This is a genomic window from Zunongwangia sp. HGR-M22 (assembly GCF_027594425.1).
GTDB lineage: Bacteria > Bacteroidota > Bacteroidia > Flavobacteriales > Flavobacteriaceae > Zunongwangia.
Genome location: NZ_CP115159.1, coordinates 2680344 through 2738014, shown reverse-complemented (window position 1 = coordinate 2738014; position 57671 = coordinate 2680344). Strand labels below are relative to the sequence as shown.

The window sequence follows — 57671 nt, the reverse complement described above, 5'->3', positions numbered from 1 at the left end:
CATTATTTAGCATCAGCGAACAGATTCGCGAAAAATCACCGTGCGCTTGGATTAGGAGCGATGGGATGGCATTCGTACTTACAGAAAAATAGAATTCCTTTTGAAGGAATGCGAGCAAAAGGTTTAACGCACCAAATCTTTGAAGATATTAGTGCAAAGGCAACTAAGGCAAGTAGAGAATTAGCCACGATTTATGGGGAGTCAGAGATACTTAAAGGCTATGGTTTAAGAAATACTACCTTGATGGCTATTGCGCCAACCACTTCATCTTCGGCAATTTTAGGGCAAACATCACCGGGAATAGAACCTTTCAGTAGCAATTACTATAAAGCAGGACTTGCCAAAGGTAATTTCATGCGTAAGAATAAATACCTGAAGCAATTGTTGGAAGAAAAAGGTTTGGATAACGAAGATACCTGGAGAAGCATCATGCTAAATCATGGTAGTGTTCAACACCTGGAAACGTTAACTCAGGAAGAGAAAGATATCTTTAAAACCTTTAAAGAGATTAGTCAGTTAGAGATTATCCAGCAGGCATCGGTAAGACAAAAATTTATCGATCAAGCACAGAGTTTAAATCTAAATATTCCGGCAGGAGTTCCAGTAAGAGATGTAAACCAGTTAATGATCGAGGCCTGGAAGTTAGGAGTAAAAACTTTATATTATCAAAGAAGCCAAAGTGTATCTAAAGAATTTGTATCGAATATCGTGAATTGTTCAAGCTGTGAAGCTTAATCTTTATTACAAATTGAAATAAAAAAACCACCTTCTGAGGTGGTTTTTTAGTTTTATGATATTCGGTGCTAAGAATTTTTCTTTTTCAACAAATATTTTAAAGCACCTGTAGACCATAGCGCCCATAAAATTAATACAGGCTGAAAGAATAATCGGATTAATCTTTTTTGATCGGTGTCTAAACCAAAAGCATCGATTCCATTGGTATACTGTGAAATGTTTCCCGGGAAAATTAGAATATAAAAAATCGCTAAAAATAATCCAATCTTAACTTTTTTACTAACCCAAAAGATAAGACATAAGCCTAGCGAAATTTCCACGACACCAGATGCAATTACCACAAAATCCATAAATTCTGGTGAGCTTGGTAACCATCGTGGTACCTGTGCCTGGAATTCCCCTCGTTGAAAGGTAAGGTGTCCAATACCTGCCAGTGTCATCATTACGCCAAGAACCACCCGCATAATATTTTGAAATATCGAAGTTTTCATTTGTTTAAATCTTTTAAGATTAAATCGTACACGATATAAATATATAAATATTTTTTAGTTTAAAGATGAGTGAGAAGAACTTTTTTGAGCTAGCTAGGAATTTATAATAAACTATTTTTCAATACCTAACAATAATTTGCAAACACTTTCTACATCTAAATTATAAAAAGTGTTTTAGGTATAAGCAATTTTTAATTTATTGTTCGGTATGTATTGCTTAAAAATTTTTATTAGTTTTTGTGGTCTTTTGGCTGAATGTTTGCTAAATCAATTTGATAGGTTTTGTCATTTGTTTTTAGAATCTCCAGCGTGTCATTATTGAACTCTAATGATGAAATTTTTGAAAATGAGAGACATATTTCTTAGAACCAATTCAGCCTAATATTCATTCCTGCCTTATTCCAACTCACCGATCTTTTATAAACCAAAAACCTTGAAAGAAATAATAATTGTAAGGGGTGAATAGATTTGCTGAAAATCGCTTCAAAAATACCCAGGCGTTCTCCAAAAATGTATACGATAAGTAGTAGCATAACTGAAGCTCCTACCAATGCAATATTTATCAAGTTATTAAGCTTCTTGAAAATATTCTATTCATAATCAGCAGGATATATGAAAAATAATAATTAACGCTACCGTATAAAATTTTTACTGGATTACATCTTCATCTTTTGTTTTATTGCCTATAGAAATTGAGTTGCATGCTAAAATCAATCTATAAATTTAGCTAAACTCAGTTTTAATAGAATTTTAAGTCAAAAATCCTGCAAGAAAAATTACATTGAAAATAAACAAAAAAGAAAAATTGATATGAAAGTTTTAATTATTGGAGCTCACGGAAAAGTTGGTCAACGAATTTCTAAAGCAATGAGTGCTTCTGAAGATTTTGAACCAACTGCATTTATTAGAAAAGAAGAGCAAAAGCCACTTTTTCAAGAAATGGGAGTGGCCACAGTAGTAGAAAGTTTAGAAAATACACCTGAAGCTATAGGAAATGTAATTAAGAATTATGATGCGGTGGTTTTCTCAGCCGGATCTGGAGGTAATACCGGTGACGATAAAACTATTGAAATAGATTTAGATGGCGCTATCAAATCTATTAATCAAGCTGAAAAGCAAGGAGTAAAACGATTTGTAATGGTAAGTGCTTCACATACAGATGATCGTTCATATTGGGGTAAAGTAGACGGAATGAAAACCTATTACACCGCAAAACACTATGCAGATTTAGAGCTAAAAAGAAGTTCTTTAGATTACACAATTTTGCGCCCAGTTCTTTTAACCGTTGATGATGTAGCTGGCAAAATAATGATGTCTGAAAATCCCGATGAAGTCAATTCTGAAATTCCACGCCAGGCAGTAGCAGAAACTGTTTTGGCCGTATTGCAAAATCCAAAATCAAAAGGTAAAATTATAGAAATGAGTAAAGGCGATCACACAATAAGCGAAGCCTTAGACAAATTTCTTGCTTAATTGAAAAAGCAATGAAAATACAAAAACCGCTGAAGTAAATTTCAGCGGTTTTTTTTATGATATAAATAATTATTACGATAAAAGTTATTGATTTTCTTTTATTTATAAAGCGTATTATTTACATTTATTAAGATAACCATAGAGTTCAGGTTATAACTATAAACTATCATTTTAATATTACGCTGATGATTTTTAGAAGATTTCTTATAGCAGTTATACTATTTTTCGGTTCTCTGTCTGGATTTGCACAAGAGAATTTGATTATAAACACGCAAAATAGAAAGCAGGTTTCCTTAAACGGAACATGGCATTACCTTATTGATCCTTACGAGACTGGTTTTTACAACTACAGGTATAAAGAAAAAGGTGAAAAAGATCCCGAAGCCTATTGGAATAATCCCAACCCTCATAAAAAAACAGATAGAAAAGAACATGAATATAGCGACGATTATACGCTAGAAGTGCCGGGAGATTGGAATTCTAAGGATGATGTTTTTAAATATTACGAAGGATCGGTTTGGTACCAACGAGAATTTGATAAACCAGAATTGGATAAAGAGGAACGTGTTTTTCTATATTTTGGTGCAGTTAACTACGAAGTTCATGTATATTTAAACGGAAAGAAATTAGGAATGCATAAGGGCGGCTTTACGCCTTTCAATTTTGAAATTCCCCAAGAAATGCTTCAAAAATCGGGGAACTTTCTAGTCGTTAAGGTGGATAATAAGCGTTATGCCGATGAAGTTCCTACCTTAAATACCGATTGGTGGAATTATGGCGGAATTACACGGGATGTAAAATTAATTATAACACCACAGAATTTTATTCAGCAATATGCTTTGCATTTAGATCAGTCACAGGATATTGAAAAATCTATAAAGCGCAAGAAGTTTAATATTTCAGGGTATTTTAAATTGAATGGCCCTAATACTTCTTCCGAAGAAAAAGTTACTATTGAAATTCCTGAAATCGGCCTAAAGAAAAAAGTCGATATTGTTGGTTCTGAAGCAACTTTTAATTTTGATGCCAAAAAAATTGAATTATGGTCGCCTGAAAATCCAAAGCTTTACGAAGTTGAATTTACTTTGGGAGAAACAACGTTGACCGATCAGATCGGGTTTAGAAAAGTTGAAGTTTCCGGTAAAGATGTTTTGCTTAACGGAAAAGAGATTTTTATGCGCGGCATAAGTTTGCATGAAGAATTTGCTCCTGAAGTTCGCAGAGCAAACACTAAAGATGATGCCAGTAAATTATTTGGTTGGGTTAAAGACTTAAATGCGAATATGGTTCGATTAGCGCATTACCCGCATAACGAATATATGACGAGAGCTGCAGATTCATTAGGAATTTTAGTGTGGAGTGAAATACCGGTGTACTGGACAATTGATTTTAAAAATAATGAAGTTTTAGAAAAAGCTAAGAAGCAATTAGATGAAATGATCATTAGAGATCAAAACAGAGCATCTGTAATAATCTGGTCGGTGGGTAATGAAACCCCTGTTAGTGAAGCCCGAACCAGGTTTATGAAAAGTTTGGTGATGCACGCTAAAGAAAAGGATAATACAAGATTAATTTCAGCAGCTTTGGAAGTTGGCTATAATCGAGGTAAAAACTATATCGACGATCCGCTTGGAGAGTATACCGATATTGTTTCGGTAAATGAATATTTGGGCTGGTATGGTGATTTACCTCACGCCAAAGTAAAATCAAAATGGGAAACGGCTTATAAAAAGCCCTTATTTTTCAGCGAAACCGGGGCAGGAGCAAAAGGCGGATTTCATGCTGACAAAGAAACGCGATGGAGTGAAGAATTTCAGGAATGGTATTTTGAAGAAACTCTAAAGATGATGGAGCAGATGCCAGATAATTTTATGGGATTATCCCCCTGGATACTGGTAGATTTTAGATCTCCAAAGCGCAATAATCCTAAATTTCAGGAAGGCTGGAACCGTAAAGGTTTAATAGACAATCAGGGAAATAAGAAAAAAGCTTTTTATACCTTAAAAAAGTATTACGAAAAGAAAGAAAAGGAATACGAAGATTAAGTAGCATCTCCTTTAAAAAAAGGCGTTAATCTTGAGTGGTTAGCGCCTTTCTTTTTTATTTGATGAGCGTTGGAATCTTTAAGAAAAAAGAAATAACTAAAATCTATAATTTTAGCTATTTCTTAATGTTTCCAATCAATGCTTAATAAAGAGGTAATAAGGAAATCTGCATTAATAGCTAGTTTCGCGCGCTATGATGAAGCATAATTTCCCTACAATAGTTGCTTTAATATTTGCGTTTTTCTGCACTAGCGTGTTTTCGCAGCAAATGAAGTTTAAAACCCTAACTACCAACGAAGGTTTATCAAATAACTCTGTAAATGATATTATTAGCGATCAAGATGGCCGGCTGTGGATTGCGACCTGGGATGGTTTAAATGTTTACGATGGAAATCAGATTCAGGTTTTTAAGCATCAATTTCGAGATTCTACCAGTATTGCCGGAAATGAGATTCGTGCCTTTAAAAAAGATAGAAATGGACGTATTTGGATATTAAATGATAATAATACCATATCGTATTATCAGGGAGACGGAGTTTTTAAAAACTTCAAATTAAGTTGGGAACCAGAAACTTTTCGGTTAACTAAATCTGGAGAAATAGCCGTAAAAACTTCCAATAGTTACTTTTCTTATAAGAGCGATCATTTTCAGGAAATTTCAGCAGCCGAGATATTGAAAGAAGAAAACTACGGCCCTCTTCAGAAACTTTTAAAAGATCAGTTTCCTGATGTTATAATAAACGATGTATTAAAAGATAGGGAAGGAAATATCTGGTATGCTTCGCGTAAAAACGGATTGTTTTTTATAGCTAATACTCCCCAGAATCTCAACAATCAAGAGATAATACAATACACATACGATCCTTATTCGCCTTACAGTTTTACCAGTAACGAAATTGAAAAGCTTTATGAAGATGATTTTGGTAATATTTGGCTTGCTCATAAAGATGGCGGGGTAAGTATGACATATCGGGAAGCTCAGCAAATTACCACAGTTACTCCGCATCCAAAAAGCTTTCCGCATTTACCCAACGAAACTATTCGGGGAATTACAAAAGATCAATCCGGAGCAGTTTGGTTGGGTTATTATAACCATGGATTGTATTATTTCAGTAAAAAAACAAACTGCTATATCCCTTTTTCGATTGAAGAATCTTTAATGAATTCAGATTGGAATAGAATTCGGAGTTTATTTACAGATTCTGAAGGAATTATTTGGGTAGGAACTTATGCCGGGATTATTAAGATTGAAAACAAAAAATATTCGCTTATCACTGCTGAAGATTTTGAAAACTTTCCCGCCAATAGAAACTATTCTTTCTTTGAAGATGCTAATGATTTGTGGATTGCGTGTTGGGGTGGAGTTGCAAAATATAATAGAAAATTAGATCGTTTTGAAGCATTTGATCATCAAGAGGAATTAGCATCTTTTCATGTTCGAGAACTAATTAAAATTGAAGATACCTTGGTTTTAGCTACAGCCCATAATGGTGTCGTATTATTTTCAACAGCAAAAGGAATTTTAAAAACTATTGATACAGAAAATGGTCTTCTGGGAAATAGCATATACAGTTTATACCAGGATTCTTTTAGCGATGAATTGTGGATAGCAAGTTTAGGCGGAATTAGCATTTATAAGAAATCGCAGGGAATTATTAAAAATCTAACCGAAGCCGACGGATTGCCAAGCCATATGGTGTATAGTTTGTTGCCAAATGAAAATGAGGTTTGGATAAGTACAACCAAGGGTATAGCGTTTATTGATAAAAAAAATTATGCCATTACGCAGTTACCAAAAGAACAAGGCTGGCAGGCACAAGAATTTTCTGAGGGTGCTTCTTTTCAGGATGCGAAAGGAACCTTGTTTTTTGGAGGAATTAACGGACTCAGTTTTTTTCAGCCAGATGCTTATCATTTTACACAAAAGCCGATTAATTTTTTTCTTAAGCTAGATGGTAAAGAAAACTTCAGTAAAAACTTCACTAAAGACTACCAGGATAATTCGATTTCTATTTCAATAACTCCCGTTACTTATACAGGTTTGCCAAAGAGGAGTGTTTGGTACAAATTAGAAGGAATCGATAAAGATTGGCAGTATTTTAATAATTCAGAAATTAGCTATAAAAATTTAGCACCTGGAGATTACAGTTTTAAAATTTCGAATAATACAAATAAAGATCAGGCAACACAATATTTTCAGCTTCATATCAAAAAACCTTTTTATCAAACATTTTGGTTTTATACACTTTGCTTGGCATTATTTGTTTTAATAGGAATTGGTTTTTTTGTGAGAAGAAATAGAATCGCGAAAAAAATAAGATACCAGTTAGAGAAAAATATTGAAGAACGTACTGCGGTTATAGCTTCTCAGAAGAAAGAATTACAGGATGCAAATAAAAATTTAGAGCAAAAGAATATTGAAATTGCCAAGCAAAAAGAAAAACTTCTAAACTTACATCGAGATGTAAAAAATAAAGATTTTGAAGTTGAAAAATTCCAGACGTTCTTTTTATCAGATTTTAAATCGAAATTGAATAAAATAGCAGCGCTTTTAAATACTGAAAAAAATGATACGGAAACTGTCGAAAGAGAAGTAACCAAGCTTATCGAAGAAATTTCAGAATGGGATTATCTCGATCAGATATCAGAATTGGGAGAAAGTGTTGCCGTACAGATTGATTTTGAATCTCTTATCACTAAAATTTATCAGCAAATAGGCGCTAATCAATATAATACGGAAACAAATTGTCAATTTTTTAAGTTTTCCGAGGAAAATTTAGTCAGCTTAGATGTATTACGTTTTAAATTATTGCTAAGATATCTTATTCTGGAAATTTTTAAATACTCTGGAAATAATGAAAAATGTGATTTTAAAACCAGTTTGCATTCAGATAATGTATGTATAGAATTAAAGGCCTCGAGTGGGCTTCTTCAAAAAGAGTGGCAAAATATCACGAATTTTAGTCCGTATTACAAAGCATTTCAATTATTGCTGAAAGAACTTTGTGGTAGGATTGAAGTTATATTTTCTGAAAACTTGGAGATTACTATTCAGATTCCTGTCACTTCAGTTAAAAATCAATCGGAAGCTTCTGGAATTCTTCAGTATAAACACTTACAGCAAGCAAAAGATGAAGATAAAAGCTATATACTGGTGTATTGCGAGCAGGAGGATAGTGCATTTTTAAATCAGCTTTTAAATATAACCCAGAGCGATTTACTTTTTGAACATGATTTACACGGGTTAACATCTGCAGTACATCAATTTCATGTAGCGGCTGTTATTATTTATAATGCCGCTTTTTCGAGCGATTTTGAACAAGTGTTACAACAACCTTCATTTCAGCGTATACCAAGTTTATATATTTCAGAAACAATTAATCTGGCAACGGAAGAACGGGCAATTGAAAACGGAATAAACGCTATTGCAAATTTACCGATAAGTCCCGATTTGTTGAATAAAAAGATTGCAATGATTACCAATACGCAAAAGCAAGCGTATTCTACCAAAATAGATCGAATAAACGAGAAACTGGATCGTGATGATGTGGTTTTAAATCCACATGAAAAAACGGTAAAAAAAGCATTACAGATTATTGAAGAAGAACTGGATAACCCTCAATTTAATGTAGATCGACTTTTTAAGCGTTTAGAAATATCCAGAACTAAAGTATATAGGGTTTTTAAAGAAATTTTAAATCAATCTCCATCTGATGTTATTATAAACCTGCGATTACAAAAAGCAGAGCATTTATTACTTACCGGAAACCTAAATATTAGCGAAATAGGTTTTGAATGCGGCTTTAACGATCCCAAATACTTCAGTAGAATGTTTAAAAAACACTTTGGTGAAAGTCCGAAGCGCTATAAAAAACAGTTCCAAAAAACAATCTAAGATTACTGCTAGATTAGCCCAATGTTACGCCAATATTACTGTAACTAAACTGCGAATTTTAAGCCCAAATAACACCAATTTCGCATCAATATTACACTTTTTTGGAACAAAAGTGCAGTATTGAATTCTTCTCTGAACCTACATTCGCCCAAAATCTTAAACTTTTTAAAGAACATGAAAAATTACTATTTGTTTGTGCTTTTTAGCATTTTTTGCGTGTCGGGCGTCATGGCGCAGTACACGCTAAAGGGAACGGTAGTCTCAAAATCGGACGGGATGCCACTTCCTGGGGTTACAATTGTTGCGAATAATAATAGTGGTAACGGAACTGTTACCGATTTTGATGGTAACTTTATCCTGGAAGTTAATAAGGAAAATGGAACTATCACCTCTAGTTATATAGGCTTTAAATCCCAAACCAAGAATTACAGCGGAAATGAGTCTTTAGAGATTGTTTTAGAAGAATCTGTTGATGCTTTAGATGAAATTGTACTTATTGGTTATGGTTCTTCAGAGAAACGAGACCTTACCTCAGCAGTTGCTTCTGTAGGAAATATGGAAAGTTTAGAAAGCCGCCCGGTTTCAAATTTCTCAGATTTCTTACAAGGAAATTTACCTGGTGTAACAGTTGCTCAGGATGGAGGGGATCCTTCCTCTTCTTCTAATATCACCATTCGTGGTTTAGGAACATTAAATGGACAATCTCCATTAACTGTTGTAGATGGGGTACCTTATTACGGCCCTCCAATTAATCCTAATGATATTGAATCTGTAAGTGTTTTGAAAGATGCCGCTTCTGCTGCTATTTATGGTGCACAAGCAGCTTCAGGAGTAATAGTTATTCAAACTAAAAAAGGTAAAGTTGGGAAAATGCGTGTAAATCTTGATGCTTACGCAGGTTTCCAATCAGCAAATAATTTACCCACTCCGCTAAATGCAGAGGAAAACAATTTTGTGTATAACACCGCTGCAGATAATGCAGGAGCTTCCAGAGTATCTGCTCATAATCCAGATCAGAATCCATGGGGTGCGGTAACTCGTACAGATTGGATGGATGAAATTTTTAGAGATGCTTCCATATATAATCTGAATGCTAATATTAGTGGAGCTTCTGAAAAAGGAAGCTATTTAACCTCTTTCGGATATAACAAGGTAGATGGTGTATTAGTAGGTACTAGTAAAGATCGTTATTCTTTTAGGGTGAAATCTGATTACGATTTTAATGATAAAATCACTATTGGTGAAAATGTATATTTCTCAAAATCTGAAGCGGTTGGAACCAATACTTCCAACGGATATTCAGGAGCAATCATCAATGCTATTTATATGCCGGCAGCAGCTTCTGTTTATAACGAAGACGGAACTTACCAAGGTGTAGTACCGCAAAGTCTATCAGATTTTGGTGGAGCTTATGGTGATGTTTATAATCCGGTAGCTTTATTAAAACGTCCTACGATTAGCAATCCCGTAAATTATCTAAATGCGAATGTGTATTTAAACTATGACATTCTTGAGGGCTTAACTTTTAAAACCAATTACTCTTATGCTTTAACCGATACTAAAAGTAAGCGCTTTCAGCCTAGAGTTCCGGAAATTGGAAGATCTGATGCTCAAAATTATTTATACCAGAGTTATTCTGATGAAAATCGATGGATTTGGGATAATCAATTGAACTATAAAAAATCGTTCGGTAAGCATAATTTAGATCTTACCGCTATATACTCTTCTCAGCATACCGATTATGAGTATTATTATCAGGAAGGAAGAGGTTTTGCTAGCGAAGGTGAGTTTAACCATTATATGGGAAATGCCACTTCACTGCAACCTGCACAAACTGATGTTTATGAAGATGTATTAACTTCAGCCATTGGTAGAGCTATGTATAATTACGACCGTACGTATTATTTATCGGCAAGTATTCGTAGAGATGAAACTTCCAGATTGGCTTCAGATAATAAATCAGATTATTTCCCATCGATTTCAGGAGCGGTTCGTTTATCAAATTTACCGGCTATTGAAGATATTTACAGTTTAAGCGATTTGAAATTAAGAGCTTCTTGGGGGCAGATAGGAAATATCAATACCGTAGGTTACTACTCTTTTGATGTTCCCATGCAAACTAGCTTAGCCGTTATGGGCGAGCAAGGTGCTTATGATGCAAATGGTTTGTATTTAGGCCGTCAATCAAATTCAAATTTGAAATGGGAAACTTCAGAATCTTTTGATATAGGTTTGGATGCAAGTCTATTCAAAAATAAACTAAGCATTACCGCAGATTATTTTTCAAAGAAAACTAAAGGAATGATTATTCCTGGTTTAGCTGATGCACATCAAGGTTTTGAAGCCCCCGATGTAAATGGTGGTGAAGTGAAAAATACCGGATGGGAGCTATCGGTTTCTTATAAAGAAAAGATTAATGATTTTAGTTATAACATCTTCGGTAATGTAAGTCAAATTGATAATGAGTTAATCAATTTAAACGGTTATAATGAAGCAGGTATCGATTTTATTCAGAATAGCGATGATGTAAGAGGGGTTTTAAGACCTTTTAGATCTGCAGTAGGAGAGAATTTATATTCTTACTTTTTGGTACCGCAAACCGGAATATTTCAATCTCAGGATGAAATTAATGCATATACTAACAGTAACGGCGACTTAATACAGCCTAATGCAAAACCCGGAGATTTTAAATTTGAAGATACTAATGGTGATGGTAAAATCGATAGTGGAGACCGTAAATTTGTAGGTAGCTATCTGCCAGATTTCACCTATAGTTTTGGATTAAATTTAAATTACCAAAACTGGGATTTAAATGCATTATTCCAGGGAGTCTCAGGAGCTAAAGCTTTTAATGCTTATAAGTATTCTACTTATAACGCTTCTTTACAAGGTTACAATCTTGATAATCGTGTGTTAAATGCATGGACACCAGAAAATACCGGAACAGATATTCCAAGATTAGCTACAAGTGATGATAATGCTAACTTCGGTACTAACTCTACTTGGTATTTAGAAAATGCTTCTTATTTACGTTTAAAAAACATCACATTAGGTTATACGTTACCTCGACACACGATGGAAAGTATTTTTGAAGGTTCTTCATTACGTATTTACGCTTCAGCCGATAATGTATTTACCATTACTGATTATGAAGGGATGGATCCTGAAGTAGGAAACAATGGTTTGGATGTAGGTAGGTATCCATTGTCTTCCAAGTATGTAGTTGGTTTATCCTTATCATTTTAATGTACAAACAAAAAAGAAAATCATGATAAAATATATAAAACTTAAAACGATAGCGATTACTGCTATAACGGCATTGGTATTTACTTCGTGTTCTGATGATTTTACCGATGTAAACTCCAAAGGAAGCGTTTCTTACGGTAATTTCTGGAAAACCGCAGATGATGTGCAATTAGCTGTAAACGGAATGTATGAAGAAATGAGAACTTCAGAAATGTTTGGGCGAGGATTCTTTTGGTACATTAATGCTTCTGACGACATGATTACCGGTCGTATTAAAGCAGATGCAGATAATGTGAAAAACTTTGTTTGTACCGGGGATGAAGGTTATACGGCTAATATGTATCCTAGAGCTTTCAAAGTAATCCGTAGAGCCAACGATATTTTAAAAAATATTCCAGAAATGGATGTCAGCGAGGATGTAAAAAATCAGGCTATGGGAGAAGCGTATTTTATGCGTGGTTTTTTCTACTTCTGGTTAGCGCATAGTTATGGAGATGACGGCGAAAATGGCGGAATACCAATTATTACTGTAGATAATATGGAAGCTCCAGCAGGAAGCTATGAACGTCCTTCAAGTGTAAGAGAGAATTACGAACAAATTGTAAACGATCTTGATGCTGCTGCACAATTATTACCTCTTTTCACAGAAATGTCTGGTGCAGATTATGGGCGGCCACATAAAGACGCTGCAAATGCCTATATTGCAAAAACCTATTTATACTGGGCGCAATACGATGAAAGTAAATATGCCGATGTTGTTACCTATGCAGATAAAGTAATAAACTCAGGATCAGGAAGAGCCTTAATTGATACCGATAATCCTTCTGAAGATTATCGATTATTACATAGTCATTTAAATAACTGGACAAGCGAATACATTTGGTCAGTAAACTCTGGAGTAAATGCAGGAAGTATTCTACCAGGTGTAATGCTAGAGAATAAAGGATGGAGTAAGTATAATGGTTGGGGGTATTACCAGCCAACAGAAGAATTATATGAAGCTTATGAAGAAGGTGATGCCCGAAGAGAAGTGACTATTTTAAAATACGGAGACGAATTTGAGTATTTTGGCGAAACCCGAAAGTATTATTCTGAAAATTCTTTATCTGGTTTTCAATTTAATAAATACATGTATGAGTTCAAAAATGAATCTCCTATAGGAACTGATATTAATAGTAATGGAGACGATCCAACTACAGTTTATAACGTGCCTTTAATGCGATATGCTGAAGTACTTTTAATGAAATCTGAAGCTTTAATTATGCAAGGTTTAGATGGTGATGAGCCGCTTAATAAAGTTAGAGATCGTGCGGGCTTAGATCCTATATCTGAAGCCACTTTAGAAGATTTAAAACACGAACGCCGCGTAGAATTGGCAGGAGAATTTGCAAATCGTCATTTCGATTTAGTGAGATGGGGAGATGCAGAAGAAGTGTACAGCAAGCCGCTACATGGGCGAATCCATAGTGACAGAACGAATCCAGATTCCGATTATACTATTCAGGAAGTTTGGAGTGCCAGAAATTACGATCCCTCTTATATGAATGTTTGGCCATTGCCTACAACGGTAATCGAAGGAGCAGATATTCCTCAAAATATTGGATGGTAAGGTGTTAGTTTGAGTTTAGTTTGTTTAGTAGAGAGATGCTGTACCCTACACAGCATCTTTCCTTTTTAAAATTTGTTATGAAAAAAATATTTTTAATATGCGTGTTATTTTGTACAACTTTAGTAAACGCACAACAAGATTACAAAATTCATTCTCATAATGATTATGAGCAAAAAGTACCGTTCTGGACGGCTTATGCCGCAGGAGCCAGTTCGATCGAAGCCGATGTTTTTTTGAGAGGCGGAAAACTTTTTGTAGCTCATTTTGAAAATGAAATTAATGAAGAAAGAACTTTAGAAAGTCTATATCTAAAACCTATTAGTGAAGGATTAGCGCTTTCTATGATCAAAAATCAATCAATTCAATTAATGATTGATGTTAAAACAGAAGCCACTTCAACTTTAAAAAAGATCGTGGCAACCATAAAAAAATATCCTGAGATAATCGAAAATCAACAAATTTCGATTGTAATTTCAGGGAATGAACCGCTTCCATCAGACTATAAAAATTACCCCGATTTTATTGCTTTTGATTATCAAAAACTAGAACCACTTACGGCAGAACAATGGGATCGAGTGGCTATGATTAGTGTAGATTATAAAAAATATGCAGTTTGGAATGGTAAAGGCAGATTTACTCATGAAGATTTACAAAAAGTAACTGCTGTTATTGAAAAAGCGCATAGTTTTAATAAACCTTTCCGATTTTGGGGCACACCCGATTCGAAATCGGCTTGGAAAGCTTTTGAAAAATTAGGTGTTAATTATATTAATACCGATGAGCCATTTAAATGTGCTTCTTATCTTTTTTCTTTAAAAGATCGTGTTTATAAAAATGAATTATTTTCTGAAGTGTACAAGCCTACTTTTAAATATGACGGCGCTCATGAGCCAGTAAAAAATGTAATTTTATTAATAGGGGATGGAAACGGACTTTCTCAAATTTCTTCTTCAGTTTTAGCGAATAATGGGGAACTTACACTTACCCAATTAAAAAATATAGGTTTTATAAAAACTTCTTCAGCAGACGATTTCACAACCGATTCTGCCGCTGCCGGAACAGCATTGGCAACCGGAGAAAAAACCAATAACCGTGCTATTGGAGTAAATACCGCGGGAAATAAAATTCCAAATTTAACGGAGGTTTTAAATGATAAAGGATTTAATACAGCCGTTATTACTACAGATGAGATTACCGGAGCAACGCCATCTGCATTTTATGCACATCAGAAAGACCGCGGAATGAATGCTGAAATTGCTCAGGATTTATTAAAAAGTAAATTAACATTTTTTGCCGGTGGAGGCGCTAAGTATTTTTCTAACCAAAATACGTTTGAAATAGCAGCTAATCTTGAAGATATTGCAGATAACAAATCAGATCGATTAGGATATTTTATGGCGGAAGGCGGTGTGCCTTCTGTACTAGACGGTAGAAAAGATCTATTACCAAAAACCGTAGAAAATGCATTAACTTTTTTAAATTCTGAAAAGCCATTTTTTATGATGGTTGAAGCTGCTCAGATTGATAAATTTGGTCATTTTAATATGACAAACGGAATTGTAACAGAGGGGATCGATTTTGATAAAGCTATCACTAAAGCGATTCAGTTTGCAGATAAAAATCCGGCCACTTTAGTGATTATTACGGCCGATCACGAAACTTCCGGTTTTAGCATTCCGCAGGGAAATATTAAAAATCATGAAATTGAAGGCGATTTTACCACGCACGATCATACGGCAACGATGGTTCCTGTATTTGCCTATGGTCCATACGCTGATATTTTTAGAGGAGTGTATGAGAATAACGAGATTTTCAATAAGATTTTAGAAGTATTAGAAAACTAAGACACTCTTCATCCAAAATCAAAAAAGCTCTAAATCGATATTTAGAGCTTTTGTTTTTTATCATAGTGATTATGATTCTAAAAAACTTGTTTCTAATCTTCTTGAGATTGAATGAAATTCAATAATTTATTTGAAAAAATAGCAATATAATTATTCTGTTACTTTTTATAACTGTGAGCTTCAAGAATTGCCTGAATATCCTATTTTTGCTGGAAAATCTACTTCTTATGTTAAAACTCTACACGCTCCTAGTGGCGTTTTTTTTATGTTCTTTAGTGGCTTTCAGTCAAAATACCATTTCAGGAAAAATTGTTGACGACAAGAATAATGCTGTTACCGAAGCTTATATACTAAATCTTAAAAGCGGCCACCACACGCATAGCGATGCTCAGGGAAACTTTGGTATTTCAGCTAAAAAAAATGATAGTATTAAAATTCATCATATTGGTTTTGCTACTCAATATTTACAGGCAGATGGATCGGAAGCGTATACGATAAAGCTCCAAACAAAGATGAATCTTATAGATGAAATAGTTATTGCTCCAAAAATCAATGCTCTAAGTATCTTTTCTGAAATAAATACCCGTGTAAATCCAGTAAATTCATCTCAGGATCTATTGCGCTACGTACCGGGATTATTTATCGGTCAGCATGCAGGTGGGGGAAAAGCAGAACAGATTTTTCTTCGTGGATTTGATATCGATCACGGTACCGATATTAATGTAAGTGTAGACGGTATGCCTGTAAATCTGGTTTCTCATGCGCACGGACAAGGATATGCAGATCTTCACTTTTTGATTCCAGAAACGGTAAATGGTGTTAACTTTGGCAAGGGTCCTTATGCAGCTAATAAAGGAAATTTTTCTACTGCAGGTTTTGTCTCTTTTGAAACTAAAGATCGTTTAGACGACAATGTAATAAAGGCTGAAATTGGGCAATTTAATACCCAACGTTTAGTAGGAATGTTTAAAGTTTTAGATTCTAAAAAAGAATCGGCCTATATCGCTTCAGAATATCTGGCAACAGATGGCCCGTTTGATAGTCCGCAGTTATTTAGCCGAATTAATCTAATGGGTAAGTATGTTGGTCAACTTTCAGCTAAAAATAGATTTAAAGCGATCGTTTCTTATTTTACGAGTGAATGGGATGCTTCCGGGCAAATTCCGCAGCGCGTAGTGGAATCGGGTTTAATTTCCAGATTTGGCGCTATTGATGATACAGAAGGTGGAGAAACCAGCCGAACAAATATCATTTTAAATAACGAATATCAGATTGACGATCAGTCTGGCTTTTCTACTACTTTATTTTATTCAAAATATGACTTTCTTTTATTTTCTAATTTTACCTTTTTTCTGAATGATCCTGAAAACGGAGATCAGATTAAACAAAAAGAAAGGCGGGAGATTTATGGAGTAACGAATACGTATCATCATAAATTTTATACTGATAATTTTAATGGCGATTTTGAAGCCGGAATTTCACTTAGAAACGATCAAAGTCGAAATAACGAGTTGTCGCATACGGTAAATAGGGCAGAAGTTTTGGATTCTTTGAGTTTCGGAGATATTAACGAGACAAATTATTCGGTTTTTGCCAATGCCAATTTTCACTTCGGAAATTGGACACTAAACCCAGGTTTACGATTAGATTACTTCAAGTTTGTTTATGAAGATGGGCTCATTCAGCAATACACAAATAATGCTGAAAATAAAACCGCTTTAAGTCCAAAACTGAATATTTTATATAACCTTAAAGACAATGTTCAGCTTTACTTAAAATCAGGGAAAAGTTTCCATTCCAACGATACTCGAGTTGTAGTTCAGCGTGAAGGAAACGAAATTTTACCCGCAGCTTACGGTAGTGATCTTGGATTTATATGGAAACCTGTTCCAAAATTAATTCTTAATACTGCGCTTTGGTATTTATATCTAGAGCAGGAATTTGTTTACGTAGGTGATGAAGCCGTTGTAGAACCAAGCGGAAAAACAGTGCGTAAAGGATTCGATTTTAGTTTACGCTATCAGCCATTTGATTGGTTAAATTATGATCTTGATGTTAATGGAACATTAGCAAGATCCAAAGACGAACCAGACGGGGAAGATTATATTCCGCTAGCGCCAGATTTTACGTTAACTTCGGGAATAAACATTATCCATCCTTCAGGAGTTTACGGTGGTTTACATGCAAGACACATGAATTCCCGTCCAGCAAATGAAGACAATTCTATCACTGCTGAAGGCTATACAGTTTTCGATTTTAACGCAGGCTATCGTTGGAATCATTTTGATTTTGGACTTTCGATACAGAATATTTTTGATACCGATTGGAATGAAACTCAATTTGCAACAACTACGCGTTTAGCTTCTGAAACCCAACCGGTAGAAGAAATTCATTTTACACCGGGAACACCGTTCTTTTTAAAAGGAATTATTTCTTATCGATTTTAGATAAAAAAAGCCCGAATTATTGAAATTCGGGCTTTATTTTTTCAGTTTTATTGATTTTATTTTTCTTCAGCATTGATAAGGATTGGTTCGCCAAAACCTAAGTTTGTTAATTTTTCAAGTTGAGTTTCAGCATCACCAACAATTAAATAATACATCCGTTTTGGATTAATGTATTTCTTAGCCAAATCTTGCACTTCAAGAATACCTAAGTTATTTACTAATTGTTCTCTTTGTTTAATATAATCGTATTCTCGGTTAAAATTACTTATTTCACTAAGCATATTTAGTTTAGCATCCAAAGTTTCAAATTTCCGCATGTTACTTTTAATCATATAACTTTTAGTAACCTCGAGATCATGTTGATTAAAATCTTGTGGATAATCTTCTAATATCTGCTGAACAAGCTTTGCTGCATCATCTGTAATATTCGTTCTAACTCCGGTCGAAATCATAAAAGGACCTACATATTCATCACCAAAAAATCCAGATCTAATTCCGTAAGTATAGCCTTTGCCTTCTCGCAATTGCTGTGTAAGTTGTGAAGCAAAACTGCCACCGCCTAATCGATAGTTCATAACTTCAGCAGGATAAAAATCCTCATTTCTGGCAGACATTGCCGGAGCTCCAAATCTAAAAACTGACTGTTTTGCACCCGGCACATCGTAAAAATAAACCTTTGATTGCTGCGGAAGTTGAGGTTCAGCAATTTTAGGAAGCTGAACATTTTTCGCAGGCCAATTCGCAGAAAGCGATTTTAGAGCATCGGTAGCCAGATTTTTATCGAGCGCTCCAACCACTAAAAATTTGGTTCTCTGTGGCGTTAAATTTTCCTTATAATATTCTTTTAAATCTTGAAGACTAATTGCTTTTACTGAAGCTTTTGTACCTAAAGTATTCTTAGAAAGTATATTTCTTTTGCCGTAAATTAATTTTTGAAACTCCAGATCTGCAATAGCATTTGGATTTGCCTTTTCTTCTTCCAGTTCGCTAAGTACCTGTTGTTTTGCCAGTTTAAACTCCTCTTCATCCCATCTGGGTTCTAGTAGAATTTCTTCAACAAGAGCAATCGTTTCTTCAAAGTTTTTGGCTAAAGTTGTTCCCGAAACGCTAATTTGAGTTTTGCCTGAATTTATTCGAATATTAGCACCTAGCAGCGCAATAGCTTCTTCTAATTCTTCCGGCGTTTTTGTAGCAGTTCCTTTGCCTAAAACTTCCGCCAGTAAATTGGAAACTCCGGTTTTATTTAGCTTTTCTAATAGAAGTCCGCCATCTATTTGAAATTCAAATTTTACTAAAGGAATTTCATTATTGGTGATTCCGTAAACTTGCATTCCTGAAGGCATAAAGTCTTTCCAAACTTCGGGAGTCGTAAGCTGCGGTGTTGCGGCATAAGGCGGCTCTACACTTCGATCAAAGCTGGATGGTGTTTTGGCGTAATTGGCTTTTTGGGAGGCATCAAAATCATCTTCAGCATTTTCAACAATTTTTTCTTCATCAATTTCAGCAAGTTCAGAATTTTCTAAAGCTAAAGTGGTTTCACCTTTAGGAACAAAACTGGTAGCAACATAATGTTGATCTTTAATGTATTTGTTGAACACTCGCATTACATCTTCTTTACTTACCGCTAAAAGCTTATCCATTTCTTTATTGATAAAGTTAGGATCGTCAGCGAAAATCTGATATTGGGCTAACTGAAAGCCTTTTCCTAAAACGCTACTTACACTATTATAAAAGCTGGTTTCTTGTCCAGCTTTTATTCGTTTAAGATCTTTGTTTGAAATTCCATTTTGGGCAAATTCAGCAAAAGTTTCTTGTATAGCAGTGGCAACACTATCCAAATCTTTTCCGTTATAAGCTCTTACCTGAAGTAAAATTTCGCCTGCAAGTTCTGAAGTGTAATTGTACATTCTTACTGAACCGGTGAGCTCTTTTTCTTCAACTAATTTTTTATACAAGGGCGCATTTTTTCCGCTACTTAAATATTCTGAAAGAATGGAAAGCGCATAGGAGTCTTCGTGATACGAATAAACGCTAGGCCATGCCATAGTAAGTTCGGGTAGGCGTGCAAAATTATCTTCGTAATACAGTTTTTTGGTTTCTTTAAGCTCTACTAATTGCTTTTCTTGTCTTTTGATTTCCTCTCCTGAAGGAATTTCATCAAAATATTTATGAACCCATTGTTTTGCTTGGTCTTTATCAAAATCTCCAGCAATCGTTAAGATTACATTATTAGGAACATACCATTTGTTATAGAAATCTTTTACATCCTGAAGCGTCGCATTTTGTAAGTCTTCCAGACTCCCGATAACCTGCCAATTGTACGGATGATCTTTAGGATATAGATTTTTATCAATCACATACATTGTATGTCCGTAAGGGCGATTATCGTAGCTCTGGCGTTTTTCGTTTTTAACGACCTGCTTTTCTTTCGCTAAAACAGGTTCGGTTACTGTGTTGATGAAGTATCCGAGTTTATCGGCTTCTGCCCAAATCATTTTTTCAAGAGCATCTTTAGGAACAGTCTGGAAGAAATTTGTACGATCGCGGCTGGTAGAGCCATTGGCGCCAGAACCGCCAATTTTTGCACTCATTTTATCGAGTCCACCTTTTCCAAGATTCTCTGATTCCAGAAATAATAAATGTTCGAATAAGTGTGCAAAACCGGTACGATTTTGTTTTTCTCTAGCCGAACCTACATGTGCGGTAAGCGCAACCGCAACCACAGGATCTGAATGATCGGTATGCAGTATCACTTGAAGTCCGTTTGATAAGGTAAAACTCTCAAAGTTTACTTTTAGAGAACTATCTTCCTGCGCATTTAGCTTACAAACCACCAAAAAGCACAAAAAGGCAAATATTTTTTTAAATGTCATTTTTTACAATTTAAATTTCAGCATTCAGCATTCAGCATTCAGCATTCAGCATTCAGCATTCTTATCCAGAATCTAAGCTCTAGTATCTAAAATCTAGGTTCTAAAATTCTATTTCACCATAAACAAGGCATTCGCGAAAAAGAGCTTACCGTTTTGCCAGAATGATCTGAATAATGGATTGTCCACCATATAGATTACGCTACCACGCCCCATATTTTCTTCAGCAAAAACAACAGAATTCTCTAGTGTTTTATAGGCTTCGCTTCCCACAAATCCAGAAACAACTTGAGGTTCCTGCATATAAGCAACATTATAACCATTGCTTAGAAGTCCGTAATTACTGCTGCTTAACTTTAAACTGAAATATGTTTTATCATATCCAAAAGCCAGTGGATGAGTATTATCAACTGTTGTTTTTACAATACTTCCTGGGCTATTATTTTTAATGCTTTCTCTCTGTCTCATGCTGTAAGGTGTAAGATTCGGAGTATTGGTATCTTCTTTATTTTCTTCAACACGATTTTCTTTAATGCTGAAACCATCTTTGCCCGCAAAATTACCTACAGCTCTACCTATTGTAATCATTTTGCCACCAGCACTAACAAAATCTTTAATTTTCTTAAGCGCTGTCTCACCTAAGGTGCTTCCGTAGTGACCTTCAGGAACAATTAGGATATCATAAGAGCTAAGATCGATTCGGTTTAAATAATCGGTACCTAAAGCAGTAATCGGGAAATTTAGTTCCTGTTCAAAGAAATACCAGATTTCGCCATAGTTTAATGAAGAAGTTCCTTCGCCACGTAACACCGCGATATTAGGATTTCCGATAAGCTTCATGTCTGGTGATCCAAAATCGGGTCCGCTACTTACAAAACTTGTATTGGCAACAGTCAATTCTCTTTCAAATTCATTAGCCGTTTCAACCACAATGTCATTGAAATTTTCTAAGTTTTTATTATCACTTTTAGTAATCACTAAAGTCCCGGCATTAAATTTTTTCCCTTCCGAAGAAAAAGGAAGTTCACTAAATCTAACTTTTACCTCTTGTTTTAATAAAGCCGCTAAAAATTCAGCATCTTTTATACTTTTCCAGTTAGCGATATAGCCAGCACCTTCAGCATTAATAGTATTGTTAACTTTCGATTTTTCAGCTTCACCTTTTCCTGAATAAGATTTAGAACTCGCCACTGCATCAAGTCCGTAGGCATAGGGTAAACTCCATGCCGTAATATCGTAAGTAACCGAGTCGTTAAGTTTGGTTTTTGGTTCAAAAAGCACTTCCACCATGTGACCTTTTGGTTGCTGAGTGCTTACCAGTACAGTTTGATCGGTAGTAGTTAAACTTCCATTTTCGTTTTTTGTAAAACTGTACCCAGAAATTTTTTCTCCTGAATTTGCTGTAGAATATTTGATTTCGTGACGATCTAGCAATTCCTTTAGCGCGTCGATTTTATCTTTATTTCCGTTGAGTGCAAAAGTTTCATATTTCCTGTCGGTGTTTTTAAAGTAGTTGCTGAATTCACTTGCCAGTTCTTCTGCGTTTTTAGAAGCCATTTCTATGGTTGAAATTCCCGTAGTAAAATGATGATCGATACGATCTTTTAAAGTTAGCGTATGTTCCTGATCGGTTTCGATACCTAATCCACTACGACCGTGGCCTGCTTGCTCATACGTCATCCCAATTGCTCCCATGTAGGTTGGGTAGGTGTCGCCATAGCTTGGATAAAGCAAATCAAAACTCTCTTTTGTAAAAAACAGCCATCCTTCTTTATCAAAATACCTAGCATTGTTTTTACCAATTCTTGTCTGAAAATCCCTCTGAAATGGTGTGATAATATCATGAAAAGGTTCTGCTGCGGGAGCAAAATAATACGGATTGTTTATTCCTTGTTCATGAAAATCTACATGAATGTGCGGCATCCACTGATTATAAATTTTTAAACGGCTTTGGGTTTCTACCTGTGTAGCCCAAACCCAGTCACGGTTTAGGTCGTATAAATAATGGTTTGGTCGGCCACCCGGCCAGGGTTCGTAATGTTCAGCAGCATCTTGTGACGTGCTAAAAGGCGTTTGTTTCACCTGATTATACCAGTTGGCATAACGATCACGACCATCTGGATTTACACAAGGGTCTATAATAACGATGGTGTTTTTTAACCAATCCTGCTTCTCTGTAATAAGGTGATAAAGTGTTTTCATCGAAACTTCTGTGCTCGAAGCCTCATTACCATGAACGTTATAACTTAACCAAACGATCGCCTTATCGGTAGTGGGGTCACCGTCTAAGATTCCGGTTTGTTTTAAGTGGTTTTTCCTGATGTCTTCAATGTTTGATAAGTTTTCTTCCGAAGAAATTACTGCGTAAGTAAGTGGTCGCCTTTCATTCGTTTTTCCATAGGTATGGTAAGTTACCAAAGGAGAATTTTCTGCAATGTGTTCAAAATAATTTACAACATCTGCATGTCTAGAAAACTGACTACCGAGTTCGTATTCTAAAAATTCTGAGGGCGATTTTACCTGTGCTGTAAGGCTTATAAAACTAAACATTACGAAGGCAAAAAGTAGTAATTTATTCTTCATAAAATAAGTGAGGGGTTAACGTTAGGGTAGTAAAGATAGCTTAGATGGGCGAATTAACTAAAAATTAGTGCAAAAAAGTTATACATTCGGTATCTTTGCATTCTCAAAAAAAGTCTATGCCTACCGATTGTATTTCGTATTCCGAAACCAATTATTTCTCCAAACTTATTTTGGATTATCTGGATCAAAAGGAAGAGTTAGCTTCTTTTTATAATCGCTTTCCAGAGATTGGAAATTTTAAAGCTCAGATTAAAGAAAAGCAACAAGCTTTTTCTGCTGAAAACAGGGAGGTTTTAGTAGAAAGCCTGAAAAAGCAATACGATGGTTTCGAAATTTCAGAATCTACTTTGGCCAATATCGAAGCGCTTTCTAAGGATACTACGTTTACAATTACTACCGGGCATCAATTAAATCTTTTTACAGGTCCGCTTTACTTTTTATATAAGATCATTTCTGTAATCAATCTTACGAAAATCCTTAAAAAGGAGCATCCAGAATATGATTTTGTGCCGATTTACTGGATGGCGACAGAAGATCATGATTTTGCTGAAATTAATTACTTCAATTTAAACGGAAAGAAATTTCAGTGGAATTCAGAAGAAAAAGGAGCTGGGATCGATGCCGTTGGGTATTTATCTACTGAAGGTCTCGATGAAGTTTTCGAACTTTTTTCCGCAGAAATAGGAGGTGGGCAAGATGCCGAATATCTAAAATCATTATTTAAAAAAGCATACTTAGAACATACAAATTTAACGGAAGCGACACGTTATCTGGCCAATGGGCTATTTAAGGAATATGGTCTGGTAATTATGGGAGCGCAACAACGGGAGTTAAAAAAGTTGTTTATTCCTTATGCTAAAAATGAATTGTTAGAGCAACGTTCTATTGAAAACACGAAAAATAAAGTTGAGGATTTGTCGAATCTTGGCTATAATGTTCAGGTAAATCCTCGCGAGATCAATTTATTTTATCTGAATAATGGCTATCGAGAACGTATTATAAAACGGGATGATAAATTTTACGTTCATGAAAAGCAGATTGAATGGACTAAGGATGAAATCTTAGCTGAGTTGGAGGAATATCCACAACATTTTAGCCCGAATGTGATGATGCGCCCGCTTTTTCAGGAAGTGATTTTGCCCAATTTATGCTATATCGGCGGTGGCGGAGAATTAGCATACTGGTTGGAGCTGAAAGATTATTTTGAAGCCGAAAATGTGCCTTTCCCAATGCTTTTATTACGAAATTCGGCATTAATCCAAACCGAAAAGCAAAGAGAAAAGCGAGAAAAGCTAGCTATTTCGAACAAAGAACTTTTTCTTCAGCAACACGAACTTATTAATCGAAAGGTTCGAAAAATATCGAATATTGATATCGATTTTAGTAAACAAAAAGAACACTTAGTGAATCAGTTTCAGGAAATGTATGATTTAGCTGAAAAAACAGATAAATCTTTTCTTGGAGCGGTAAAAGCTCAGGAAGTAAAACAACTAAAAGGCTTAGATCATCTTGAAAAACGCTTATTGAAAGCACAAAAGCGGAAGTTGAAAGATGAGGTAAGTAGAATTGCAGATTTACAAAATCAATTATTTCCTAATCGAAATTTACAGGAACGGCAAACCAATTTTTCTGAAGTTTATTCCACCTATGGGCAGGAACTTCTAGAAAAACTTTTTGCTGAACTAAACCCATTAGAACAACATTTTAAAATTATCACTTTTGGAACAAAATAAAATGCATACGATAGATATGGACTTGGTCGAAATGACTTTAGATGTCATGAAATATACCATAGATCGTATCTCGAATATTACTCCAGAGCTTGGATCTCCAAAGAAAGAATCAGAATTATTAGAGATGGTTGGAGAGACCATCACTCCAGAAGGTATTGGCGGAGAAAATGCTTTTAAAATGTTTAAAGATGTGTTGGTAAAAGCCTGCGTGCCTATCGATCATCCAAGACATTTAGCGTTTGTGCCTGCCGCACCAACCAGAGCAGCAATTATGTTTGATTTGGTAACATCGGCTTCTAGTATCCACGGAGCGTACTGGATGGAAGGTGCAGGAGGAATATTCTGTGAAAATCAAGCCATGAAGTGGATGGTTTCTTTAACTGGTCTTCCAGAAACTGCATTTGGTGTATTTACCAGTGGAGGAACCGCGGCAAATTTATCTGCGATGGTTGCTGCTAGAGAAGAATGGAGAAGAAGATCTTCAGATAACGTAAGTGTTCGTGGTTTACTTCTTACCTCAGATGGTGCCCATAGTTCAGTACAAGCAATGGCAAAAGTTATTGATGCCGATGTGGTAATGATCGATAATCATGATGATAAACTTACTGGAGAAGCGCTTCAGAATGCCATTAAAGAACTTGAAGAAAAAGATAGAAAACGACTTTTCGCAGTCGTAGCAACTGGCGGAACGACCAACGCCGGAATTATAGATGAACTGGACTCTATTGCAGATGTTTGCGAGCAGGAAAATGTTTGGTTTCATGTAGATTGTGCTTATGGTGGCGGAGCACTTGCTGCAAATTCGGTTAGGCATTTATTTAACGGAATTGAAAAAGCAGATAGTATTACGATCGATCCCCATAAGTGGTTATTCTCACCTTATGATTGTGGAGCAGTAATTTATAAAAATTTAGAGCATGCTAAAAACGCTCATTCTCAAAAAGGAGCTTATTTAGAAATCTTTAAAGATGAAGGAGCGCAAGGATTTAATCCTGCAGATTATCAAATCCAGTTAACGCGCCGTGTGCGAGGAATGCCTTTATGGTTTTCTTTGGCAATGCACGGAACCGATAAATATAGACAAGCAGTAGAAAGAGGAATTGAACTTGCTCAAATAGCTGCTAAAAAGATAGAAGCTATCGATCATGTTGAGCTTGTAAGACCATCAAGTTTATCTGTGGTGTTATTTAGAAGAAAAGGTTGGTCGCCAGAGCAGTATCGAGATTGGACGTATAAGAATCACAATTCTGGTTTTGCCTTAGTTACCCCGACAAAATGGAAAAAAGAAACGATAGCTCGTTTTTGCTTTATCAATCCAGATACTACGGAAGACGATATCGATAAGATATTAGAATCGATGAAGTAATTTATAGATTGAAATTTTATAAAGTAAAAAGCTGAAAGCTCATGATTGAGCTTTCAGCTTTTTTTATTTGAGAGCTCAATTGGAGAATTAAGCTTAATATTTTAAACAAACTCAATAATCTTAAATCTAATATTGAAGTTTATATATTCTGAATTTGAATTCAGAATATAAATCGAACTACTCAATACTAGTTCTAACTAGTTCTAATTAGTCAATCTCGTATTCCAGCCTCATCGTAATACTGGCAGTTTTCTTTTTGTCAGCGGTATTATAAGCTCCGCTCCAGCTGTAATCTTCGCCACTATTTTGCCCTGTAATTTGGAAGACACCCATATCTGCACTTTTTAGATCGCCTAGAGTTTCTCCTGAATTTGATGCTATTCGCTCGGCTCTTAACCTGGCATCTTCAGTAGCTTTAGAAATCATCTCAATCTTTAAATCGGCTATTTTAGTGTAGTAATACCTAGGTGGAGTAGAATTAAACTGAACACCTTTATTCAATAATTCAGTAATTTCTCTGGAAACACCTTCAATTAATTCGACATTATTAGACTCGATTTTTACACTTTGCGTAAGTTGATAACCTTTAAAAATACTGCCTATATAATTCCCATTTTGGTATTGTTGTTCACGCTGTTCATTAGTTTGAACCGAGTTGAAAACAATATTTTCTTCTTTTATACCTTTTTCTATTAAATAATTTCGAACGGTAGTTTTATCTCTGTTCAGTTGATTGTAAGCCGTCTCAAGATTTTCGCTCATCTGGCTAAACTCTCCTTCCCAAACAATAAGATCTGAAGTGAAATTCTCACTACCAGCACCGGTAACAGATATGCTGCCATCTGGATTAGCTCTGCTCACATAAGCATCGCCCAAAAACCAGGCAGCAATAACAATAGCGATAGAAAAGATAATAGCACTTAAATATTTCATAGCACGTAAGTTTTATGCAATAAAATTAAGCTTTAATCTTTAGAATAATCACGATAATTGGCAAATAATAATTGCAATGCCTACAACACATACTACCGTCATAATGTAATACACCAATTCTAAAATTGATCGGGATGGATGTAGAGAGCTCATCATTTCTTCTTCTGTTCGATTAGTCATCTTGGGGAGATTTAGGTTAAGTTAAAATTAGGTTAAAACAAATTAAATGCAAAAAGTTTTAATCACCAAGGCATGGCTTCCAAAATAGCAGTTTCTTAATGTTATTAACCTTTAAAATACTTAGATAGGATTCTGTAAATTATTTCTATTAAATATGAGGTTAATTTGTTAGTAAAAAACTAAGTGTAAAATAATTGTAGATTGTATTTTATTTTTAGCTCAAATTCTTAATTTTGCGCATGCAAAATAACGTACTCATCTTAGACTTCGGTTCGCAGTACACGCAATTGATAGCAAGGCGTGTAAGAGAATTAAATATTTACTGCGAGATTCACCCATTTCATAAAGTTCCACAAGACCTTTCAGGCTTTAAAGCGGTTGTCCTTTCAGGAAGTCCGTTTTCAGTAAGAGCAGAAGATGCTCCACATCCCGATTTGTCTCAAATTAGAGGTAAATTACCGGTACTTGCTGTTTGTTATGGTGCTCAGTATTTAGCCCATTTTCATGGCGGTAAAGTAGAACCTTCTGAAACCAGAGAATATGGTAGAGCAAATCTTTCTGGAATTAAAGACGCCGAGCCACTTTTTGATAACATCAAGGAAAACTCTCAGGTTTGGATGAGCCATAGTGATACTATTAAAGAATTACCTGAGAATAGTATAAGGCTTGCAAGTACAACCGATGTTTTGAACGCGGCATATCGTATTGAAGGTGAAGAAACTTTTGCAATCCAGTTTCATCCTGAAGTTTATCACTCTACCGATGGTAAGCAATTATTAGAAAACTTTTTGGTGCACATCGCAGGTGTTGAACAAAGCTGGACGCCAGGTGCATTTGTAGATTTAACTGTAGGAGAGCTAAAAGAAAAGATTGGTGAAGACAAAGTTGTCTTAGGTCTTAGTGGAGGTGTAGATTCTACGGTAGCAGCAATGCTTTTACATAAAGCTATTGGTAAAAACCTTTACTGTATTTTTGTGAACAACGGTTTGCTTAGAAAAAATGAATTCGAAGATGTTCTTCACCAGTATAAAGACATGGGATTAAATGTAAAAGGAGTAGATTCTTCTGCACGTTTTCTTGATGCTTTAGCCGGAATAAGCGATCCTGAATTAAAAAGAAAAGCGATAGGAAACACTTTTATTGAAGTTTTTGATGATGAGGCTCATGAAATAAAGGATGTTACTTATTTAGCACAGGGAACAATTTATCCAGATGTAATTGAATCAATCTCGGTTAATGGTCCTTCAGTAACCATTAAATCGCATCACAACGTAGGTGGGTTGCCAGATTTTATGAAGTTGAAAGTGGTAGAGCCATTAAGAATGCTTTTTAAAGATGAAGTACGAAGAGTAGGAGCCGAGCTAGGTATAGATAAAACGCTTTTAGGACGCCATCCATTCCCTGGGCCAGGCTTAGCGATTAGAATTTTAGGTGATATTACTGCAGAGAAAGTAAGAATATTGCAGGAAGTAGACCACGTTTTTATCCAGGGGCTTAGAGATTGGGGTCTTTACGATAAAGTTTGGCAAGCAGGAGCAATTCTTTTACCGGTACAATCTGTAGGTGTAATGGGAGATGAGCGTACTTACGAGCAGGTGGTTGCTTTAAGAGCGGTAGAATCTACCGATGGTATGACGGCCGATTGGGTAAATTTACCTTACGAATTTTTACAAAAGACTTCTAATACAATAATAAATAGAGTAAAAGGCGTTAATAGGGTAGTGTACGATATTAGTTCTAAGCCACCAGCTACGATTGAATGGGAATAGAATTTGTATTGAACCTATAAAGCCAAAAATTCAACAAAATGAGATACCTTTTTTTTATTTGTTTTTTCTGTATAATAAGTATTTCTGCTTTTTCGCAGGAGTTTAAATATCATACAGTAAAAAAAGGAGAAACTGTTTACAGTATTTCCAAGGATTATGATATTTCTGAAGAGGATATTTACAAATATAATCCAGATGCAAAAAATGGTATCGAAGAATCTTCTAAGCTGGTAATTCCTATTGCAGAAAGAGATAAAGGTATGCCAGCTAAAGTTGGTACGTCTAGTTTAGAGCCGGTTGAATTCAAGCAGCATGAAGTAAAAAAGAAAGAAACGCTTTATAGCCTATCGCAGCAATACAATGTTGAAGTTGAAGCTATAAAACGATATAATAAGCAACTGTATTCAAAAGAATTACAGAAGGGCGAAACTATCCGAATTCCAGTTTTTAGAAAAATTGATCGCGTTATTGCCAAACCTGGCAATTCTTCAAAAGAAGAAATAAGGCAAAAATTTGACGAAAATGAGATAAGAGAGCATGTAGTTTTACCAAAGGAAACCAAATATGGCATTGCCAGAAAATACGGTCTTACTGTTAAAGAATTAGAAGCTCTAAATCCAACGGTCGATGTTTTGCAACCTGGTATTATGCTGAAGGTAGGAACTAATGTTTCTCCAGAGCCGGTAGTATTATTAGACAAGAAATTTGAGTTTTATGAAGTGAAGCCGCAGGAAACATTATTTGGTCTTGCACAACGCTTTCATGTCACTCAGGATTCTATTTTAGCTTTAAATCCTATCATAGAAAAAGAAGGTTTAGAGTGGGGAATGGTTTTAAAAGTACCTAATCCAGAAGAACAAGATCCAGATAATTGGGTAGAGCCAACTTTAACCAGTGCAGCAGAAGAATTACAAGGAAAAAAAATAAATTTGAAGGATTCCTTGTCTAACTTCAGTCCTAAGAATTTGGTCTTTATGCTTCCGTATAGTTTGGATAAAATTCGACGGGATTCCACTAATATTTATAAAGATGCGATTTTAGATGATCGTGTTTTAAGGATAAGCCTTGATTTTTATAGTGGTGCAAAAATGGCTATCGAAGATGCCAAGGAGTTGGGAATAAGTACTAACGTGAAAGTGTACGATAGTAAAAGGAGTGCTTCTGAGGTTGCCAATACAATAAATACCAATGATTTTAGCAATGTAGATGCTGTTATTGGCCCATTTTTACAAGCCACTACCGAGGCTGCCGCTCAGCGCTTAAAAAGAGAAAATATTCCTGTATTTACTCCACTTTCTGATAAAGAGATGCAGGGAGGGAATAATTTATTTATAGCCCGACCTACTAAAGAGACAATGCAAAATACGATGATCGATTATCTTCGAAAATTCGGACAAGATAAAAATATCGTCATCGTTGCAGATGCCAATGCGTATCAAACCAGAAATAGGCTTAATCAAATATTTCCTTCAGCAAGAATAATAAACGCCAGTAACGGCTATGTTTCTGAAGCTGAACTTAAAAAAGTGTTGCCACCAACTGCACAAAACTGGGTGATTTTAGAGTCAAGCAGCGTTGGTGTTATTAGCAGTACAGTTTCAGCTTTAAACCGACTTTTAAGAGACGAACTTGATATCACCTTATTCACTACAAACAAGAGTGATAGTTATGATAACGAAAGTATTTCTAATATAGATTTAGGCAAGTTATGTTTTCATTATCCCTCTTTAGATAAAGAATATGATCCAGAGCTATCGACAGAATTTCTAGAGAAATACAAAGATGAATTTGGGGTAACGCCTAATCAATATGCGGTAAGAGGTTATGATTTAACAATGGATGTTTTATTAAGGTTAACGGCATCTAAAGATATTTATTCTTCTTTCAAAGATTTAAAAGTGTTTACGGAATACAACGAAAATAAATTTTTATACGAACCACAACCAGGTGGTGGATTTAGAAATAAAGCCGTTTATATTCTTCAGATAAATCCAGACTTAACTTTACAAATAGCCGATGACAGCAAAAGTAACATACTTAGGGAATTTAAGGACTGAAGCAGAACATCTGCAAAGCAGTACTAAAATAATTACAGATGCTCCAGTAGATAATCATGGCCTGGGAGAATCTTTTTCACCAACAGATGCCGTAGCTACTGCACTAGCGACTTGCATGCTCACCATTATGGGAATAAAGGCCGAAGCAATGCAAATTTCTATTAAAGGAGCCACTGCGGAAGTTACCAAGACTATGGCTAGTGAACCTAGGCGTATTTCGAAAATAGAAGTTAAACTCACCTTAGCAGAAAATTTAGACGAAAAGGATAGAAAAATTTTACAGAATGCGGCTAAGACCTGTCCCGTGTTTTACAGTTTACATCCTGATATTGAAAAAGATATTCAGTTTATTTACGCATAATTTTGCTGCTCTTTTTTAGGTTTCACAGATTAAAATAAAACCATAAAATTTGCATTAGAATCAGGCTACTATATCATAGCTTGCATCTCTAAATTTATAAATAAAACCAAAGTTAATGGAAGTCTACAATCAACCAAAACAATCTAATTATATTTCACCAAAAAAATGGGCGCTTTATATTTTCGTAGCGGGTGTTCCGTTTATTGGTATCGTTATGTTGTTAGTTTGGGCATTTGGCGCTGATTTAAATCATACCCGTAGCAACTGGGCTAAAGGAATGTTATTGCTATATGCCATATTTATCATTTTAGCCATTATCTTTTTTGTTTTTCTTGGCGGAATGGCGATACTGGCCGGTGCCGGTTCACAATATTAATTTTCGCGTATCCCTGTTCAGTTAGGGATTTTACGCTAAAACTTCGATAGTAGTTTGGCAAAAAAAGTCAAAATTATTATCGAAGTTTTTTTTATTGCTGTTTTTAAATTGCTGAAATACTAGTCTTTATATTCTAATTTGTATATTTAGACTTTACCATTGCTATGCAATTAAAACAGTACTTCATTTTAGGTATCTGTCTAGCCTTGTTCAACCTACCCTTAATTGCTCAACAGGACAGAATAGTTTCAGATGCAGTGTATGCTGAAAAGATCTATTTACAAACCGATCGTGATCATTATTTAAAAGAAACCACTATTTGGTTTAAAGCTTTGGTGCTTAATAATATTGATCATAAACCATCAGAACGTTCTGGGGTTTTGCATGTAGATTTAATAGATCCGGAGCATCAAATTATAAGCCACAAATTATTGAAAATTGTAAATGGTTCAGGGCATAATTATTTTGACCTCCCACGCCAAATTTCAGAAGGACTCTATCAAATTCGAGCATATACCCAATGGAATCGCAATTTTGGGCAAGATTTTATGTATTCAAAATATATAAATGTTCATCCAAAATCTTCAAATAATGAAGAGATTATTACTAATGTTGAAATTGTCAAGAAAAAAGAAGGTGATTTTCTAAAAGCTATAATTCAACCTGAAAAATTAGATAGTTTACAGGGCCGAAAAATTTTTGTAGGTTTAAATTTTGACGGCAATAAGACAGATTCAATACAACTAAAGAAGAACAATGATCGTTTTGTTTTAGATTATGAACTTCTTGATGATCCATCATTTGTAAGTATCGAGCTATTTACTGAAAATGGATTTAACGCCAACAGAACGGTAAGTCTGGAAAAAGAGAAAATAGACTTACAATTTCTACCGGAAAGTGGAAAAATGTTAACCGATCACAAAAATGTCTTAGGAATAAAGGCTTTAGATTTTAAAGGCTATGGCCGCTATACAGAAGGAATTATACTAGATGAAGATCTTGACAGTATAACATCCTTTAAAACGAATGATTTGGGAATGGGAATGATTATTTTTCAACCTCAAAAAAATAAAGATTATATAGCCAAAATTACTAATACTGAAGGTAAGGTGGCAACTTATAAAGTTCCTAAGGCAGTTGAGAAGGGCGCTACACTTTCAGTGCGAAAAACGGGAAATCGTATAGGTTTTATTGCTACTACTACACAAACTACCGATTCCCTAAAAATTCGATGCAGTTTTAGAGGTTTAAATATGTTTTACATTAAAGGTAAAATTACCAATGGCCAATTTAAAACCTTTGTATCCTCAGACAAATTTCCTTCAGGGATAAACTGTTTTACACTTTTGGATGCAAATCAAAATCCAGTAGCAGAACGCTTATTTTTTAATGATTTATCTAAGGATGCAATTTCAATAGAAGTAATGGGCGATCAAAAAGAATATCACGCACGAGAAAAGACCAATCTTAGTATCGCAGTAAAAGATAAAAACGGAAATCCTGTGGAAGCAGAATTTTCGGTTTTATCTATAGCCAATGATCATTTGCGAAATAGTTATAAGAAACGGAATTCGATTTTGCCTTATTTTTATCTTACTTCTGAACTTCGAGGCGAGATTGAAGATCCTGGATTTTATTTTAATAGGGACGATGCTTACAGGTTTCGAGATATTGATGTTTTATTACTTACTCAGGGATGGCGAAATTATAAATACGACACAACTGCTGTTTCATTCGATTTTAATGTTGAACCTATTTTAACGATAGAAGGCCGGGTAAAAAGTGCTTTGTTCCAGAAGCCTAAAGAAAATGTGGAAATGTCGCTAATGTCTTTTGGAGATACTCCTATCCTTCAAACTAGTAAAACGGACAGTCTTGGTTATTTTTATTTCAATATTGACAATTTACAGGATAATTCTAATGAAGTTGTGATTCAGAGTAAAAAGAACGGCAGCAAGAGGAATTTTGATGTTGAGCTCATTCCAAATGAACCACCTTCAATTTCTTTTCAGGAACGTTTAAAAATCGAAAAGCCAGACAGTGTCTATTCTGAAATTATAAAGCATGAACGCCAAAACATGCAAAAAATAAATAGTTATGAGATCGCTGAAGGAATAACCGAATTGGATGAAGTTGTTTTGGAAGCTTATGATATGACTGAAGAACGACAGAAAACGGCAGATCTTGCCGGGAAACCAGATGTTGTGATAAAAGGAAGTGATATTCAGGAAAAAGAAAAAGGTTGGTCCTATGGTCTTTACAGTGTTTTATTGTTTAATTTTCCAGAAGATATACAAATTCAGCGTGATATCCAGGAACCTGGCGCAGCTTTGCGAGCAAAAGTTATGAGTGGCGCTGGTGTCACTATTATGATGATCGATGGGATAGTGGTGAATAACCTCAATTATCCATTGATTCCCAATATTCCGCCAAGTGAAGTTAAAAGTGTTGAAATTATCCGATTTGCTAATAACTTTTCAAGATTATATACCGAAGCTTATCCATACGCCAATCCCTTAGAAATTCCACCGCAGGGTGATGTCATTGCAATATATACACATGGTAAAAAAGGAATTTTTGGAGCACAAAAGCCTAAAGGTATTTTAAGAACATCGGTTAATGGTTTTGCAACATCAAAAACGTTTTATCAACCTAATTACCAAAATAAAGATCGGCTAGAAAGTGAGGAACCAGATCTTAGAACCGTGATTTATTGGAATCCTCAAGTAAAACATACAGGCGAAACTCCCGCAGAAATCTCATTTTACAATCCTGATGATGTGAAAGAAGTTTTAGTAATTATAGAAGTTATTACTGAAAATGGCCAAATTGGATATAAAGAATTTTTATATCCGGTAAAAGATAGGGATAAGGTTATTTCAAATTGATTTTAGACATATCGTTTTTGACCATTTCAAATTCTTCAATAATTTCGTTTACAATCTCGGCAGCCGGTTTAATGGTATTTATTAATCCTGAAATTTGACCAATTTCAAGTTCACCTTCTTCTAAATCACCTTCAAACATTCCTTTCTTTGCTCTGGCACGACCTAATAGTTGTTTTAAATCTTCTTTAGAAGCGTGTTCAGCATAAAGAGTTTCTATATCCTGAAAAAATTTATTTTTTAATAATCTTACCGGCGCAAGCTCTTTTAAGGTTAATTTGGTATCGCCTTCCTGCGCTTCAACAACCATTTCTTTGAAATTGATATGAGAAGAAGCTTCTTTTGAAGCTACAAATCTACTCCCAATCTGTACTGCATCGGCGCCTAAAACCATTGCTGCCAACATCCCGCGACCAGTTGCGATTCCACCTGCTGCGATAAGCGGAATCTCAATTTTTTCTTTTACCATCGGGATGAGCGTGAAGGTTGTAGTTTCATCTCTTCCATTATGGCCACCAGCTTCAAAACCTTCAGCAACAATAGCATCTACTCCAGCTTCCTGAGATTTCAATGCAAATTTTACGCTACTCACGACATGCACTACAACAATTCCGTTTTCCTGTAAATGTTTTGTCCAGGTTTTAGGATTTCCGGCAGAAGTAAAAACTATAGGAACTTTTTCTTCAACTATAATGCGCATAATCTCTTCAGCATTGGGGTAGAGAAGCGGCACATTAACGGCAAAAGGTTTATTTGTAGCTTTCTTATATTTTAGGATATGTTCTTTAAGAACTTCAGGATACATAGAACCTGCACCAATAATTCCCAATCCGCCAGCGTTGCTCACAGCACTAGCCAGTTTCCAGCCACTTGCCCAAACCATTCCGGCCTGGATAAGTGGATATTTTACTTTGAAAAGCTGAGTGATCCTATTTGTAGACATTGCAGGTTATTTTCTGAAATTTAAGAAATTACTCCAGATCCTAATAATTCTTCACCTTCATACCAGGCGACAAATTGACCTTCAGTAATAGAAGCTTGCGGCTCTTCGAAAACTACATACATGCCATGCTCAGTTTGATGTAGCGTAGTATCCTGTAAAGGCTGTCGGTATCGAATCCTCGCTTTTATTTTTTTGGTTTCATCTGTTTTTAATCGTAAATCTTCACGAACCCAATGCACTTCATCTTTGTTGATAAAAAGTGCTTTTCTATAAATCCCTGGATGATTTTTTCCCTGCCCCGTATAAATTACATTTTCTTCAACATCGGTATCTATTACGAAAAGCGGCTCTGGTGTTCCGCCAACGGCCAAACCTTTACGTTGTCCTTTGGTGAAATAATGCGCACCCTGATGTTTACCAACTATTTTCCCATCATTGGGTTGATATTGGTGTTTTCGAGCAAGAAATTTCAATTCTTCAATTTTAGATTCAAATTCAGGAATATCATTTTTATAAGTTGCGATATCCGATTTAATTTCTATAATATTACCTTCTTTAGCCTTTAGTTTCTGCTGAAGAAAATCTGGAAGACGAACTTTTCCTATAAAACAAAGACCTTGTGAGTCTTTTTTATCTGCCGTAATAAGTTCTTGTTCTGTAGCTATTTTTCGAACTTCAGATTTTTGAAGTTCGCCAATAGGGAACAAGGTTTTAGAAAGTTGCTCCTGAGTTAATTGACAAAGAAAATAAGACTGGTCTTTATTATTATCTTTCCCAGATAATAATTGATAGGTAGTTTCTCCATTAGTTTCAAACGCTGCTTTTCGGCAATAATGACCTGTAGCCACATAATCTGCGCCTAGAGACAAAGCAATCTTCATAAAAACATCAAACTTAATCTCACGATTACACAGTACATCTGGATTAGGTGTTCTACCACGTTCGTATTCATTAAACATGTAATCTACAATGCGCTCTTTGTATTGCTCGCTTAGATCTACCGTCTGGAATGGAATACCCAATTTTTCAGCAACGATCATTGCATCATTGCTATCTTCTAACCAAGGACATTCGTCTGAAATGGTAACAGAATCATCATGCCAGTTCTTCATGAATAATCCAATAACCTCGTATCCTTGTTCTTTTAAAAGATATGCTGAAACACTACTATCTACACCACCCGAGAGTCCTACTACAACTTTTTTCATAGAAATTAAACTTGATAGACCAAGCCTTTTTGGATTGATCGATTATAAAGTCGAAATAAAGTGTACAAAATTACGAAATAAAAAAAGGTGACGAAAGCCACCTTTGTATTTGTCGTATTTTAATATCTAAAAATCAAATATAAAATAGCTTATTTTAATCAATTTTGATCTTCAATTCGTCTGCCATTATCATAATCACCTTCGGCAACCCATTCGCCTGCCGGATTATAATAGGTTTGGTGACCATCTAATTCTCCATTTTTATAGTTTAAATCTTGTAAGAGCTGGCCGTTATCTGCGTAAATCTGGCTCTTTCCGTTCTTAATATCGTTTTTATAATTTGTTTTTTCACCAATCTTTCCATTTTTAAAATAAGTGGTTTGAGGACCATCTAATTTTCCATCTTTGTAGAATTCAGACATCATTATTTGATCGCTTTCATGATGGTAAATAGTCCATTTCCCTGCGCGTTTTTTATTTAACATCATTCCTTCGCTAATTACTTCGCCCTTCTGGGTGTAGTATTTTACAGCAACCGAATCACTACCGGTTTCAAAATCCATAATAGCGCTTGGGTGTTGATCATAACCTTGTTTGTAAAACTTAAATTTTCCTGTTTCTTTACCATGATTAAAGACTCCTTCAAACTTTGTTTGGTTGGTTCCTGGAAAATTTACTTTCCATAAGCCATCTCTTTTGCCTTGGGCATCTTTTTGATTAGGGCCTTCCTGAGCAATTAGACCTTGGAAAAAAAATAAAAGTATCGTCACTATGGCGAGCTTAGAAATATTTATCTTTTTTAAGTTAAGTGATACGTTCATAAATTGGGGTTTTCAAATTAACAGATATTACACAAATATTAATTATTCTCTACTTATTTTAGTCTCCATCAAATATAAATATCGATGAATCTATGCTGAAATTATCAAAGATCGTACTATTTTTTGTTTTGTGTTCATCATTTTTTTCATGTGGTACTTCAGATGATCCTGGAGATGTAAATATAGCTGAAAACACAATTAGCAATTTTCTTTTGAATAATTCAAATTATTCGGTGTTGGCAGCCGGTCTAAATCGTACTGGATTAGATTCCCTTTTAAACACGACACAGCAGTTCACGATTTTTGCGCCTACTAACGCAGCTTTTAATAGCTTTTTATCTGATAATGATTTTACCAATATTAATGATGTACCCCTAGATGCATTAGAAAATTATTTACGTTATCATGTTCAACCAGGTGCTATAACGTTGGGTGAGTTTCCTGACGGCTATATTAGAAGCTTAGCCATAGGGAATGCATCAGATCGCTTACTAAGTATGTATACGTCTACAGCAGATCATATTTTTTATATAAATAATGAAGCAGAGGTTGTAATCGCCCAAGCTAATATTAAACTTGATAATGGATATTTAAATCCTATAAAAACATTTTTATCTTTACCTAAGATTGATGATTTTTTGTTGGTAAGTCAGGAAGAATCAGCACTTAGTTTTTATAGTTTGCTTTCAGCTAATTCTTCGCGAAATTATTTAGAAGATTTGAGATCTGAAGAAGAAGTTTATACAATTTTGCAGGCTTCAGAGGAAGCTATTCAAAACTTTTTAGAAGCTAATGATTATGCGAGTATTAGTGATATTCCGCAGAATACTTTAGAAAGGATAATTGAAAATCATATTATTTCAGCAGAAAACATACGCACCGAAGCAATTGTTGACACATTGAATGTGACCGCAAATAGTGGTAGACAATTGAAATTTTACGAAGATAACGGCCCGAAAATTATTTTAGAAAATGAAATTGTTGTTAATATAACTACGCCAAATATTCAGGCTGTAAATGGCGTAATTCAGGTAGTTGATCAAATAATAATTGAATAAGAAGGTTCAATCTCAAGAAATAAAAAAGCCATTCTATTAGGAATGGCTTTTTTATTTTATATCAGAAAATATTACTTCTTGTTTTTCTTTTGCTGTTCTTCAGCCTGCTCCATCATTTCCTGCATTTTTCTGGTAAACCTATTTTGCTTTTTAGGTTTTGCTTTATTTGCCTGAATTTTAGCATGTATTTTATCTTCGTCTACAATCACATTTTTAATCACTAACATAATCCCAATAGTAATTAGGTTAGAGGTGAAGTAGTATAAAGATAAACCACTGGCGTAGTTATTAAAGAAAAATAACATCATTAGTGGCGATAGATACATTAAGAACTTCATGTTTGGCATTCCCGGCTGTTGATTGGCCTGCATGCTTTGTCCTGTAGTCATTTGCATATAGATAAAAATGGCTACAGAAGCTAAGATTGGGAATAAACTAACGTGTTCTCCATAAAATGGAATATGGAAAGGTAGTTCTGCAATAACATCGTAGCTTGATAAATCGTCTGCCCAAAGGAAACTCTTTTGTCTTAACTGGAATGCACTTGGGAAAAACTGAAATAATGCATAGAAAACAGGAATTTGCATTAAAGCCGGTAAACAACCACTCATAGGGCTGGCGCCCGCTTTGCTATACAGCTTCATGGTTTCCTGCTGCTTCTTCATCGCATTATCCTTATACTTTTCGTTAATCTCGTTAATCTCTGGTCGTAAAACCTTCATTTTGGCCTGAGATAAGTAAGATTTATACGTTACCGGAGAAAGTACAATTCTAACCACAATGGTCATCACGATAATAGCAATACCATAACTAGGTAAGAAACTACTTAAGAAAGCGAAGAATGGAATAAAAATATACTTGTTAATCCATCCAAAAATTCCCCATCCTAAAGGAACAATTTCATCTAGGTTACGGTTGTATTCTTTTAGAATTTTATAATCTGTTGGACCATAATACCAGTTCATATTATAATTCAACTCACCGCCTTGAAGTTCCAAAGGTGCACTGGCTGCAAAAGCCTTTGTATACAGTGTATCTACTTCTTCATCCTCAACTAAATTTTTAGAATGAAATTTAGCGTTTTTAAAAGGAGTGTCGGTTAGTAAAATAGAACTAAAAAAGTGTTGTTTGTAAGCGATGTAAGAAATATTCTCATCTGTTTCTTCATCATCGCCGTGGCCTAGATCATCGTATTTGTCATCCTCGTATTCGTACGCCAATACGGTGTATTTATTTTCGTAAGAAATACTTTTAGAGTGACGATACGCTTTTAAATCCCAATCAAAATTGATGGGTTGCGATCCATTTAAAACGCTCGCTAAACCTTGAGAACGAATGCTGAAATCCATCATGTAATCGCCGGGTTTTAGCGCATATCTGTATTCCAGAAATTTATCTTCTGAAACTTTTAATTTCATGGACAGAATTTCGCTATCACCATTCTTGGATACGCTAGGTTCAAAATACAGATTTTCTGTATCTAAAGTACGTCCATCTGTTGTATTGAAATTAAGATTGAAATTAGCATTACCATCTTTTACCAGATAAACTGGTATAGAATCGTAAGTTTTATAATTTTTTAAAACAGCCTCTTTAATATATCCACCTTTATTAGAAACTTCTAGCCTTAAAACATCGTTTTCTATAACAGTAGTGTTTTCTTTTGCTGAAGCTAGAGTAGCAGAATATCCAAAAGCACCAAGCCTGTTTTGTGCTTGCGCCAATGCAGCAGAATCGCTGACAGCTGCATTGTTGTTGTTTTCGTTTGCTAGTTGCTGATTGCTGTTTGGAGAGTTTGTAACCTGCTCTGTAGTAGCGGGAGCAGTTGTTTCCTCTTGTGGCTGCTCCATACTATTAGTATATAGCATCCAGATTAAAATTCCTCCAATTAAAATAAATCCAATAATGGATTGGATATCAATCTTCTTTTCTTCCATTCTAAAATTTTCCTAAAAATCTTTAAATCCTTAGATGAAGCTTTGCTTCGTTACGGACTTTTCTGAAATAACTTATTTTATATTTTTCACCTAATTACTTTAATCACGGTAAAGTTGATATTAGTCAAAAAAGCGACCAATAATTATACAGGTGTCAAAGTGGCATTATGCTTTATTTTTTGAATATTCGTGTGCTGCTTTTACAAAAGCCACAAATAAAGGATGCGGGCTAGCTACCGTACTTTTATATTCTGGGTGATACTGTACGCCAACAAACCATGGATGATCCTGAAGTTCAACTACTTCAACAAGCCCTGTATCTGGGTTGATACCCGTACTACGCAAACCTGCTTTATCTAATTGTTCTTTGTATTTGTTATTGTATTCGTAACGATGTCTATGTCTTTCTTTTATATCTGCAGTTCCGTAAACATCATGAATAATAGATTTATCACTCAAATGGCAATCCCATGCACCAAGTCGCATAGTCCCGCCCATATGGGTAATATTTTTTTGTTCTTCCATAATATCGATAACCGGATGTTTTGTGGTATCGTCCATCTCGGTAGAATTCGCTCCCTTAAGCTTTAAGACATTACGTGCAAATTCAATTACTGCCATTTGCATTCCTAAACAAATCCCTAAAAATGGTAATCCATTTTCACGCGCAAACTGCACCGCATCAATCTTTCCTTCGATACCACGTTCACCAAATCCAGGAGCAACTAAAATTCCATCTAAGTGAGAAATTTTATTTTTTATTGTATTCTCATTAATAAATTCGGAATGAATACTTTCAATATTTACTTTTACTTCATTCTCGGCTCCGGCATGAATAAAAGCTTCTAAAATCGACTTATATGAATCCTGAAGTTCTACATATTTTCCAATAAGACCAATTCGAACTTCAGCTCTTGGATTTTTATGACGATCCAAGAATTTATTCCATTGTTCTAGATTGGGTGTAGTTTCGTCTGGTAGGTCTAATTTTTTCAGTGTAACGGTATCTAAACCTTCCTTCAGCATTAAATTTGGTACGTCGTAAATGGTAGGAGCATCGATAGACTGTATTACAGCTTCTTGCCTAACATTACAGAAAATAGCTAATTTTCTACGAATATCGTCTGAAAGTTCGTGTTCTGTTCTACAAACAAGAATATCAGCTTTTAGTCCGCTTTCCATTAAAGTTTTTACACTATGTTGGGTAGGCTTTGTTTTAAGCTCTCCGGCTGCAGATAAAAACGGAACCAAAGTTAGATGAATGATTAGTGCATTCTCGTCTCCTAATTCCCATTTTAATTGGCGAACAGCTTCAATGTAAGGTAAAGACTCAATATCACCTACAGTTCCACCAATTTCAGTAATAACGATATCATATTCTTTTTTCTTTCCTAGAATCTGAATACGATCTTTAATTTCGTTGGTGATGTGGGGTACTACCTGTACAGTTTTTCCCAAGAATTCCCCGCGGCGTTCTTTTTCAATAACGCTTTGGTAAATTCTACCGGTAGTTACATTATTTGCCTGTGAGGTATTTACGTTTAAAAAGCGCTCATAGTGACCAAGGTCAAGATCTGTTTCTGCCCCGTCTTCGGTTACATAACATTCGCCATGTTCGTAAGGATTAAGAGTCCCAGGATCCACATTAATATATGGATCTAGTTTCTGAATAGTGGTTCTAAAGCCACGAGCTTGTAATAATTTTGCTAAAGATGCTGCGATTATCCCTTTTCCTAAAGAAGAGGAAACGCCACCGGTAACAAATATATACTTGGTTTCGGCCATTTTTTTAAGAGTGTTTGAAGCGTTCCAATTATTCAGGGCGCTAAATTACGAAGAAGAATAGAAAAAGCGGCTAAAATTAAAGCCTAATATTTAAGGATTCTTTAAGGCTTTTTAAATTAGATGTTTTATGGGAATTGAGCGAATTTTAAAAATTAATTTATAGAGGTTTTGGATATCTTTTACGTATTTCTTTCAGTAATATTTCCATACCGTTCACTTTAAGTTCGTGAACTTGTTTTAATTGATTTCCAAATTTTCCGGCGGGAAACCCTTTTTTGTTAAACCAGACGTAGTAAGGCTCTGGAATATCTGATAAGTACCAATCCTTGTATTTTCCGAATGGCATTTTTGTATACGCCAGTTTTAGTAATTCTTCTTGATTATTATTCATATAAAAAAAACCGCAAAGCTAAGACATTAACTTTGCGGTAAATATTAATATTCGAAATTTTTAATCCATTTTCAAAAATGGAGCGATTTTAAGAAATTTCGATTTGTTAAGTGGTTTAACAACATAATCCATTACAAATGAATATTCTTTAGCTTTGGCTATGTCGATTTCACTTGTGCTGGAAGATAGAATTATAATTTTATTATTTAAGCCTAAGTTTTGCATAGCATCCATAAATTCCCATCCAGACATTTTCGGCATATTAAGGTCTAGAAGAATAATAGAATTGCTAAGGCGTTTCACCTCTTCTAATGCGATGGTGCCATCGGTAAAATCTTTGATATTTTCGATATATCCCGCGTTTTCGAGTATTTTTTTTGTGATGAAATTTGCAATAGGTTGATCATCAACTAAAATGATTGGGGTCATTTTTTATTAGCATTTAATTGTATTAATTCTTTCGAGGCCATTTCTATTACCTTTTTTACAACCTTATCCATTTCCTCAGCAGAAATCTTCAGCATGGGTAATAATTCTTTTCTACAGCTTTCGTCGTCCATGATATCAAATAATTCAATGATTCCCTGGATTCTTGATAGTGGCTCTTTTACATTGTGTGCATTAAGGACAGAAATTTTCAATAATTTTTTATTTTTTAGGGTAATTTCATTTGTCCTTTTTTTAATTATTTCTTTTTGATTCTTGTTAATTTCGTTTATTTCATTGTTTTGGACTTTAATAGTATGTAAAGCTTCTTCAAGAATACTATTTTTTTTTGCCAATTCTTTTTTCAGGGTAATCTCTTTAAATTTAGCATCAAAACTGTCTGCAGCTAATTTTAAGATTTCGATATCTCTAGTAGCGAATGGTCTGGTATCATCACCAATTAAAGAAATGAGAATTCTATGATCTCCTTTATCGAATAACCACGACCACAGTAACGGATTTTTTAAAGTAGCGACGTCTAATCTTTGATCGATAAAATCCTCTGGAATATTTGTTGTTCTAACAGGTATACCTGTTCTTAGTAATTCTTTATCTAGAGAATGAAGATCGGCTAAGCTTTTATTATTAACCAAAATTTCATTTTTACATAAGGAATATTCTAGAAGCTCATTTTGCTGTTCAATAGTTATCCTAAAAAGATGAAAATTTAGTATATATTTTAAATGCTTTTCTGCTATTTTTCCTACTTCCTCTAAAGTACTGCATCTATTAATTGCATTTGCAAATTTAGAATAGGCCTCGTAGGTAATTCTATATAATTGCGATGCATTGTTTTGAATGGAGGCCATTAAAAATTAGGTGAGAACTTTATTCTGGAGTTTCTAATAATTCATTATCTATTTTAATTCCAGAAACATCGGCAATGGTATTTAACATGTTTACAAGATCTGCTTGTGCCATTAACTCCTGTATTTCAGCATTTGAAAATCCTACACCTTCTAGTTCAGCAAAATCGTCGTCTGAAATTTCACTATGCTTAAGTGCTGCTTTGGTGACAATGGTCACTGCTTTTCTATAGCTGGCGGGCATAGAAGGAGAATTAATATTTTCTGTAGCTTTAAAACCTTCTTCCTCAGAGATCATTGAACTCATACTATCAGCAAAAATACCGTGAGCATGCGAACAATAATTACAACCTCTGGATTTTGAAACATTATAGATAATAAGTTGCTTTAAAACATTAGGAACATCTCCCTTCATTAAAGTGTTTTTCAATTTGTTCCAGTTTCCTTCAAGAAGGATAGCGTTTGATCCCTGGCATTTAAACCAGTTTAGGACAAAAGGTAACTGTAGTGTTTTCTTCGTATCATCATAGATGGCTTTCACTTTGTCTGAAGCTTCATCGTAAGATATTATAGGGTATCTGGAAGAATTTTGTTGAATTTTAGAATCCATGTGTAGTTAAAATAAAATATATTAATATTTAATTTTCAGGGCTATATATCATATATTAATTGCAAAATAAGTAAAAAAAGCTTTTAACATAATATAAATACTATAATTTTATCTGCCTTTATTTTATATTCTTCAAAAGGTTGTTTTTATAAAACACTGTACTCGTTAAAAATTTTATAAATCAAAGCCAATAAATATAAGAGCTGTTTAGATTTAATTATCTTCAAAATAAAATTAAATCGACCATAAAATGGCTATAAGAGGATCAATAATTAAAAGTTTAATTGACTTAAGAGGAACTATAGTTTCTGAACCAGATGCTTTTAAGGCACAAAAAGAAGTACTTACAAATTTGCTTGAAAAAGCTAAGAATACTTCTTTCGGAAAATTTTACGGCTTTTCTAAAATTCTAGAAGCAGAAAATATTGAAAAGGCATTTGCAGAAAAGGTGCCTTATTTTGATTATAAAACACTTAACGATCGTTGGTGGTCGCAAATACACGAGGGAGCTGAAGATATTACCTGGCCAGGTAAACCACATTATTTCGCACTAAGTTCTGGAACTACCGGAAAATCAAGTAAAAGAATCCCGGTTACAGATGAGATGGTAGAAAGTATTAGAAATGCTGGGATCAAGCAAGTAGGAGCTTTAGCCAATTTTGATCTTGAGCCCGAGTTTTTTGAGAAAGGTATTATGATGCTGGGAAGTTCTACAGATCTTCAACATGAGGGGGATCATGAAGAAGGAGAAATAAGTGGGATAAGTGCGAGTAACATTCCGTTTTGGTTTCGTAGTTATTATAAACCGGGAGAAGAGATTTCTAAGATTGAAGACTGGGACGAGCGTGTAGAGCGTATTGCTGAAAATGCTAAGAATTGGGATATTGGAGCTTTAAGCGGCATACCTTCCTGGATGGAATTGATGTTGAAAAAAGTTATAGAATATCATAACGTAGACAATATCCATGAAATTTGGCCAAACTTACAGGTTTACGCTAGTGGTGGTGTAGCTTTTGAGCCTTACCAAAAGAGTTTTATGGCTTTAATGGGGAAACCTATAAAAATAATAGACACTTATTTAGCTTCAGAAGGATTTTTGGCTTTACAGAGTAATCCAGATTCTAAAAGTATGAAGCTTATTTTGGATAACGGAATATACTTTGAATTTGTTCCATTTGAGCCAGAATATATTAACCAGGATGGTTCTTTAACTGAAGATGCTCCAACAATACCTTTAGCAGATGTTGAAGAAGAAAAAGAATATGTGCTTCTAATAAGTACTGTTGCAGGGGCATGGCGATATATCATTGGAGATACTATTAAATTTACCGATAAAGAAAACTTTGAAATAAGAATAACAGGTAGAACTAAATTTTTCCTAAATGTTGTAGGTTCGCAATTATCTGTAAATAAGATGAATGATGCCGTGCAGGAGCTAGAAGAAAAATTTGATATTAAGATTCCTGAATTTACCATTGCTGCAAAAAGATTTGAAGATGGTGAATTTTATCACTCATGGTACTTAGGAACCACCGCTGATAATTCTAACGAACAATTAGCAGAAGCCTTGGATAAAAGTCTTAAAAATGCCAACAAAAACTATGGCGTAGCTAGAAGCAAAGCTTTAAAAGGTGTAAAAGTAACTAAAGTGCCGCCAGAGATTTTCCCAGAGTGGAGTGGGGCGAACAAAAAGAAAGGTGGACAGGTGAAAATGGAAAAAGTAATGAACGAAGAGAAATTTGCAGAATTTGAAAAATTTGTTCAAAAACAGTTAAATGAAAAAGGCTAAAATCAGTCTTTTTCATTTAGTTTTTCCTCTTTGATTTCATCAAGCTCTTCAACAAGCTCTACTATTTCTTCTTGAGAAAGGTAGAGCTTTTTTATTCTGCTTTTATATTTTTCTGAAAGATTGGATTGATTCAAAATAAAATCTTTGGTAGCGATAATATTTTCTCCTAATCCATGGTTTACAGCGTAGGTATCTGCAGCTCTTTCAGCTTCCCGGATATAATTTTTAGAAGTGAGATATCTTATTCCAAACCATAGTAAATTTATACCACTACGATTTCTATAGTCCATTATATGGCCTAGTTCATGCCCAATCCATCCTACAATAACTTCAGATGGTGCAGAGGTTACTGTAAACACTTCGTCTTCAATCTCTATTTTTTCATTTATAAAAATGTAGTATGATCTTTTTTTGCGATTTTTAAAGATGCCCCAAAAGCTGGGTTGCGCCTGCATAAAAGATTTTTTAATATTTTTTTTGAACTTAAGCGTTATAGGGGTGTCTTTTAGTTCTGGATAATGGGACAAGGCTACGTAAGCTTCTCTCCAAATAGTGTCGGGTACAATTTTATTGGTAAATTTTAAACTATCTTTTTGTTTCATGTGTTGGGCTTCACAAATGTTAGAGAAGATACAGCTTAGCAATAATAGTAGCGTGGTGATCTTGATTCGTGATTTCAATTTTTTTTGGTTCAATTTAAGCAATGTCAGGTTTTGTTTAAAGTGCCTGCTGTTAAAATGGATTTAAAAATACTTTAATTAGCCCGATTAACACATAAAAAAAGCAGCAATAAAAAATTGCTGCTCTAATATTTTAAAATCTAAAGCGTTAATTAACCTTGTTGCATCATTTTTTGCAAACGAGATTGTAATTCTTGATCTGATTGTAGTGCCATTGCCAATTTCTGGTAACGTTCTACAGTTAATCCCTGATCTTTTATCGTGGTTTCCATTTTCTTCTGAAATTCGCCTTGCATGCCTTCTATTTCAGATAAGATAGCTGCATGTTGTTCTAGCTCTTCTTCGCTAGCTTCAACTTCCTTATTTGGATCCTGACTTGCTTGATGAATTTCATTGAATCGTTGTACTTCCATACCACCATCCTGAACAGTTTTCATCATTTTTTGATTTACCTGTTGGTTCATCATTCTCAAACCTTGATATGCTTTGGCAAACTTAGAAAGTTCAGCATCACTTACATCTACATTTACCTCTTGTTGTTGCTGCATAGCAGGTGTTTGTGCTACGGCAGCGGTACCAGCCATAAGGGCAAATGCAAAAAGTAAACCTGCAATCTTTTTTGACTTCAACATAAAATTTTCTCTTTTTCTTGAATTAATATCCTGTAAACCTATTATTAATAGATTGGCATTCAAAATAATTTTGATTAAGAATCTACACTTTGAGAATATCTTAACAACTATGATTAGTTAATGTTAAGGCCTACATTTTATATAATAGGATTACTTTTTCTCTCTTACGATTTATTTATCGCACACTAATGGAAATATTTCAATTTTAATGCCAATCCTCAAAATGCGACTAACATTGTTGTCATATTTTCAAAATATTTAATTATTAGAGATAAAGGTTAAATCACCGATTTTCAGTTTTCTGGATGTTTATTTTCAGTTCTTTTTGTAGCTTCAGAATAGAAAATACTTCGATGGCGAAGAATAATATGATGGCAATTTTCGCGTAGTTCCAAATTAATGTGCTGTATTGCTTATCATCAAAAACGGTAATTATTACTGCGGAAATAAGTATTATAAAACCTAAAATAGCCAGTGGAAGTTCTGGATAAAATCTAAGATTTGCTTTTTTTACCAAATTTTCAAATTCATCGTTATTAGCGGTAGTAATCGTTGAAGTATTTTGTAGGAATTTCTCGTGTTTTATTAATTTAATTTGGCTAAGAATTTTAGAACAAAATATCAAAGCCACGATAGCCATCATTACCAAAACTCCAGCTTCGTTCCACGCTAAAAAAGAGTTATTTCCACTAAGATCCAATACGATGGTCGATAAGATTAAAGACCAGGCGAGAACGCAATAAAAAGTGATAAAGTAAGACCACCTATTTAGTGTTTTAATTTTTTTATCATAGTCGTGAATCTCTTTTTTATTAAATCTGAAAATATTGATAATAGCTAAGCGTTCCTGCATTGTTTTGAGTTTGAGAGTGCTTCAAATATAGCGAATTCTGGATTTTTTAAATAGATCGCTTTTTTAATACTTCGTAATGCGGAATACATTCCTCTAATAATGGCAGTAAATGTTCAGGAATATTTTTCTTTTTTGGTATATATTTTTGGAAACCGGTCGATTTGTGCACATTAGAATACCAATACTTTGCCCAAATTCCATCTTCTGGAATTGCTCCTGCCTTCCAGCTCAGCATATTTTTATCGAAAGGAATTCCGATAAAATCACATAATTTTTTGAGCTTAATTTCTGGATTTTTTAGAGTTTGTGTAGAATCTAGTACAATTGTTTTAGCGTTTAAATTATCCAATTTTTTTAAGATTTTGGTATGGGCTGCATAGCCAACATCTTGCATCGTAGGATTTTTGATTACCTGATTGAAGGACGGAATCATATCCCTAGGGTCTCGTGTAAGTAAGACATTAGTCACTTCTTTTAAAAATGAAGTATCTAGATCTAATAAATGGTGCGTCATATTCTTGAAAAATAGTACAGGTTTCTCTCTATTTTTCAGCATCATATCTATTACCGCATTTCCATTAGATTCCATACTATTTATTATTTCCTTAGCCCCTGGATGATAACTTGCAGCATTAGTTTGTTTTAAATAATACCCATAAAGCGGTTCATCAAAAACTTTGGTGTCTTTACGTTGTGCGAAAGAATACATGGTGGCCGTAGAAATATTACGGGGACAAGACCACAAGCAAATTCTTTTAATTTTTTGATCGCTCATCTTTATCTAATTAGGAACATTCTTCTTCGATTAATTGCTCGTAGAAACCACTAAGCTTTTTAGTAAAATCGCCATAGTTGCCCTTTCCTATTATTCTTCCATCGATTTTAGTTACAGGAGTTAAACCGCCAAAGGTGCCTGTAACAAAAGCTTCATCTGCACTGTAAACATCAAATAAAGAAAAGTTTTTTTGTTTACATATTATTTGGTGTTTTTCGCATACTCGTATAACATTTTGCCTGGTAATACCATTCATACAATATTCTCCAGTAGATGTCCAAACTTCGTTATTCCTTACTATAAAAAAGTTGGTGGCATTACAGGTACTTACAAAACCGTTTATATCTAACATTAGCGCTTCATCTGCCCCAGCTTCTATAGCTTGTACTAAGGCTTGTACTTCATGTAATTTAGAATGACAATTTAAGCGAGGATCCAGATAATCTGGGCTTCCTCTTCTAATAGTGCTTGTAAATAGCGTAATACCTTTTTCTTTACTTTCTTTACTTGCTTTTTTATGTTCAGCAATAATAACAACATTAGGACCGCTAATAGTTAATCTTGGGTCTTGCGAAGGTGTTTTTTTTATTCCGCGAGTAATCATAACGCGTACATGGACGTTATTACTCATATTATTAGCTTCTAGAACCTTCCAAACTTTCTCAAGCAATTCTTCTTTACTGAAAGGAAAATTCATATCTACACTAGCGGCCGCGCTCCACAGTCTATCTAAGTGCATATTAGAAAACGCCAAATGTCCTTTGTATATTCTAAAAGCTTCCCATATACCGTCACCAACCAGGTAACCACTGTCAAAGACAGATATTTTGGCGTCTTTACGATTATACAACTCATCGTTAATCATAATTTTTATGTTCGCATTCCTGGGATCTTCGATTGCGTTATGTGTACCATGAATCATATTATTCAATTTTAATATTGAAGCTTTGTAATAATCCTATTAAATTATCTGAAGCAAATATTGCTTTTGCAATTTGGTTTTGAGTTGGATGGATGTTGAAATTTTTAGCCGACTTGAAATCGCATCGCTGCAAGTTAGTATCTTCAAAAATAGCCCCCTGTAAATCGCAGTTGGTGAAATAGGAAGCAGTGAAATCGGCATTGCTAAAATCTACCTCCTTTAAGGAGCAACGTTCAAAATTTGTATTTTTAAGTTTAAGATTGTAAAAAGAAGAGAAGTCTATTATTGAATGTGAAAAGTAAAAGGATAGCAAAAAAGGATTGCAGCTATCGAAGTTTAGTCCTATTAATTTGCAAGACTCAAATTGCACCTGATTGAACTGTGTGTTTTTTATATTCGCATTACTAAAATCACAGTCTAAAAATTCACATTCAGAAAAGCTAACTGCAGCTAAATTTACAGCATTAAAATTGCAATTTTTAAAAACACAAAACTCATATTCCCCTTTTTGAAAGTTTTTGTTTTGAAAATCTACATTGATAAATTCTTCTTCATCACAATATACTCTATTGTTCATCTTATTTAATTCAGTTTAAATGGAACTAAGAATGTAACAGGAAAAATAATAAAACTTGTATCTAAATAAGAATTTATTCTGTTTTTTTAAGAAGAGGTATAAAGAAGAGGCCCACGCCAAGGCCTAGCAAGATTCCAGATAACAATACGAGGTCATCTTTTCTATCTATTTCAAAAAGTAATAAAGCAAATATTAGGCAAAATGTTCCTAATATACGCTGTTTTTTCATATTTGGCATAGAACCTTATTTAGATGGTTAAGCCATGGCCAACGAGTGTCAATAGCAAATTTCGGTTGGGGCGATATTCGAATTTATTGCAATATAAAAGTATTATTTGCTTGTATTCTAATAGATTGTGTTAATATAGCACAAACTTTTTTCAAAAATAATTTTATACTCGTTCTCGTGTTTTATTGTTTTACATGATCTTATTTATCTTCATGTGTTGTAAAAGAATGATGGTTTTAGCATCAACGATTTTACCCGTAGCGATCATTTCGTAGGCTTCTTCAAAATCAATTTCTATAATTTCTATTTCCTCTCCTTCAGAAGCTAATCCGCCTCCTTTTCCTATTTTCATAGATTCATCATAAGGAGCGACGAAAAAGTATATTATTTCGGTTACTGCACCCGCAACCATATAAGAGTGAAATAATCGTTTTGGTGTTTTTATTCTATAACCGGTTTCTTCTTCAGTTTCTTTTACAATACATTCCTCTGGTGTAAGTCCGTCTAAAAGTCCTGCACAGGCTTCAATTAGGTAACCATCTTCATTCCCGTTAACATAAGTAGGTATTCTAAATTGGCGTGTAAGGATTATTTTTTTCGTTTCTAGATTATAAAGAATAATTGCAGAGCCGTCTCCTTTGTCATAAACTTCGCGGTTATGAATCTGGCGAGTTCCGTCTTTACGCTCAAAGCTATAAACATATTCGTTTAAAATGGCCCATTCATTCGATAGTACTTTCTTTTCAATAATCTCTATTTTCTTCAAGGTTCAATAATTTTATAATAAAGTTAGTCTTTTAGTTTTCAGGAAAAAGAATTAGAATTTTTGGTTTTGCTTTGTGCCTGTTTATCTGGTGTAGATTAAATTCGAATAATTTTCGTTAGTTGTTGGGCGTAAAGCATTTTTAAGATTTTGGTGAAATTTAATTAATCATACTGAATTTATATCAAACTAACTTATATTTTTGAGGGTAACTAAATTGAAAGTTGAATGAGAATTGAGCAGGATTTAAAACTTGGGTTTAAGGATGTGATGATACGTCCAAAGCGTTCTACCCTAAAAAGTAGATCACAGGTAAGCCTAGAGCGAACGTATACTTTTTTGCATGCAAAAATTACCTGGACCGGTACACCAATTATGGCAGCTAATATGGATACCGTAGGAACATTTGAAATGGCAAAAAAGTTAGCTGAGAAGAAATTGTTTACGGCAATCCATAAGCATTATACTATTGAAGAATGGAAAACTTTTATTGAGGAAACCTCACCAGAACTTAAGAATTATATAGCGGTAAGTACAGGAACGGGGAAAGAAGATTCTAAGAAATTAAAGGAAATTTTATCACTCTCTAAAGATCTAAAATTTATCTGCATTGATGTTGCAAATGGTTATTCTGAACATTTTGTAGAATTTTTGGAAAAAACCAGAGAGAATTTCCCTGAAAAAGTAATCATCGCCGGAAATGTTGTGACAGGTGAAATGGTAGAAGAGTTGCTGATAGCCGGAGCCGATATTGTAAAAGTAGGGATAGGACCAGGATCGGTTTGTACCACAAGAGTGAAAACCGGAGTTGGCTACCCACAATTGTCCGCAATTATTGAATGTGCCGATGCAGCTCATGGATTAGGCGGGCAAATAATAAGTGATGGTGGTTGCGCTATTCCTGGAGATATTGCAAAAGCATTTGGTGCTGGTGCCGATTTTGTGATGCTGGGAGGTATGCTAGCTGGCCATGATGAAAGTGGTGGTGATATTATCGAATTACAGGGTGAAAAATATAAACGTTTCTACGGAATGAGTTCTAACACTGCAATGGAAAAACATGCCGGAGGCGTAGCAGAGTATCGTGCGAGTGAGGGTAAAACAGTAGAAGTGCCTTATAGAGGAGCCGTTGAAAATACACTGCAAGATATTCTTGGAGGACTTAGAAGTACCTGTACTTACGTTGGTGCGAGTAGGTTAAAAGAACTTACTAAAAGAACAACATTTATAAGGGTTGCAGAACAGGAAAATACCGTTTATAAATAAATTTATAAATAAAAAAAGCTCTCAAATATAATGAGGGCTTTTCTTATTTCAAACGTTATAGGGTGCTATTGAATGTTAGACTGAATTTCAGTATTTAAAACCTTTTCTCTTCCGATAGATAAATACAGGAATGATCCAATAATAGGAATTAAAATTACCACTAAAGTCCACATCAATTTGCCTCTCTTTTTAAAAGCGTTAGAATTTCTTACAATACTAAGAATACAAAATGCAGGGAACATTATAGCTAACAATCCTAATGATTGCAGTATAAAAAATTGAAGTTCTTGATCAATAAAATTCATAATAGGGTGTTAAAATGTTTGGTCTTACGAATATAATAAAAAAAAACATTAAAATTAACTTTATGTTAATTTATTTCTATTTCATTGTTAATTAATCATTCCTCTGATGGCTAGATAGTTACTCCTTAATTTTAGCGAAATGCGCTATTATAGCTGGTTTTATGCTATTGAATTGATTGCATTATTTTATGATTTTTCTATTTCAAAATTTTTTAAGAAAATAAAAAAAGGAGCAAGAATTATCTAAAATCTGTTTAACCTGATTTTGGAAAATTCTTACTCCTTTTAATATGAAAAATGAGCTACGGTAATTTTTTATGCTTTGACTTCTTTAGAAAAGTCAAGTTCAATTTGATGTTTTAGAAGATCATCAAAAGTTTCTCTTTCCCTAATAAGATGTGCTTCTTTATTGTACCATAATACTTCAGCGGGACGAAATCTAGAGTTAAAATTACTGGACATAGAGTAGCAGTAAGCTCCAGAATTGCTAAACGCCAATAAGTCGCCTTCTGTAATTTCAGAAATTCTGCGGTTAGAAGCAAAGGTGTCGGTTTCACAAATATATCCTACAACCGAATAAAATCTTTGTTTTCCATCAGGATTAGATATATTAGAAATTTCGTGATGCGAGCCGTAGAACATAGGTCTTATTAAGTGATTAAAACCAGTGTCGATTCCTGCAAAAACTGTAGATGTGGTTTGTTTTATAACATTTACTTTGGCCAAAAATTTTCCAGATTCGCTAACAAGATATTTTCCCGGCTCAAAAGCTAGTGTTAGATCTTTGCCGTATTCTTTACAAAAAGACTTAAACCTTTTAGATAATTCTGCACCTAATTCTTCAATATCAGTTTCTATGTCGCCAGGTTTATAAGGTACTTTAAACCCACTGCCAAAATCAATAAACTCAAGATTATCAAAATTTCTGGCGGCATCAAATAATATTTCTGAAGCCTGAATAAATACCTGAATATCCAGAATATCACTACCGGTATGCATGTGAATTCCGTTAATGGTCATTCCTGTGTTTTCTACAATTCTTTTTAATAAGGGCATTTGATGAATTGAAATACCAAATTTCGAATCGATATGTCCTACTGATATTTTCGAATTTCCCCCAGCCATAACATGTGGGTTAATCCTTATACAAACGGGAGTTTTAGGATGTCGGGTGCCAAATTGTTCTAAAATCGACAGATTATCGATATTTATCTGTACACCAAGTTTTGCAACTTCTTCAATTTCTTCTAATGATACGCCATTTGGGGTATAGATAATTTTAGAAGGATCTACACCGGCTTTTAAGCCAAGACGAACTTCCTGAATGCTTACGGTGTCTAAACCACTTCCTAATTTATTTAAAAACTTAAGAATAGATATATTTGAAAGCGCTTTTACAGCATAATGGATTCTAAGGTTTTTAACACTGCTAAATGCATTGGTTAGTCGCTTGTATTGTGCTTCAATCTTTTCGACATCATAAACATAAACGGGACTTCCATATTCATCTGCAATTGCAAGAAGATCTTGATTTGTCATTTTTATTTTCTAAATTTAATGAGACCAAAATACTGGCCTAATCCATTTCCACCCAAAAGAATATCAAAAAAATAACGAATTTGAACAATCTGTTATTTCTGTAAATTTAAGCTTCAATTGGGTTAGGTGCTTTATTTTTATTTTTCTTCCGCAGATAAATAACAACAAAACTGAGAATAATACCAGCACTAGCCATTCCTGCGCCCACAAAATCTGCCGAGGTATAAGCATATCCAGCAGCAATTGGCAACCCGGCTAGATAGGCACCAGAGGCATTCCCCATATTAAATGCACTTTGATTTAATGAAGATCCCAGCATTTCAGATCCTTTAGCGGAATTGATCACCGCCATTTGTACAGGTGTAGAAAGGCAAAATGCAATGGTCCCAATTAAAAAGGTCATCACTAATACTCCAATTTTATCATGGGCTAGATAGGTATTAGATACGAGTGCAATAACCATTAATATGAGTGCAATTAATACCGCATAAATAGGAGAGAAGCTCTCGGCCAATTTTGCTCCTATAAAATTTCCTGTAACCATTCCTAAACCTGCTAAAATCATCGCGTAACTCACCACACTTTCGGGATGGCCTGCAACATCTGTAATTAATGGAGCGATATAACTGTACCATGCAAAGAATCCGCCTGTACCAATAGTTGTTAGCAAAATAACCATCCAGAGCTCAAGTCTTTTTAGCACTTTAAAATCTTTTACTATTCCTTCTGGAGAGCTTTTAGGTAATTCTGGCATCCAAAATTTGATGCCTAAAATTGCGCAGATACCCACTATTCCAACTAAAAAGAAAGCAATATTCCAATTAAAATTATGTCCAAAATAAGTTCCAAGAGGCACACCTATTACATTAGCTAAAGTTAGCCCTGTAAACATTGTAGCAATAGCTCGCGCTTCTTTACCGGGTTTGGCAAGTTTACTTGCAACCACCGCTCCAATACCAAAAAAAGCACCATGTGGTAAGCCAGATAGAAATCTTGAAATTAGCAAGAGCGTATAGCTGTTTGCAAATGCAGATAATGTATTAAAAACGGTAAACCATAGCATTAGGAACAATAAAGTTTTATGAGCGGGCCATTTACCGCCAATCCCTGTTAGTAGCGGTGCACCTACAACAACTCCTAACGCGTAAGCTGAAATAAAATGCCCTGCTTGCGGAATGGTAATATCTAATGCTGAAGCTACATCGGGTAAAATACCCATTATCACAAATTCGGTCATACCAATGCCAAATCCTCCTATTGCTAATGCGATTAGCGCTTTATTCATAAATCCTTTTGTATAATTTGAGTGCGGTTGATCTCAAATGATTAATTTTAGCTTTTCTTAAAAGCGCAAAAATAGTTGAGAATACTCAGAAAATAGAAAAACACTTGGATTAATTACGATAACCTTATAGTCTGAGCTGTAATATGTTGAAATCGCCTTCTATTTAAGCAGAATTAGTAGATTAATACAAAATGTTTAAGGCAAATTTATTGGTCTAATACTTTTACATTTGTTACTTTTGTTTACCATAATTAAAACTGAAGAAATACCTGATTATGAACATACACGAATATCAAGGAAAAGAAATACTAAGCAGTTTCGGCGTACGTACCCAAAGAGGTATTGTAGCTCACAGTGCAGAAGAAGCTGTAAAAGCCGCAAAAGAATTAACTGAACAAACCGGTACCGGATGGCATGTGATTAAAGCACAGGTTCATGCAGGTGGCCGTGGTAAAGGTGGCGGTGTTAAACTAGCTAAAAACCTTAAGGAAGTTGAGCAAATTGCAGGAGAAATTATCGGGATGAATCTTGTAACTCCGCAAACTTCTGCTGAAGGTAAAAAAGTTCATCAGGTATATATTGCAGAAGACGTTTACTATCCAGGAGATAACGAACCAGAAGAATATTATATGTCTGTATTGCTTAATCGTTCTACAGGTCGTAATATGATTATGTATTCTACTGAAGGTGGAGTAGATATCGAAACCGTTGCTGAAGAAACTCCGCATTTAATTTTTACTGAAGAAATCGATCCTGCAACTGGATTAATGCCATTTCAGGCTAGAAGAATAGCTTTTAATCTTGGGCTTAGTGGAACCGGGTTTAAAGAAATGACAAAATTCGTAATGTCGCTTTATACTGCTTTTGATAAATCTGATTCTTCCTTATTTGAAATCAATCCTGTTTTAAAGACAAGTGATGATAAAATTTTGGCAGTAGATGCTAAAGTTACTTTAGATGATAATGCACTTTTCCGTCATAAAGATTACGCAGAGATGCGTGATAAACGTGAGGAGAATCCAACAGAGGTTGAAGCTAAAGAAGTAGGTCTTAACTACGTAGATTTAGATGGTAATGTTGGCTGTATGGTAAATGGAGCCGGTCTTGCAATGG

General features: G+C 34.7%; 43 protein-coding genes (2 of these 43 cut by a window edge). 19 read left to right on the top strand and 24 right to left on the bottom strand.

Translation table 11 applies throughout. The annotated features are described in order from the left end of the window. Positions 1-735, top strand: the 3' end of a protein-coding gene (locus PBT91_RS12035; protein ID WP_270058710.1) for a ribonucleoside-diphosphate reductase subunit alpha. It extends 960 nt beyond the left edge of the window; only the last 735 of its 1695 coding nucleotides appear in the window; the start codon falls outside the window, past its left edge; its stop codon occupies positions 733-735. A 68-nt stretch (positions 736-803) separates the two neighbouring features. On the opposite strand, the gene PBT91_RS12030 is transcribed toward PBT91_RS12035, so the two are convergent. Next, a complete protein-coding gene (locus PBT91_RS12030) occupies positions 804-1226 on the bottom strand; it encodes a DoxX family protein (protein WP_270058709.1) in 423 nt (140 codons plus the stop codon). A gap of 810 nt (positions 1227-2036) precedes the next feature. Between PBT91_RS12030 and PBT91_RS12025 the strand changes: the two genes are divergently transcribed. From PBT91_RS12025 to PBT91_RS11995, 7 genes are all read left to right on the top strand, one after another. Then, positions 2037-2699, top strand: coding sequence for an SDR family oxidoreductase (locus tag PBT91_RS12025; protein WP_270058708.1), 663 nt, complete (start codon positions 2037-2039; stop codon positions 2697-2699). Between the two features lie 185 nt (positions 2700-2884). Then, complete coding sequence (locus PBT91_RS12020; RefSeq protein WP_270058707.1) at positions 2885-4744, top strand: glycoside hydrolase family 2 protein; 1860 nt, start codon at positions 2885-2887, stop codon at positions 4742-4744. 193 nt (positions 4745-4937) lie between these two features. Beyond that, complete coding sequence (locus PBT91_RS12015; protein WP_270058706.1) at positions 4938-8639, top strand: two-component regulator propeller domain-containing protein; 3702 nt, start codon at positions 4938-4940, stop codon at positions 8637-8639. 174 nt (positions 8640-8813) lie between these two features. Next, positions 8814-11885, top strand: coding sequence for a SusC/RagA family TonB-linked outer membrane protein (locus PBT91_RS12010; protein WP_270058705.1), 3072 nt, complete (start codon positions 8814-8816; stop codon positions 11883-11885). A 22-nt stretch (positions 11886-11907) separates the two neighbouring features. Next, complete coding sequence (locus PBT91_RS12005) at positions 11908-13494, top strand: RagB/SusD family nutrient uptake outer membrane protein (protein ID WP_270058704.1); 1587 nt, start codon at positions 11908-11910, stop codon at positions 13492-13494. 77 nt (positions 13495-13571) lie between these two features. Next, on the top strand, positions 13572-15338 hold the full coding sequence (locus PBT91_RS12000; protein ID WP_270058703.1) for an alkaline phosphatase: 1767 nt from the start codon (positions 13572-13574) through the stop codon (positions 15336-15338). A gap of 227 nt (positions 15339-15565) precedes the next feature. After that, entirely contained in the window at positions 15566-17785 is a 2220-nt protein-coding gene (locus PBT91_RS11995) for a TonB-dependent receptor (RefSeq protein WP_270058702.1), read from the top strand. Between the two features lie 56 nt (positions 17786-17841). Here PBT91_RS11995 and PBT91_RS11990 read toward each other — a convergent pair whose 3' ends face one another. Both PBT91_RS11990 and PBT91_RS11985 read right to left on the bottom strand, forming a co-directional pair. Further along, positions 17842-20658 carry a M16 family metallopeptidase gene (locus PBT91_RS11990; protein WP_270058701.1) on the bottom strand — a complete coding sequence of 939 codons (2817 nt, stop codon included), beginning with the start codon at positions 20656-20658 and terminating at the stop codon, positions 17842-17844. 108 nt (positions 20659-20766) lie between these two features. Beyond that, positions 20767-23238 (bottom strand): M14 family metallopeptidase, encoded by a 2472-nt coding sequence (locus PBT91_RS11985; protein WP_270058700.1) that lies wholly within the window; start codon positions 23236-23238, stop codon positions 20767-20769. Positions 23239-23354: 116 nt separating this feature from the next. On the opposite strand from PBT91_RS11985, the gene bshC reads away from it, so the two are divergent. Then, on the top strand, positions 23355-24971 hold the full coding sequence (gene bshC, locus PBT91_RS11980) for a bacillithiol biosynthesis cysteine-adding enzyme BshC (protein ID WP_270058699.1): 1617 nt from the start codon (positions 23355-23357) through the stop codon (positions 24969-24971). 1 nt (position 24972) lies between these two features. Further along, positions 24973-26337, top strand: a complete 1365-nt coding sequence (locus PBT91_RS11975) for a pyridoxal phosphate-dependent decarboxylase family protein (protein WP_270061457.1) — start codon at positions 24973-24975, stop codon at positions 26335-26337. Positions 26338-26544: 207 nt separating this feature from the next. Here the strand turns inward: PBT91_RS11975 and PBT91_RS11970 are convergent, their stop codons facing one another. After that, positions 26545-27270, bottom strand: coding sequence for an SIMPL domain-containing protein (locus tag PBT91_RS11970; protein WP_270058698.1), 726 nt, complete (start codon positions 27268-27270; stop codon positions 26545-26547). A gap of 48 nt (positions 27271-27318) precedes the next feature. After that, positions 27319-27450: a hypothetical protein gene (locus tag PBT91_RS11965; RefSeq protein WP_270058697.1), complete on the bottom strand. Its 132-nt coding sequence runs from the start codon at positions 27448-27450 to the stop codon at positions 27319-27321. A gap of 239 nt (positions 27451-27689) precedes the next feature. Between PBT91_RS11965 and guaA the strand changes: the two genes are divergently transcribed. The 5 genes from guaA (at position 27690) to PBT91_RS11940 (ending at position 34901) form a co-directional block, all read left to right on the top strand. After that, positions 27690-29219, top strand: a complete 1530-nt coding sequence (gene guaA, locus PBT91_RS11960) for a glutamine-hydrolyzing GMP synthase (protein ID WP_270058696.1) — start codon at positions 27690-27692, stop codon at positions 29217-29219. A 38-nt stretch (positions 29220-29257) separates the two neighbouring features. Next, positions 29258-31276 (top strand): LysM peptidoglycan-binding domain-containing protein, encoded by a 2019-nt coding sequence (locus PBT91_RS11955; protein ID WP_270058695.1) that lies wholly within the window; start codon positions 29258-29260, stop codon positions 31274-31276. Further along, positions 31236-31637, top strand: coding sequence for an OsmC family protein (locus PBT91_RS11950; RefSeq protein ID WP_270058694.1), 402 nt, complete (start codon positions 31236-31238; stop codon positions 31635-31637). The genes PBT91_RS11955 and PBT91_RS11950 overlap by 41 nt, the downstream gene beginning before the upstream one ends. Positions 31638-31752: 115 nt before the next feature. Beyond that, positions 31753-32013: a hypothetical protein gene (locus PBT91_RS11945; protein WP_270058693.1), complete on the top strand. Its 261-nt coding sequence runs from the start codon at positions 31753-31755 to the stop codon at positions 32011-32013. A gap of 164 nt (positions 32014-32177) precedes the next feature. Beyond that, complete coding sequence (locus tag PBT91_RS11940; protein ID WP_270058692.1) at positions 32178-34901, top strand: hypothetical protein; 2724 nt, start codon at positions 32178-32180, stop codon at positions 34899-34901. On the opposite strand, the gene PBT91_RS11935 is transcribed toward PBT91_RS11940, so the two are convergent. From PBT91_RS11935 to PBT91_RS11925, 3 genes are all read right to left on the bottom strand, one after another. After that, positions 34888-35841 carry an NAD(P)H-dependent flavin oxidoreductase gene (locus PBT91_RS11935; RefSeq protein ID WP_270058691.1) on the bottom strand — a complete coding sequence of 318 codons (954 nt, stop codon included), beginning with the start codon at positions 35839-35841 and terminating at the stop codon, positions 34888-34890. The genes PBT91_RS11940 and PBT91_RS11935 overlap by 14 nt on opposite strands. A 20-nt stretch (positions 35842-35861) precedes the next feature. Beyond that, on the bottom strand, positions 35862-37049 hold the full coding sequence (gene mnmA / locus PBT91_RS11930) for a tRNA 2-thiouridine(34) synthase MnmA (protein WP_270058690.1): 1188 nt from the start codon (positions 37047-37049) through the stop codon (positions 35862-35864). A gap of 158 nt (positions 37050-37207) precedes the next feature. Then, a complete protein-coding gene (locus PBT91_RS11925) occupies positions 37208-37870 on the bottom strand; it encodes a toxin-antitoxin system YwqK family antitoxin (protein WP_270058689.1) in 663 nt (220 codons plus the stop codon). Positions 37871-37962: 92 nt separating this feature from the next. On the opposite strand from PBT91_RS11925, the gene PBT91_RS11920 reads away from it, so the two are divergent. Next, positions 37963-38928, top strand: a complete 966-nt coding sequence (locus PBT91_RS11920) for a fasciclin domain-containing protein (RefSeq protein ID WP_270058688.1) — start codon at positions 37963-37965, stop codon at positions 38926-38928. A 71-nt stretch (positions 38929-38999) separates the two neighbouring features. Here PBT91_RS11920 and yidC read toward each other — a convergent pair whose 3' ends face one another. From yidC to PBT91_RS11890, 6 genes are all read right to left on the bottom strand, one after another. Then, positions 39000-40865 carry a membrane protein insertase YidC gene (gene yidC, locus PBT91_RS11915; protein ID WP_270058687.1) on the bottom strand — a complete coding sequence of 622 codons (1866 nt, stop codon included), beginning with the start codon at positions 40863-40865 and terminating at the stop codon, positions 39000-39002. Between the two features lie 165 nt (positions 40866-41030). Continuing rightward, complete coding sequence (locus tag PBT91_RS11910) at positions 41031-42650, bottom strand: CTP synthase (RefSeq protein WP_270058686.1); 1620 nt, start codon at positions 42648-42650, stop codon at positions 41031-41033. Positions 42651-42807: 157 nt separating this feature from the next. Continuing rightward, positions 42808-43041, bottom strand: coding sequence for a DUF3820 family protein (locus PBT91_RS11905; RefSeq protein ID WP_270058685.1), 234 nt, complete (start codon positions 43039-43041; stop codon positions 42808-42810). Between the two features lie 60 nt (positions 43042-43101). Next, positions 43102-43470: a response regulator gene (locus tag PBT91_RS11900; RefSeq protein WP_270058684.1), complete on the bottom strand. Its 369-nt coding sequence runs from the start codon at positions 43468-43470 to the stop codon at positions 43102-43104. Further along, positions 43467-44336 carry a histidine kinase gene (locus tag PBT91_RS11895; RefSeq protein WP_270058683.1) on the bottom strand — a complete coding sequence of 290 codons (870 nt, stop codon included), beginning with the start codon at positions 44334-44336 and terminating at the stop codon, positions 43467-43469. Before PBT91_RS11895 ends, PBT91_RS11900 begins: the two co-directional genes overlap by 4 nt. A 19-nt stretch (positions 44337-44355) precedes the next feature. Then, positions 44356-44943, bottom strand: coding sequence for a carboxymuconolactone decarboxylase family protein (locus PBT91_RS11890; protein WP_270058682.1), 588 nt, complete (start codon positions 44941-44943; stop codon positions 44356-44358). Between the two features lie 250 nt (positions 44944-45193). Here PBT91_RS11890 and PBT91_RS11885 point away from each other — a divergent pair, with 250 nt between their 5' ends. Further along, positions 45194-46732, top strand: coding sequence for a GH3 family domain-containing protein (locus PBT91_RS11885; RefSeq protein ID WP_270058681.1), 1539 nt, complete (start codon positions 45194-45196; stop codon positions 46730-46732). Positions 46733-46734: 2 nt separating this feature from the next. Here PBT91_RS11885 and PBT91_RS11880 read toward each other — a convergent pair whose 3' ends face one another. The 7 genes from PBT91_RS11880 to PBT91_RS11850 form a co-directional block, all read right to left on the bottom strand. Beyond that, positions 46735-47334 (bottom strand): hypothetical protein, encoded by a 600-nt coding sequence (locus tag PBT91_RS11880; RefSeq protein WP_270058680.1) that lies wholly within the window; start codon positions 47332-47334, stop codon positions 46735-46737. Positions 47335-47564: 230 nt separating this feature from the next. After that, positions 47565-48044 carry a DUF4168 domain-containing protein gene (locus PBT91_RS11875; RefSeq protein ID WP_270058679.1) on the bottom strand — a complete coding sequence of 160 codons (480 nt, stop codon included), beginning with the start codon at positions 48042-48044 and terminating at the stop codon, positions 47565-47567. A gap of 283 nt (positions 48045-48327) precedes the next feature. Then, entirely contained in the window at positions 48328-48897 is a 570-nt protein-coding gene (locus tag PBT91_RS11870) for a hypothetical protein (RefSeq protein WP_270058678.1), read from the bottom strand. A gap of 46 nt (positions 48898-48943) precedes the next feature. Then, positions 48944-49672, bottom strand: coding sequence for a sulfotransferase family protein (locus tag PBT91_RS11865; RefSeq protein WP_270058677.1), 729 nt, complete (start codon positions 49670-49672; stop codon positions 48944-48946). A 10-nt stretch (positions 49673-49682) separates the two neighbouring features. Beyond that, positions 49683-50594: an aminotransferase class IV gene (locus PBT91_RS11860; protein ID WP_270058676.1), complete on the bottom strand. Its 912-nt coding sequence runs from the start codon at positions 50592-50594 to the stop codon at positions 49683-49685. A gap of 1 nt (position 50595) precedes the next feature. Continuing rightward, entirely contained in the window at positions 50596-51171 is a 576-nt protein-coding gene (locus tag PBT91_RS11855) for a pentapeptide repeat-containing protein (RefSeq protein ID WP_270058675.1), read from the bottom strand. Between the two features lie 419 nt (positions 51172-51590). Beyond that, positions 51591-52166 carry an NUDIX domain-containing protein gene (locus PBT91_RS11850; protein ID WP_270058674.1) on the bottom strand — a complete coding sequence of 192 codons (576 nt, stop codon included), beginning with the start codon at positions 52164-52166 and terminating at the stop codon, positions 51591-51593. Positions 52167-52391: 225 nt separating this feature from the next. Here PBT91_RS11850 and PBT91_RS11845 point away from each other — a divergent pair, with 225 nt between their 5' ends. Continuing rightward, positions 52392-53429 carry a GMP reductase gene (locus PBT91_RS11845; protein ID WP_270058673.1) on the top strand — a complete coding sequence of 346 codons (1038 nt, stop codon included), beginning with the start codon at positions 52392-52394 and terminating at the stop codon, positions 53427-53429. A 65-nt stretch (positions 53430-53494) separates the two neighbouring features. Here PBT91_RS11845 and PBT91_RS11840 read toward each other — a convergent pair whose 3' ends face one another. The 3 genes from PBT91_RS11840 to PBT91_RS11830 form a co-directional block, all read right to left on the bottom strand. Further along, complete coding sequence (locus PBT91_RS11840) at positions 53495-53734, bottom strand: PLD nuclease N-terminal domain-containing protein (RefSeq protein WP_270058672.1); 240 nt, start codon at positions 53732-53734, stop codon at positions 53495-53497. 315 nt (positions 53735-54049) lie between these two features. Continuing rightward, complete coding sequence (gene lysA, locus PBT91_RS11835; RefSeq protein WP_270058671.1) at positions 54050-55273, bottom strand: diaminopimelate decarboxylase; 1224 nt, start codon at positions 55271-55273, stop codon at positions 54050-54052. 106 nt (positions 55274-55379) lie between these two features. Continuing rightward, positions 55380-56558 (bottom strand): MFS transporter, encoded by a 1179-nt coding sequence (locus PBT91_RS11830; protein ID WP_270058670.1) that lies wholly within the window; start codon positions 56556-56558, stop codon positions 55380-55382. Between the two features lie 275 nt (positions 56559-56833). On the opposite strand from PBT91_RS11830, the gene sucC reads away from it, so the two are divergent. Beyond that, positions 56834-57671 carry the 5' portion of an ADP-forming succinate--CoA ligase subunit beta gene (gene sucC, locus PBT91_RS11825; protein WP_270058669.1) on the top strand. 356 nt of this gene lie beyond the right edge of the window, so the window shows 838 of its 1194 coding nt (coding positions 1-838); the start codon lies at positions 56834-56836; the stop codon falls past the right edge of the window.

What these genes read in the sequence shown, in the direction of transcription:
- PBT91_RS12030 (WP_270058709.1), bottom strand. Translation starts at nt 1,226, where the DNA reads ATGAAAACTTCGATATTTCAAAATATTATGCGGGTGGTTCTTGGCGTA.
- PBT91_RS12025 (WP_270058708.1), top strand. Translation starts at nt 2,037, where the DNA reads ATGAAAGTTTTAATTATTGGAGCTCACGGAAAAGTTGGTCAACGAATT.
- PBT91_RS12020 (WP_270058707.1), top strand. Translation starts at nt 2,885, where the DNA reads ATGATTTTTAGAAGATTTCTTATAGCAGTTATACTATTTTTCGGTTCT.
- PBT91_RS12015 (WP_270058706.1), top strand. Translation starts at nt 4,938, where the DNA reads ATGATGAAGCATAATTTCCCTACAATAGTTGCTTTAATATTTGCGTTT.
- PBT91_RS12010 (WP_270058705.1), top strand. Translation starts at nt 8,814, where the DNA reads ATGAAAAATTACTATTTGTTTGTGCTTTTTAGCATTTTTTGCGTGTCG.
- PBT91_RS12005 (WP_270058704.1), top strand. Translation starts at nt 11,908, where the DNA reads ATGATAAAATATATAAAACTTAAAACGATAGCGATTACTGCTATAACG.
- PBT91_RS12000 (WP_270058703.1), top strand. Translation starts at nt 13,572, where the DNA reads ATGAAAAAAATATTTTTAATATGCGTGTTATTTTGTACAACTTTAGTA.
- PBT91_RS11995 (WP_270058702.1), top strand. Translation starts at nt 15,566, where the DNA reads ATGTTAAAACTCTACACGCTCCTAGTGGCGTTTTTTTTATGTTCTTTA.
- PBT91_RS11990 (WP_270058701.1), bottom strand. Translation starts at nt 20,658, where the DNA reads ATGACATTTAAAAAAATATTTGCCTTTTTGTGCTTTTTGGTGGTTTGT.
- PBT91_RS11985 (WP_270058700.1), bottom strand. Translation starts at nt 23,238, where the DNA reads ATGAAGAATAAATTACTACTTTTTGCCTTCGTAATGTTTAGTTTTATA.
- bshC (WP_270058699.1), top strand. Translation starts at nt 23,355, where the DNA reads ATGCCTACCGATTGTATTTCGTATTCCGAAACCAATTATTTCTCCAAA.
- PBT91_RS11975 (WP_270061457.1), top strand. Translation starts at nt 24,973, where the DNA reads ATGCATACGATAGATATGGACTTGGTCGAAATGACTTTAGATGTCATG.
- PBT91_RS11970 (WP_270058698.1), bottom strand. Translation starts at nt 27,270, where the DNA reads ATGAAATATTTAAGTGCTATTATCTTTTCTATCGCTATTGTTATTGCT.
- PBT91_RS11965 (WP_270058697.1), bottom strand. Translation starts at nt 27,450, where the DNA reads ATGACTAATCGAACAGAAGAAGAAATGATGAGCTCTCTACATCCATCC.
- guaA (WP_270058696.1), top strand. Translation starts at nt 27,690, where the DNA reads ATGCAAAATAACGTACTCATCTTAGACTTCGGTTCGCAGTACACGCAA.
- PBT91_RS11955 (WP_270058695.1), top strand. Translation starts at nt 29,258, where the DNA reads ATGAGATACCTTTTTTTTATTTGTTTTTTCTGTATAATAAGTATTTCT.
- PBT91_RS11950 (WP_270058694.1), top strand. Translation starts at nt 31,236, where the DNA reads ATGACAGCAAAAGTAACATACTTAGGGAATTTAAGGACTGAAGCAGAA.
- PBT91_RS11945 (WP_270058693.1), top strand. Translation starts at nt 31,753, where the DNA reads ATGGAAGTCTACAATCAACCAAAACAATCTAATTATATTTCACCAAAA.
- PBT91_RS11940 (WP_270058692.1), top strand. Translation starts at nt 32,178, where the DNA reads ATGCAATTAAAACAGTACTTCATTTTAGGTATCTGTCTAGCCTTGTTC.
- PBT91_RS11935 (WP_270058691.1), bottom strand. Translation starts at nt 35,841, where the DNA reads ATGTCTACAAATAGGATCACTCAGCTTTTCAAAGTAAAATATCCACTT.
- mnmA (WP_270058690.1), bottom strand. Translation starts at nt 37,049, where the DNA reads ATGAAAAAAGTTGTAGTAGGACTCTCGGGTGGTGTAGATAGTAGTGTT.
- PBT91_RS11925 (WP_270058689.1), bottom strand. Translation starts at nt 37,870, where the DNA reads ATGAACGTATCACTTAACTTAAAAAAGATAAATATTTCTAAGCTCGCC.
- PBT91_RS11920 (WP_270058688.1), top strand. Translation starts at nt 37,963, where the DNA reads ATGCTGAAATTATCAAAGATCGTACTATTTTTTGTTTTGTGTTCATCA.
- yidC (WP_270058687.1), bottom strand. Translation starts at nt 40,865, where the DNA reads ATGGAAGAAAAGAAGATTGATATCCAATCCATTATTGGATTTATTTTA.
- PBT91_RS11910 (WP_270058686.1), bottom strand. Translation starts at nt 42,650, where the DNA reads ATGGCCGAAACCAAGTATATATTTGTTACCGGTGGCGTTTCCTCTTCT.
- PBT91_RS11905 (WP_270058685.1), bottom strand. Translation starts at nt 43,041, where the DNA reads ATGAATAATAATCAAGAAGAATTACTAAAACTGGCGTATACAAAAATG.
- PBT91_RS11900 (WP_270058684.1), bottom strand. Translation starts at nt 43,470, where the DNA reads ATGACCCCAATCATTTTAGTTGATGATCAACCTATTGCAAATTTCATC.
- PBT91_RS11895 (WP_270058683.1), bottom strand. Translation starts at nt 44,336, where the DNA reads ATGGCCTCCATTCAAAACAATGCATCGCAATTATATAGAATTACCTAC.
- PBT91_RS11890 (WP_270058682.1), bottom strand. Translation starts at nt 44,943, where the DNA reads ATGGATTCTAAAATTCAACAAAATTCTTCCAGATACCCTATAATATCT.
- PBT91_RS11885 (WP_270058681.1), top strand. Translation starts at nt 45,194, where the DNA reads ATGGCTATAAGAGGATCAATAATTAAAAGTTTAATTGACTTAAGAGGA.
- PBT91_RS11880 (WP_270058680.1), bottom strand. Translation starts at nt 47,334, where the DNA reads ATGAAACAAAAAGATAGTTTAAAATTTACCAATAAAATTGTACCCGAC.
- PBT91_RS11875 (WP_270058679.1), bottom strand. Translation starts at nt 48,044, where the DNA reads ATGTTGAAGTCAAAAAAGATTGCAGGTTTACTTTTTGCATTTGCCCTT.
- PBT91_RS11870 (WP_270058678.1), bottom strand. Translation starts at nt 48,897, where the DNA reads ATGCAGGAACGCTTAGCTATTATCAATATTTTCAGATTTAATAAAAAA.
- PBT91_RS11865 (WP_270058677.1), bottom strand. Translation starts at nt 49,672, where the DNA reads ATGAGCGATCAAAAAATTAAAAGAATTTGCTTGTGGTCTTGTCCCCGT.
- PBT91_RS11860 (WP_270058676.1), bottom strand. Translation starts at nt 50,594, where the DNA reads ATGATTCATGGTACACATAACGCAATCGAAGATCCCAGGAATGCGAAC.
- PBT91_RS11855 (WP_270058675.1), bottom strand. Translation starts at nt 51,171, where the DNA reads ATGAACAATAGAGTATATTGTGATGAAGAAGAATTTATCAATGTAGAT.
- PBT91_RS11845 (WP_270058673.1), top strand. Translation starts at nt 52,392, where the DNA reads ATGAGAATTGAGCAGGATTTAAAACTTGGGTTTAAGGATGTGATGATA.
- PBT91_RS11840 (WP_270058672.1), bottom strand. Translation starts at nt 53,734, where the DNA reads ATGAATTTTATTGATCAAGAACTTCAATTTTTTATACTGCAATCATTA.
- lysA (WP_270058671.1), bottom strand. Translation starts at nt 55,273, where the DNA reads ATGACAAATCAAGATCTTCTTGCAATTGCAGATGAATATGGAAGTCCC.
- PBT91_RS11830 (WP_270058670.1), bottom strand. Translation starts at nt 56,558, where the DNA reads ATGAATAAAGCGCTAATCGCATTAGCAATAGGAGGATTTGGCATTGGT.